This is a genomic window from Vreelandella vilamensis, from assembly GCF_031451755.1.
GTDB lineage: Bacteria > Pseudomonadota > Gammaproteobacteria > Pseudomonadales > Halomonadaceae > Vreelandella > Vreelandella vilamensis.
The window spans coordinates 1-57,671 of record NZ_JARWAN010000013.1 but is presented as its reverse complement, the minus strand read 5'-3'; the positions used below and the strand labels follow the sequence as shown (position 1 = coordinate 57,671).

The following is a 57,671-nucleotide window of genomic DNA, read 5'->3' as shown; positions in this document are numbered from 1 at the left end:
ACACTTCGACAGGCTCCGGGTGAGCGGCGGTGTATTGCCGTCGCCTTGAGCTTGTCGAAAGGCGTGCCAGCTATCGGCACCACTATCGGCACAATTATCTGCCCCTTCGAAAGACTCTAGGTGAGCGGTTTCTGTGTAGGTTAGCCGCCAAGTGTGTTTGAGCGCTAATTGAGCCTTTAGGCGTACTCTGCTATTCTGCCCTCCCATCCTGGCGTGGCTTTCTGTTACGCCTTTTGATCACGTTTCGACAGGTTTTCCATGACACGATATATCTTCGTGACCGGCGGCGTTGTGTCCTCCCTTGGTAAGGGCATCGCGTCGGCCTCGCTGGCGGCGATTCTCGAGGCGCGCGGCCTTAAGGTCACCATGCTCAAGCTCGACCCTTACATCAACGTCGACCCGGGCACCATGAGTCCCTTCCAACACGGCGAGGTATTCGTCACTGAAGATGGCGCCGAAACCGACCTGGACCTGGGGCACTACGAACGCTTCATTCGTACCAAAATGACCCAGGGCAACAACTTCACCACGGGCCGCGTGTACGAAAGCGTACTGCGCAAAGAGCGCCGTGGTGATTACCTGGGGGGAACCGTTCAGGTCATTCCGCATATTACCGATGAAATTAAGCAGCGCGTTTACGCTGGCGGCGAAGGCTTTGACGTGGCGCTGGTGGAAATCGGTGGCACGGTGGGCGATATCGAATCGCTACCGTTTCTGGAGTCAATCCGCCAGATTCGTAGCGAACAGGGCGCCAACCGCGCGCTGTTTATGCACCTGACGCTGGTGCCTTACATCAAAACAGCGGGCGAGACCAAGACCAAACCGACCCAGCACAGCGTCAAAGAGCTGCGCTCGATCGGCATTCAGCCAGACATTTTGATTTGCCGCAGCGAAGTCGAGCTGGAAGAGAGCGAGCGGCGCAAAATCGCCTTGTTCACCAACGTGGAAGAGCGCGCGGTCGTGCCGCTACAAGACGCGGACACCATTTACCGCATTCCGCTCATGCTGCACGAGCACGGCCTGGATGAGATTGTTTGCGATAAGCTGCGTCTAGACGCCGGCGAGGCGGATCTTTCTGAGTGGGTGAAGGTGCTCGATGCCAAGCTCAACCCGCTCAAGTCGGTGAGTATCGCCATGGTGGGCAAGTACATGGAGCTACTCGATGCCTATAAATCGCTCAACGAGGCGCTGATTCACGCTGGTATTCAAGGCCGTATCAAGGTCAATATCGACTATATCGACTCCGAGGATATCGAGCACCACGGCGCCGAGCGCTTGGCGGGGAAAGACGCCATTCTGGTGCCGGGTGGTTTTGGTGAGCGTGGGGTTGAAGGCAAAATCATGACGGCGCAGTTTGCGCGGGAAAATAAGATCCCTTACTTGGGGATTTGTCTCGGGATGCAAGTGGCGGTCATCGAATACGCGCGTAATGTGGCCGGCTGGGCGGATGCCAACTCCACCGAGTTCACCCATGACACACAACACCCGGTGGTGGGCTTGATCACCGAGTGGATCAACCCTGAAGGAAAAATCGAGCTGCGCGATGCGGCCTCTGATTTGGGCGGCACCATGCGCTTGGGCGGCCAGGTTTGCCATTTGCGCGAAGGCACCAAGGCGCATGATGCCTACGGCGCGGATGAGATTGTCGAGCGTCACCGTCATCGCTTTGAGGTCAACAACCAATTTGTCGATGACCTGGAAAAAGCCGGTCTGGTCATCTCGGGTAAAAGCGTCGATCAATCGCTGGTGGAAGTGGTCGAGCTTTCCGATCACCCGTGGTACGTGGCGTGCCAGTTCCACCCCGAGTTTACGTCGACACCGCGCGATGGCCACCCGCTCTTCTCCGGCTTTGTGAACGCCGCTTTTGAGCACAAAACGGCGCGTACTCGCGCTCAGTCTTCCCATCAGGAGTGAGATCTGATGTCGGTAACCCATGAGCCCACCTCCGAACGTCATATCGCATTTGCCGGCCTAACCGCCGGCAATTCTTTGCCTCTTATGTTGCTTGGCGGCATAAATGTGCTGGAATCCCGCGAACTTGCCATGGACGTCGCCCAAGAATACGTTAACGTCACGCAAAAACTGGGGATGCCGTACGTCTTCAAAGCCAGTTTTGATAAAGCTAACCGCAGCTCGATTCATTCGTTTCGTGGCCCTGGTCTGGAAAAAGGGCTTGAGATGCTGGCCGAGGTGAAATCGCGCTTTGGCGTGCCGATCATCACTGATGTGCACGAGCCATGGCAGGCAGCGGCCGCGGCGGAAGTTGCGGATATTATTCAGCTACCGGCGTTTCTTGCCCGCCAAACCGATCTGGTGGTGGCGATGGCCAAAACGGGCGCGGCGATCAATATTAAAAAGCCGCAATTTTTAGCGCCCCACGAAATGCGCCATATCCTGACCAAGTTTCAAGAAGCGGGTAACGATCGCCTGATGCTCTGCGAGCGTGGCTCAAGCTTTGGTTACAATAACCTGATTGTCGATATGCTGGGCTTTGGTGATTTGAAACAGACCGGCTTCCCGGTGTTTTTCGATGTGACCCATGCGCTGCAGCGCCCCGGTGGGCGCGCCGATAGCGCCGATGGTCGCCGCGCCCAAGTAGCGGAGCTTGCCCGCGCCGGCGTTGCCGTGGGGCTAGCCGGGCTGTTTTTAGAAGCGCACCCGGACCCGGATAATGCCAAGTGCGACGGCCCGTGCGCGTTGCCGCTTGATCAGCTGGCGCCGTTTTTGACTCAGCTAGCGCAGCTGGACGCGCTGGTTAAAGGTTTTGCCCCGCTTGCCATTCGCTAAGCGAGTGGCAAGTTAATCGACCCCTTTTCGCCAATTTAAAAGGACGCAGCTATGACGAAAATTGTTGAAATTCGTGCGTTAGAAGTACTCGATTCCCGTGGGAACCCGACCGTTTCGGCCACTGTGCGCTTGGAAAGCGGCGCCACCGGTGAAGCTTGTGCGCCCAGTGGTGCCTCCACCGGCTCAAGAGAAGCGTTGGAGTTACGCGACGGGGATAAGTCGCGCTATTTAGGCAAAGGCGTGCAGAAAGCCGTGGACGCGGTGAATGGCAAAATCCGCGAGGCCCTTTTGGGAATGGATGCGCGCGACCAGCGCGGCCTGGATGATGCCATGCTCAAACTCGATGGCACCGACAATAAAGCGAACCTTGGCGCGAATGCGATCCTTGCGGTGTCGCTGGCCGCTGCCAAAGCTGCCGCTAACGCCAAAGGCGTGCCGCTTTACGCCCATATTGCCGAGCTTTACGGCCAGCCAGGGGCGTACACCATGCCGGTACCCATGATGAATATCCTTAACGGCGGTGAGCACGCCGATAACAACGTCGATATTCAGGAGTTCATGGTGCAGCCGGTGGGCGCGCCGAATTTCCGCGAAGGCCTGCGCATGGGGGCGGAGATTTTCCACGCGCTGAAAAAAGTGCTGGCCGCTAAAGGCCTTTCGACCTCAGTGGGTGATGAAGGCGGTTTCGCCCCGAATCTGGCGTCCAACGCCGATGCCCTGGCGGTGATCAAACAGGCGGTTGCCGATGCCGGCTACACGCTGGGCGGTGATGTCACCTTGGCGCTGGATTGTGCGTCTTCCGAGTTTTATAAAAATGGTCAGTATGACCTTGCGGGCGAAGGCAAGCAGTACGACGCCGAAGGCTTTGCCAATTACCTTGCCGACCTGTGCGCAGACTACCCGATTGTCTCCATCGAAGACGGGATGGACGAGTCGGATTGGGACGGCTGGAAAGCGCTGACCGACAAGCTAGGCGACAAGGTGCAGTTGGTCGGTGACGATTTGTTTGTCACTAATACCAAAATCTTAAAGCGCGGCATCGACGAGCAGATTGGCAACTCGATCCTGATCAAGTTTAACCAGATTGGCTCGCTCTCCGAGACCTTGGACGCGATCAAGATGGCGCAGGATGCCGGCTTTACTGCGGTTATCTCGCACCGTTCCGGGGAAACCGAAGACACCACCATCGCTGATCTTGCCGTGGGCACCTGTGCAGGACAAATCAAGACCGGCTCGCTTTGCCGCTCGGATCGCGTGGCGAAATACAACCGTCTACTGGCGATCGAGGCGGAGCTAGGTGATGTGACTTATCCCGGGTTGAAGGCCATTAAGGGGCAATAAAGCCGATCTGAAAGGCGATGCGTAAGAGATGTCTCAAGATTTTGTAAGAGATCTCTTACAAAAGCCGACGACATTGACGTTTTTATGTGTATGAAAAGACGTCGTGTCGCCCAAATTTGAGCATAACCTGCTGTTTTTTATAAGTGAGGCCTGCCAAAAGCGAATCGATGGTGTCGCTTTTGGCATTATTGACCACCTTGAGGCTTTACCTAGATCTGCGAGAATGCTCGCAGGACAAGGGGAGGCAAGGACGCTTTCAAGCAGGATGCAACGGGATGTTTGGGTGCGCCGGGCGATACATTGAAGTTGGCCCTGGCAGGGACAGCGCCTTAGGAGATTTGACGCAGGGAGTGTCAGAGGAAGTGCTTGGAGCGGGCGGCCTACGGGCCGCTTTTTTTGTGCGTGAACAAATGTGCATCTTGAGCCTGTCGAAGAGCGATCAGGCTCAGAGTGAAAGGCGGGTCGCGTTAACGCTCAAGTTTCTCCAGTTTGCCGGTTTTGCCATCCCACTCTTCGGCATCCGGTAATGGGTCTTTCTTTTCAGCGATATTGGGCCAGACTTCCGCCAGTTCCGCGTTGATTTCAATAAAGGGCTCTTGCCCATCGGGCAGCTCGTCTTCGGAGAATATCGCCTCGGCAGGGCATTCCGGCTCGCACAACGCGCAATCAATGCATTCATCCGGGTGGATCACCAGGAAGTTAGGGCCTTCGTAGAAGCAGTCGACCGGGCAAACTTCCACGCAGTCGGTGTATTTGCATTGGATGCAGTTTTCGGTCACGACAAAGGTCATCTCGGTATCCCTCTTGCAGCGCCGGGTGGGCCCGGCGTGGTTTAAGCGTAAGTTTCAGCGTAAATAGTTTTAATCACGGTTAGTTATAAATTATCTTTTCTTTATAAGATAAATAGTGTGCGACATTCTAGAGGCGCCGCCGTCTAGCGGCAAGCGCCGTTCGCGCTTTGACAAGCTCAGCGCGAACGGCGCCTGTTGAGGCACGTATCGGGGTCAGCCCTACACGTGAGCGCGCCATTGATACAAAAGCTCCAATGCTTGCCGCGGTGAAAGCTCGTCGACATTCAGTGTCTCCAATGCTTCCACGACCGGGTGGGGCGCCTGGGCAAACAAATCGTTTTGCTGGGGCGTATCAATGCGTTTTAACGCCCCAGGGCCTTCACTATCGCGCTGCTCCAAGGTGACGAGCTTTTCTCGGGCGCGCTGTATCACCTGTGACGGTACGCCGGCGAGCTGGGCGACCTGTAAACCATAGCTTTGGCTCGCCGGGCCGGCTTCGATGCGGTGCATAAAGACGATGCGTTCACCGTGTTCGGTCGCGGTTAAATGAATATTGGCCACGCCCTCGGCCTGCTCGGGAAGGGCCGTCATCTCGAAATAGTGGGTGGCAAATAACGTCAGCGCGCGTGCGTTAGCCAAATGCTCGGCGCTCGCCCAGGCAAGCGATAGGCCGTCGAAGGTGCTGGTGCCGCGGCCGATTTCATCCATCAGCACCAAGCTGTGCTCGGTGGCATTGTGCAGGATGTTGGCGGTTTCGGTCATCTCGACCATAAAGGTCGAGCGCCCACCGGCGAGATCATCGGAAGAGCCGATGCGGGTAAAAATGCGATCCACCGGGCCGATTTCTGCGGCGTCCGCAGGCACGAAAGAACCGCTGTGGGCGAGTAGCGCAATCAGGGCTGTCTGGCGCATGTAGGTGGATTTGCCGCCCATGTTGGGGCCGGTAATGATCAGCATGTGCTGCTCTGGGGTGAGCGTGACATCGTTGGGCACAAACGGCGTCTCGCTGACCTGCTCGACCACTGGGTGGCGCCCTGCATCGATCTTAAACCCGGTGTTTTCGGTCAGCGTCGGGCGCACCCAGTTAAGCGCCTCGGCGCGCTCGGCAAAGGCGCACAGCACGTCAAGCTCGGAGAGCGCGCGGGAGGTGCCCTGGAGTTCATGCAGCGTGGTGTTAAGGTCTTCCAGTAGGCGGTCGTAAAGCCATTTTTCCCGCGTTAGCGCGCGAGATTTGGCCGAAAGCGCTTTATCTTCGAATTCTTTAAGCTCGGGAATGATAAAGCGCTCAGCATTTTTCAGCGTCTGGCGGCGAATATAGTCGACCGGGGCCTGCTGGGCCTGAGCGCGGGGCAGCTCAATAAAGTAGCCGTGAACGCGATTGTAGCCGACTTTTAAGTTGGCAAGCCCGGTACGCTCGCGCTCACGGGTTTCGAGCTGAATGAGATAGTCCCCGGCGTTTTCGGCCATACCGCGCTGCTCATCGAGCTCGGCGTCAAAACCGTCGGCAATCACGCCACCGTCGCGAATCACGACCGGCGGGTTTTCCATTAGCGCCCGCTGCAAGGTGTCGGTGACCTCGGGGTAAGGGCGAATATGCGGGCGCAAGTTGTCTAGCGCGCTGCCGGTGTCAATGTCGCTCAGGGCGCGTTCGAGTTCGGGCAGGGTGACGAGCGCATCGCGCAGGCGCGCCAAATCCCGTGGGCGGGCGCTATAAAGCGCCACACGGGCGAGAATACGCTCGACATCGCCAACGGCGCTTAAGGTCTCGCGCAGGCTCATGTAAGCGGCATCGAGGGTTAATAGCGCCACCCCGGCTTGGCGCTTTTGCACAACATCACGCTGGCGCAGCGGGCGGTTGAGCCAGCGCTTTAATAACCGCGAGCCCATGGCGGTGGTGCAAGTATCCAGTACGCTGGCCAGGGTATTGTCTTGCCCACCGCCTAAGTTGGTATCGATCTCCAAGTTGCGCCGGCTGGCCGCGTCAATCACGACCGTGTCGTCGCGGTTCTCGACGCCAATGGCGGTGACGTGCGGCAGGCGCGAGCGCTGAGTATCGCGGGCATAGTCAATCAATACGCCAGCGGCCAGCAGGGCGGTGTTCAGATGAGCGCAGCCGAAACCACGCAAGTCCTGCACTTCAAATTGATCGCACAGGCTTCGTGTCGCGCTCTCCAGGTCATAAAGCCATTCGCCTTGACGGCGCAGGCTACGTTCTCGGGAAAGCGACTCGGGTAGCGTCAGATGCTCCGGCACCAGCAGCTCCGCCGGGGAGAGGCGAGTCAGTTCGGCGAGCATTTCTTCTTCGTTTTCGACTTCCAGTATGCTAAAGCGCCCGCTGGAGAGTTCGAGCCAGGCAAGCCCCCAGCGCTCGCCGCCTTGGGCAATCGACGCGAGCACATTATCGCGGCGCGCGTCGAGCAGGGCTTCATCGTGCAGCGTGCCGGGAGTAACGATCCGCACCACTTGGCGATCAACCGGGCCTTTGCTGGTGGCCGGGTCGCCAATTTGCTCGCAGATGGCGACGGACTCACCGGCGTTGACCAGCCGCGCTAAATAGCCTTCGGCGCTGTGGTAGGGCACCCCCGCCATGGGGATGGGCTTACCGCCGGATTGGCCGCGTTGGGTGAGGGTGATATCTAACAGCGCGGCGGCCCGTTTGGCGTCGTCGAAAAATAGCTCATAAAAATCCCCCATGCGGTAAAACAGCAATACCTCGGGGTGCTCGCGCTTTATCTTTAAATACTGTGCGATCATCGGCGTATGCGCCGGTGTGCTGCTGGCCATGAGTGTCCTGGAGTGCGCGTGTTCGTCGAGTATGTGAAATCGTCGTGTGAAAACCGGTATTCTACGCTGAAGTGATGATCGACATGAAGGAGTGACCATGGCACCAAGCGTTGAGAGTTTAAAAAACTTGGATTTAACCTTGCTGGCACAGCGGCTCGGCAAATTGTGCATCACTTATCACGTGGAAGTGAGTGCCGCAGAGTCGTGTACCGGCGGTGGGATCGCCAGCGCCATTACCGCTGTGCCGGGAAGCTCAGCGTATTTCTCGACCGGTTACGTCACCTACTCTAATGCGGCAAAAACGCGCCTTTTGGGCGTGCCCAAAGAGACACTCGAAAGCCAGGGCGCGGTCAGCGAGGCGGTGGTAAACGCAATGGTGGCTGGCGCTTGCCGCGAAAGCGGGGCGGATTTGGCTGTCGCGGTCAGTGGTGTGGCAGGCCCTGACGGGGGCAGTGACGAAAAGCCGGTCGGCACCGTGTGGCTAGCGTGGGGGAATGTTAATGCACAGCAGGCGGAGTGTTTGCACTTCCCCGGTGATCGTCAGGCGGTGCGTGAACAGGCGGTGCGCCAAGGCATCGCGCGGTTAATCGTGGCACTGGATAAACGCTAGCAAAAGAAAAGCGCAGAAAATGCCGCCGGGCATTTGTTTATTGACCAATCTTTGGCATACTGCTGGCTAACTATACAGTTTTATAAACTGTCTTATAAACAGCTTCTATGAGGACTCTCCGGATGGCTCAGGACGAAAACCGCACGAAGGCACTAAACGCCGCACTCAGCCAGATCGACCGTCAGTTTGGGAAAGGCACCGTGATGCGCCTAGGCGATACGCCCCGGGTGGTGATGCCGTCGGTTTCCACCGGCTCGCTCGGGCTCGATATTGCGCTGGGCATTGGTGGCTTGCCGTTTGGCCGCGTGGTGGAAATTTTCGGCCCCGAGTCGTCGGGTAAAACGACGCTAACGCTTTCGGTGATTGCCGAAGCGCAAAAACAAGGCAAGGTGTGTGCTTTCGTCGACGCCGAGCACGCCCTAGACCCAAGCTACGCCGAGAAGCTTGGGGTTAACTTGGATGATCTTTTGGTCTCGCAGCCCGATACCGGCGAGCAAGCGCTGGAAATCACCGACATGCTGGTGCGCTCCGGTGGCGTTGACGTCATTGTCATTGACTCCGTGGCGGCGCTTACGCCGCGCGCTGAGATTGAAGGCGAGATGGGCGACTCCCACGTGGGCCTTCAAGCGCGTTTGATGTCGCAGGCGCTGCGTAAGGTCACCGGAAACATGAAAAATGCCAACTGCATGGTGATTTTCATCAACCAGATCCGCATGAAAATCGGGGTGATGTTTGGCAGCCCAGAAACCACCACCGGCGGTAATGCACTGAAGTTCTACTCCAGCGTGCGCTTGGATATTCGTCGCACCGGCTCGGTAAAATCCGGTGACGAAGTCACCGGTAACGAAACCCGCGTGAAAGTGGTGAAAAACAAGGTGGCGCCGCCATTTAGGCAAGCCGAGTTCCAGATTCTTTACGGCAAAGGCATTTATCACGCCGGTGAGGTGATTGATCTTGGCGTACAGTGCAACCTGGTCGATAAAGCCGGCGCTTGGTACAGCTACAAGGGCAAAAAGATTGGCCAAGGCAAAGCCAACGCCGCGCAATACCTCGAAGATAACCCCGAGACAATGGACGAGATCGAAAGCCAAATTCGTGGACAGCTACTCGCGCAGCCCGACCCGAACAAAGATAGCGGCAAAGATGGAGGCAAAGACGGCGGCAAAAGCGATGGCAAAAAGAAAGCGACGGCGGAAGCCTCTGCCGACCAAGCGCCGCTTGAATCCGATAGCGACGAGTTGCTGTAAGCCGTGATGGCGTTTGGCACTTCCAGCACTTCCAACACGAGTGCATCCGGTAAACCCGAGCGCTCGCCCCGCGAGATCGCGATTACCCTGCTGGCTCGGCGTGAATACTCCCGCGCTGAGCTGGCATCCCGCCTTGAGCGCAAAGACGTGCCGGCTGACGAAATCGACGCCTGCTTGAATGCACTTGCCGAGCAAGGTCTCCAGTCCGATACGCGCTTTGCCGAAAGTTTTATTCGCTCACGCATTTTTCGCGGACAAGGCGTGCGGCGCATTGAAAGCGAGTTGCGACAGCGTGGTGTCGATTCCGCCACGTATGCGGCCGCGTTAGCGGAGGTGGTGGCGCAAGAGGAGGTGGACTGGTGTGAACTTGCCTGCGAAGCCCTTTCCCGGCGGTTTTCCACCCCCGGCGATAGCCCCAAAGAGCGCGCCAAGCGCGAGCGTTTTCTGGCCAATCGCGGCTTTGATTTTGATCAGATTCGCTACGCGCTTTCGATGCTTTAACGCCATCCAAAGTGGCGATTTTCTTGTGTCTCCCACTAACTGCGGCTTTAGTCGTTTGACAACTGCGCTATAATAGCCTTTTTGCGACCCCGGCGAGTAGCGGCTAAAGCGCCCTGGGGCATCACGCTTTCTTGTTACGGATACCCTATGAAAAGCGCAGAAATCAGAACAGCCTTTCTCGACTATTTTGCCCAGCACGGGCACACCATCGTGCCCACCAGCTCGCTGGTGCCGGGCAATGACCCGACGCTTTTGTTCACCAACGCGGGCATGGTGCCATTTAAAGATGTCTTTCTTGGGCGTGACCCACGCCCCTACGTGCGCGCCACCTCAGCGCAGCGCTGCGTGCGCGCCGGTGGCAAGCATAATGATTTGGATAACGTCGGCTATACCGCGCGCCACCATACCTTCTTTGAAATGTTGGGCAACTTCAGCTTCGGCGATTACTTCAAGCGTGATGCGATTCGCTTTGCCTGGTCGTTTCTCACTGAAACCCTCGGCCTGCCGAAAGACAAACTTTGGGTAACGGTGCATATCAGTGATGACGAAGCGGAAGCGATCTGGAAAGACGAGATTGGCGTCGACCCTGAACGCTTCTCCAAGCTCGACGAAGATAACTTCTGGCAGATGGGCGACACTGGACCTTGCGGCCCGAGCTCCGAAATCTTTTTTGACCACGGCCCCGAGGTGTGGGGCGGCCCGCCCGGAAGCCCGGAAGAAGACGGTGACCGATACATCGAAATCTGGAACCTGGTCTTTATGCAGTTCGACCGCGACGCTGAGGGTACGCTTAATCCGCTGCCCAAGCCGTCGATCGATACCGGTCTAGGGTTGGAACGTGTTGCCGCCGTGATGCAGGGCGTGCACTCCAACTATGAAATCGACCTGTTTCAGAATTTGCTCCAGGCGGCGGCTCAAGCGACCGGCCACGCTGATACCAATACGCCGTCGCTGCGGGTGATTGCCGATCACATCCGCTCGTGTGCGTTTTTGATTGCCGATGGCGTGTTGCCCTCAAATGAAGGGCGCGGCTATGTGCTACGGCGCATTATTCGTCGCGCGATCCGCCATGGCCACAAGCTAGGCGCTTCTGAGCCATTTTTTCATACGCTGGTGGGCGCGCTCGATGCGGAAATGGGCGAGGCCTACCCGGAGCTACGCGACGCGCGGGATCAGATTGCTCGCGTGCTGCTGAAAGAGGAAGAGCAGTTTGCCCGTACGCTTGATCATGGCATGGGCCTTTTGAGCGCTGCGCTTGACGAACTGGAAGGCAAGGTGTTGCCGGGTGAGACCGTTTTTAAACTGTACGACACGTTTGGCTTTCCTTATGACCTCACGGCGGATGTGTGCCGCGAGCGCGATGTGACGCTCGACGAAGAAGGTTTTCAGCTTGAATTGGAAGCACAGCGCGAGCGCGCCCGCGCGGCCAGTCAGTTCGGCGCTGACTACAGCGTAAAAATTGAGCTTGACGGCGAAACGCTATTCACCGGCTATGACAGCCTGGAAGACGAGGCAAAAGTCACCGCAATCGTCGATAATGAAGGCAATGAGCTTGCCGCGTTAGAAGCCGGGCAAAAAGGCATTGTCGTTCTCGATCGCACGCCGTTTTATGGCGAGTCCGGTGGTCAGGTCGGCGATACCGGCTATTTGCATTTGGATGACGGGGCCCGCTTTCAGGTCACCGATACCCAGAAGCACAGCGGCCACCATCTGCACCAAGGGGTGATGGTCGAAGGAGTGCTCAATGTCGGGGGGCGCGTGCAGCCCCAGGTCGATGCGACGCTTCGCGGTGCGACGGTGCGTAATCACTCAGCAACGCATTTGCTGCATAAGGCACTGCGGATGGTGCTGGGTGATCACGTGCAGCAGAAAGGCTCGCTGGTAACGGCTGAGAGGTTGCGCTTTGACTTTAGTCACTTTGAGCCCATGACCGCCGAGCAGCTTGATGAAGTTGAGCGCCTTGTGAACGAGCAGATTCTGGCTAACGCGCCGACCAAGACCGAACAGATGACCCTCGATGAAGCCAAGGCAAAAGGCGCCGCGGCACTGTTCGAGGCGAAGTACGCTGACAGTGTCCGCGTGCTGACGATTGGCCGTGATGATTTCTCTATCGAACTGTGTGGGGGAACCCACGTCGCGCGTAGCGGCGATATCGGCTGCTGCCATATTGTCAGCGAGGTCGGCATAGCTTCTGGCGTGCGCCGCATTGAGGCGATTACCGGCAAAAACGCACTGGCTTATTTCCGTGAGCAAGAAGCGCGTGTGCAGCGTATCGCCGAGCGTGTTAAGGCTAAGCCCGAGCAGGCCGAGTCTCGCGTTGAATCCTTGGTCGAGCGCAATCGCAGCTTGGAAAAAGAGCTTGAGCAGGTCAAAGCTAAACTGGCCAGTGCCGCAGGCAGCGATATGCTTAGCCAAGCGCAAGAGGTGGCTGGTGTGAAGCTACTGGCCACGCAGCTTGAAGGCGTCTCCGGTAAAGAAATGCGCGGTGTGTTGGATCAGTTAAAAAATAAAATGGGCTCTGGGGTTATTGTGCTTGGCGTGGCCGATAAAGACGCCGGTAAAGTCAGTTTGATCGCCGGGGTGACGCAAGATCTTACCGAGCGCGTAAAAGCGGGCGAGTTGGTCAACCATGTGGCATCGCAAGTCGGCGGTAAAGGCGGTGGCCGCGCCGATATGGCCCAGGCGGGCGGCAGTCAGCCGGAGGCCTTGCCCGGCGCCCTGGATAGCGTTCCTGCTTGGTTGGAACGCGTGCTTAACTAATCGAGAAGGCCGGTGGCATGATAGTCACCGGCCTTCCTGTTTGATAACACGTTTTTACATTTCACCCTTCATTCCCGAACGTAATAGGAAAACGGCATATGGCACTATACGTACAGAAGTTCGGCGGCACCTCGGTGGGCTCTGTCGAGCGCATCAAGGCCGTGGCGCAAAAGGTCAAAGGTTTTCGCGACCAAGGGCATCAGGTGGTCGTCGTTGTCTCCGCGATGAGCGGCGAGACCAACCGCTTGACCGATATGGCCACGGCACTCAACAGTGATCCTAACCCCCGTGAGATGGATATGCTCCTCTCCACCGGCGAGCAGGTCACGATCTCACTCTTGGCAATGGCGCTTCAGCAACTCGACGTGCCCGCGACATCGCACACGGGGGCCCAGGTCGGCATCCACACCGATAGCGCTTACACCAAAGCGCGCATCCAGCGTATCGATACCGATGAGCTGAGAGAGGATCTTGATGCGGGCAAGGTCGTGGTAGTCGCCGGCTTTCAAGGGGTGGATGATGAAGGCAATATCACCACCTTGGGTCGCGGCGGCTCTGATACCACCGGTGTTGCGCTCGCGGCTGCGCTGAAGGCGGATGAGTGCCAGATTTACACTGACGTTGACGGTGTTTATACCACCGACCCGCGCGTTTGCTCTAAAGCGCAGCGCCTGGAAACGATCACCGTCGAAGAGATGCTAGAACTGGCGAGTTTAGGCTCTAAGATATTGCAGATTCGTGCGGTGGAATTCGCCGGTAAGTACAACGTTCCGCTACGGGTGCTCTCAAGCTTTGAAGACGGCCCCGGTACTCTTATTGTTGCAGACTCAGACGAAGACGAGGACTCCATGGAAGAACCGCTGATTTCCGGTATTGCCTTTACCAAAAGCGAAGCCAAACTGACCCTGTTGAACACCCCTGACGTGCCGGGCGTGGCCTCACGTATTCTAGGGCCAATTGCCGACGCTAATATCGAAGTCGATATGATTGTGCAGAACGTAGCGCCAGCGGGTGACTACACTGACTTTACCTTTACCGTGGCTAAAGGCGATTACAAAGCGACCAAGAAGATTTTGGAAGAGCAAGTGATTCCTGATCTCGGTGGCGGTGATCTGCGCGGTGACGATAATATCGCTAAGGTATCGCTCGTCGGTGTTGGTATGCGCTCGCATGCAGGCGTGGCGTCTAAGATGTTCCGCGTTCTAGCCGATGAAAACGTCAATATCCGTATGGTCTCGACCTCAGAAATCAAAATCTCTGTTGTGATCGATGAAAAGCACATGGAGTTGGCAGTTCAAGCGTTGCACAAGGCGTTTGGCTTGGATAAATCGGATATCGAGTCCGAGTAAAGCCGCATTTATAAAGTAAGCGGGGTGAAACCTTTTACGCTTACTGCGGTACCTGTATAAGCCCGCTGCCATGTGGCAGTGGGCTTTCTTTCAACGGGGAGTTAAGGTGTGATGGCCGTGTGTCATTGGTGACAGCAGCGTCATGGCGCATAATGGTGAGGCGTCGCTTTGGCGGCCACATCCCGTTGCAACAAAAACGTCTGAGAAGGAGATCAGCCATGCTCATCTTAACCCGCCGCGTTGGTGAAACCCTGATGATAGGCGATGAAATTACTGTCACTGTGCTGGGAGTAAAAGGCAATCAGGTTCGTATCGGCGTTAATGCGCCGAAAGATGTTGCCGTTCACCGTGAAGAGATCTATCAGCGCATTCAGCGTGAACGCAGCGCTGAAGAAAGTGGCGAAGAGTCATAACCCCGGAGAGCGGGCTCTTTACTGATGGCACATGGGTTTACGTGCCGTAAGGTATTGCTCGCTTTTTGCCTCAGCGCGAAAAAAATTGGCACAAGGCTGGACAGGCTGGCACCAAATCGGTAATATTCGCGCCGTGCCGTTAAGGAGAGGTGGCCGAGTGGCTGAAGGCGCTCCCCTGCTAAGGGAGTATAGGGTTTATAGCCCTATCGAGGGTTCGAATCCCTCTCTCTCCGCCAATTGGCACGCTGTCTTATAAATGTAAGTTCTTTTATAAGATAGTAAAAGGTAAGCGCCCGTAGCTCAGCTGGATAGAGTACCTGACTACGAATCAGGTGGTCGGAGGTTCGAATCCTCCCGGGCGCGCCAGATCATAAACCCGCTCTCAAAGAGAGCGGGTTTTCTGTTTGATATGTGCTTGTCGCAATTTTTTATCGGTTTCTTTTTCTTGACTAGATCGGCAGTGGCTCGCGCCGCCGATCTTGCGATCGTGTACTGCGCCCCCGTGCATTGCGGTAGGGCGCTTTTTTTTGGTCAAGAATGGTAGACCTGCGGTAGGGTTACACCTCTAGCGTAAGCGCAGATAGGGGTTGTGTCGTGGCATTGATCACCAGGGCATCAAGTAGGTCGGTAAGGTTGGTAATGCGTTTGACCCGCTGAAAGTGGCGATCGGCTTCGGCGTTGCCCTGGCGCATCTGCGCGAGCCACTGCTTGACGAGTGAGACCACAATGCGCTCGGGTAGGTGTTGTCGCTGCAAATGGGCGTACTCTTTGAGCATACGGGCGCGCATAGGCCAGGTGGTATCAGGTAAGCGCTCGCCTGTTAGCTGCCAGTGGCGAATACGCGGTGCAAGCCAGGGGTCGGCGAGGGCGCTTCTGCCGAGCATGACATCGTCACAACCTGACAACGTGCGCGCTTTCCAGTAATCTTCGAGTGTCCAGATATCGCCGTTCGCTACCACGGGAATTTTCGCCCGATGGCGAATTTTGCCAATCCATTCCCAGTGCGCCGGTGGTCGATAGCCCTCGTCGCGTGTGCGCCCATGAACCACAAGCTGGCAGGCGCCACCGGCTTCTGCCGCTTGAGCGCATACAATCGCGAGGCGACGATCAGAGAAACCTAGGCGAATCTTTGCTGTGACGGGAATTTGTCCGCCAACGGCGTCAAAGACGGCTTTGACGGCGGCATAAACTCGCTCTGGTCGACGCAAAAGCGAGGCGCCGCCATCATGGCGATTGACAAGCTTGGCTGGGCAGCCGAAATTTAAATCGATGCTTAACGCGCCTAGCGAGAGGGCCTGGTAGGCGTTGGCGGCAAGTGCTCGGGGGTCTGAGCCGAGTAGCTGTAGGTGGACAGGTACCCCGCTGGGCGTAGCGACAGGTGATATCTGCAGTTCAGGGCAGTGTTTATAAAACACACGCGGCGGTAAACGGGCATCGACTACACGGACAAATTCGGTCACTGTCCAGTCAAAACCTTTTTGGCGTGTCAATAAGTTACGGGTAAGCGCATCGATAACGCCTTCCATCGGCGCAAGACCGATTTTGCCCTTTTGTAGTAAATTAACAACTTTGACTTCCACTATGGCGCCATTGCAATCTTTTCTGAGTGTGGCAGTTTATTGTACCACCCTTACTGCGCCAACCGTGATGATGCCGCTGGGTTTGCTATAAGAAACGCTGTCACCAGCGTGAATTCAGGAGAATACCGAATGCAAAATGCAGAGCTATTAAACGAAGGGCTTGCCTTGATGGCGCTGGGTATGGGGTTCGTTTTTATTTTTCTTACCGTGCTGGTTATTAGCGTCACGCTGATGTCGAGCATTGTGCGTCGCTTTCAGCCCGCCCCTGCTCCATCAGCGCCTGCACGGCGCGCTCCACCTGCCTCCTCGGCACAAAATGATGAAGTGCAGGCAGTCATTAGCGCGGCCGTTCACCGCTACCGTCGCCAAAAAGGGCGAGAATCGTAGCCGGCTTGAATGAAATAAAAGAATTTTGTTCGTAAACTAACGACAAATTTTTGCTTAGTGCCTCTTTACACCTTCTTGCTTATCAATACGAGTTAACGCCATGAATGAGACGAAGCGCCCTTTGGGCATTACTGACGTTGTGCTACGTGACGCCCATCAATCGTTATTCGCGACTCGCATGCGTCTTGATGACATGCTGCCCATTGCCGAAAAGCTGGATCAAGTCGGCTTTTGGTCGTTGGAATCGTGGGGCGGCGCGACCTTTGATGCGTGTATTCGCTACTTGGGCGAAGACCCGTGGGAGCGCATTCGCGCGCTTAAAGCGGCGATGCCCAATACCCCACAGCAGATGCTGTTGCGTGGCCAAAACCTGTTGGGCTATCGCCATTATGCCGATGATGTGGTGGATAAATTCGTCGAACGCGCCAAAACCAACGGTGTTGACGTGTTTCGTGTGTTTGATGCCATGAACGACCCGCGCAACTTAGAGCGCGCGATTAAGGCTGTGCGGGATGTCGAAGGCCACGCGCAAGGCACGATTTCCTACACCGTAAGCCCGGTCCATACCCTGGATAGCTGGATTGATCTGGCCAAAACCATTGCTTACATGGGCGCCGACTCGTTAGCTATCAAGGATATGGCGGGGCTCCTCACGCCGTATACCGCATATGATCTGGTCACTCGCTTAAAGCAGGAACTGTCGATCCCGATTCACATGCAGTGCCACGCGACCACGGGCTTGTCGACGTCGACCATTCTGAAAGCCGTCGAAGCGGGCATCGATAACGTCGATACGGCGATTTCGTCGATGTCGATGACGTACGGCCACAGCCCGACCGAATCCGTTGTGGCAATGCTCAAAGACACCGATCGCGACACTGGCTTGGATCTGGAGCTGCTGGAAGATATTGCCGCTTATTTCCGCGAAGTGCGTAAGAAGTACGCGGCGTTTGAAGGCTCGCTCAAAGGCATTGATTCACGCATTCTGATCGCGCAAGTGCCGGGCGGCATGCTCACCAACATGGAAGGCCAGCTCAAAGAGCAGGGCGCCGGTGACAAGCTTGACGATGTGTTAAACGAAATTCCTCGCGTGCGAGAAGATCTGGGCTTTATCCCGCTAGTTACGCCGACCTCGCAGATTGTCGGCACGCAAGCGGTGATGAACGTGATGATGGGCGAGCGCTACAAGTCGATCTCGAAAGAGGTGCAAGCGCTTTTAAAAGGCGAATATGGCGCCGCGCCTGCCCCGTTCAATGCCGAGCTACAAAAACGCGTGCTGGATGGCGGTGAGCCGATCACCTGCCGCCCGGCGGATAACCTAAGCCCCGAAATGGATAAGCTTGCCACCGAGCTAAAAGAGAAAGCCAAGGCAGACAATATCCGCTTAGCCGAAGGCGAGCGCGAAATTGACGATGTGCTGACTTATGCACTGTTCCCGCAGATTGGCCTGAAGTTCCTCAAAAACCGCGACAACCCAGATGCGTTCGAGCCGGTACCGCAGGCGCTGGATACCACCGCTAAGGCGCCCGCCAACGCAGAGCCGACAAAAGCCCCGGTGGTGAGTAGCGACCCAGAAACCTACACCGTCAAACTCAACGGCAAGGCGTTTGTGGTGGAGGTGTCTGAAGGTGGCGACATTGGCGAGGTACAAGAGCAATCCGTGTCGACCGAAAAACAAGACGCTGCTCCAGCGCCCAGCGGAGAAGCGATCAGCGCTCCGCTGGCGGGTAATATTTTTAAGGTGAACGTCAAGCCCGGCGACTCGGTTGCCGAAGGCGACGTGGTGATTATCCTTGAAGCGATGAAGATGGAAACCGAAGTGCGCGCCTCAAGCAGCGGTACGGTCTCCGCGGTGAAGGTCAATGAAGGCGACAGCGTCGTCGTTGGCGACACGTTGATCGAACTTTAAGGGGCTTTCGCACTATGGATAAGGTAATCACGTTATGGGAAGGCTCGGGGCTTTATAACCTTCAGCTGGGCCAAGCGGTGATGATCGTGGTAGGGCTTGTGCTGCTTTACCTGGCGATCTACAAAAAATTCGAGCCGCTTTTGCTCGTGCCCATCGGGTTTGGTGGGATTCTGGCCAATATCCCCGAGGCGGGGCTTGCACTTCCCGCGCTGGAGCAGGCAATTGAAGTGGCAAAACCAGCGGTGTTGCAGCAAATTGCGACGGCGCTCGGGGTGATGCTCGATCCGCTGGCGGGCGTCGAGAGCTGGCGTGTTGCGCTGAAGAGCGTGGTTGAGGGCAATGTCTCTGCCGAAGAACTGCGAGCAGCGCAAGATGTGGCCTCTAACGTCGGTTACAGCGATGGCATGCTTTATAGCTTCTACAGAGTGGCGATCGGTTCGACCATTGCGCCGCTACTTATCTTCATGGGCGTAGGGGCGATGACCGACTTTGGTCCTCTGCTGGCCAACCCGCGTACACTGTTCTTAGGGGCCGCGGCGCAGTTTGGTATTTTTGCCACGCTGTTTGGTGCCGTGGGGCTAACGTCGATAGGCGTGATGGATTTCTCGCTCAACCAAGCCGCGGCGATCGGGATTATCGGCGGGGCGGATGGGCCAACCTCGATTTACGTCTCAAGCGTGCTAGCACCGGAGCTTCTCGGCGCGGTTGCCGTTGCGGCCTATGCCTACATGGCCCTGGTTCCGCTGATTCAGCCGCCGATTATGCGCCTGTTAACCAGCCAAAAAGAGCGCGAAATCACCATGACGCAGCTGCGTCCGGTGTCGAAATTGGAAAAAATCATTTTCCCGCTGATGCTGCTGATTCTTGTGGCTCTCTTTTTGCCAGATGCTGCCCCGCTTCTAGGGATGTTCTGTTTCGGTAACCTGATGCGAGAGTGTGGCGTGGTCGAGCGCTTGACGGATACCGCACAGAATTCGTTGATCAATATCGTGACGATTATTCTGGGGCTTTCGGTTGGCTCTAAGTTAATGGCGGAGAGTTTTCTCTCGCTGGAGACGTTGGGCATTCTGGGGTTAGGGATGGTGGCATTCGGAATCGGGACCGCTGCCGGGGTGCTGATGGCGAAGTTTATGAACCTGGTAAGCAAAATGCCGATTAACCCGCTGATCGGGGCCGCAGGGGTCTCGGCGGTACCGATGGCAGCGCGTGTGGCAAACAAAGTAGGGCTTGAAGCTAATCCACACAACTTCCTCTTGATGCACGCGATGGGGCCAAACGTGGCGGGCGTGATCGGCTCAGCCGTCGCAGCCGGGGTGATGATCAAGTATTTGGGTTAATTTCGCTCGTCAAGCGTGGTGGTGGCCACTAAGTCACGCGGTACGTTGTTAATCAGCGTGCCGCGTTTTTGTTGGTGGGGTAACGAGAATGCTGGCCTTAAGCCGGTTTTCCAGCTCGCCAAGCTCAAACACATGATCGCGGGGCCAGCCGACGGCTAAGCGTACGCCATCGCTATCGTATTCAGCATTTTTAATCGGAAACGCCTGCTCATTGCACCAAGCGCGAGCGTCGGCTTCTTGGGCAAACGTTAAGCGCAAAATGTAGGTATCACGTTCAACGATTTCGCGGGTAGGGAGCGTTTCCAGCGCGGTGCTTACCGCTTGTGCGTAGGCGCGGGCCAACCCACCCGTGCCCAGCTTGGTGCCGCCAAAATAGCGGGTCACAACGCAGCCGATTTCGCCGATACCGCTGCCATTGAGAACTTGAAGCATGGGCCGCCCAGCCGTTCCCCCAGGCTCACCGTCATCCGAAAAACCAATGCGGTTTTGCTCACCCGGCGCACCGGCAATATAGGCGCTGCAGTGGTGGCTCGCATTCGGGTGCGCTTGCTTGGCAGCGTTGAGTAATGTGTCGAAATCACCAACGCTCGGCGCGTGGCACACCCAAGCAATAAACTGGCTTTTTTCGATGTCAATGCTTTCGTCATGCCAGAGATCGGGGGCAAGGTTGGGAATGAGGTAACGCATTATGTCTCCAGGCGGTAGCGACCAATCGTGGAAGCCTAAGAAGCTTGATGACCAACGCCCATAACAAGACCCAGTACCTGAATATTGCGGTTGTGCAAAAAAATGGCCGGTGTGCCGACTTGCTCTAGCTGAAGGTGAACGCCTTCGCGGCTGATCGAAAGGTGCTTAAGCGCTACAGGGCGGCGGTTAATTTCCGCCACTGCGGTCTCGTCGTGGGTATCGTGCTGAAAACGACGAATAATAATGACATCACCATCAAATAGGTTGCAATCTTTCATCTGATTGCCACGCACTTTGATAGCGTAAGTGTTGTGTCGTGTGGTGCGCTTAGTGGCAGGGGTGTTGTATAGCTCGGCAATAGCGGGGAAGGTGGTCATGGAAGTCTCCAAGGTCAAGGTTGGCAGCGACATCCTGTGGCTTATTTAACGTATTCTTATCTAAATGTTTTTTAATACAGTTTTTAGAGTAGGCTGTTTTTTAGAACAGGCTGTTGTTATGTACAAGTATTACTGTATATGTGTTTTTCTATACAGTCTAGCCCGGGGTAGAAAACAACGGCGTGCATGGGTGTATTCGGTTAATGCGTGCGTTGATCAAGGTTAATCTGCGACCGGGCGTCGCAGGGTGTGACTAGCGAGAAAACCGCTTTCCGTGTAGAGTTCGTCGCGAAATCATTATGTATGGAGAGCCCATTGAGTCTGCGCTTACAAGCCCAACAGCTAGCCTGTGAACGCGATGATCGCTGGCTTTTTCAAGAGCTTGATGTGGATATCCATAGCGGTGAGGTTGTCCGGATTGAAGGTCCCAACGGCAGCGGTAAAACCACGTTATTGAAAATTCTCTCGGGACAGCTGAGCGATTACGAAGGTGAGCTTTATTGGAATGGTCGACCCATGCGCGAGATGCGAGAGCATTTTTTAACCAATCTGCTCTATCTCGGCCATGCTCCAGGCGTTAAAACAGGGCTAACAGCCTTGGAAAATCTCTCTTGGTACCAGGCACTTGACGGTCAGCGCGGCGATGAACATGAGCGTTACGACGCATTGGCCAATGTCGGGCTTGCAGGGTTTGAAGATGTGCCGGCCGGGCAGCTTTCCGCTGGCCAACAGCGTCGCATTGCGCTAGCGAGGTTGACGCTGACACCGCGCGCTTTATGGGTACTAGATGAACCTTTTACCGCCATTGACCGCCACGGTGTTGCTGCCCTTGAAGCCCAGTTTGTGGCGCATGCAAACAGCGGTGGCTGTGTGATTGTTACCACCCACCACGAGTTAGCCTCATCCCCCGCGTTACGACGAATTGAGCTGGGCTGAACAACGGGCTAGGTATAAGGAGAGTGTTGGTGCAGCAAGAGTCCGCAGCGGTTGTCCCGAGGTTAAAAGAGCCTGGTGAAGGCTTGGCACTCGCGTTAACGGCGACATTAAAGCGTGATTTGGTATTAATGCTACGCCGCCGTGGTGAAGTGCTGAATCCTTTGGTCTTTTTTGCCTTGGTTATTACGCTGTTTCCAATTGGTATTTCCCCTGATCCTGAATTGTTAGCGTTAATTGCCCCCGGGCTTTTGTGGGTTGCCGCATTGCTGGCGGCATTGCTATCGCTGGACAGTCTGTTTCGTAGCGATTTTGATGATGGCAGTTTGGAGCAGTTACTGCTTGCGCCGCAACCGCTCGCGGCATTAACACTGGCGAAAGTAGCGGTACATTGGCTTTTGACAGGGTTGCCGTTGGCGTTAATGGCGCCTGTTTTGGGTATTATGTTGGCGCTGCCGGCAGGGAGCTACTTAGTGCTCGCTGTCTCACTTGCCTTAGGCAGTGCGACGCTAAGCCTTATTGGTGCAATTGGTGCAGCACTGACGGTGGGGTTGTCACGAGGCGGCGTCTTGTTGTCTCTATTGGTGCTGCCTCTTTACATACCCGTGCTTATTTTTGGTGCTGGTGCAGTGCAGGCCGCGATTGCGGGCGACAGCGTTAGTGCGCATTTGGCGATTTTGGGAGCACTGTTAGCGGCCGCCCTCATGCTGGCACCCTGGGCAATTGCGGCATCACTGCGAATCAGTATTAACGGTTGAGGACAGACTCACTATGTGGGCTTTTATAAACAAGCTGCGGTCGCCAAAATGGTTTTATGCCATCAGTGCTCGATTACAGCCGTGGTTTTGGGCGCTTGCGGCCATTCTCATCGTTACCGGTACGGTGTGGGGGTTGGCTTTTGCTCCGGCCGATTATCAGCAAGGCAACAGCTTTCGCATTATTTATGTGCATGTCCCCGCCGCTTTTCTGGCTCAGTCGATCTTTGTGTCGATGGCAGTCGCGGGATTTGTGTTTATGGTCTGGAAGATCAAAGTCGCGGACATGGCGGCGACTGTCATGGCGCCTTTAGGCGCGGCGATGACTTTCGTATCGCTCTTTTCCGGTGCAGTGTGGGGCGTGCCCACGTGGGGAACATGGTGGATGTGGGACGCACGCCTTACTTCGATGCTCATTCTGCTGTTTCTGTACTTGGGCGTTATTGCGCTGCGCGGGGCGTTTTCAAGCCGAGATAGCGGGTCGCGTGCGGCTTCAGTATTGGCGATGGTAGGCGTGATCAATATCCCGATCATTAAATATTCAGTGGAATGGTGGTATACCCTGCACCAGCCCGCAACGTTCACGGTTACTGGTCGTGCCGCCATGCCCACGGAAATGTGGGTACCCCTTTTGATCATGGTATTAGGGTTTTACAGTTTTTTTATTGCGTTGACATTGATGCGGACACGAAACGAAATTTTGCGTCGTGAATCCAATAAACGTTGGGTGCGAGAGCTAGCTCAGGAGACGTGATGATGGCGTTTAACTCTATTGCAGAATTTATTGCCATGGGAGGCCACGCACCTTATGTGTGGTCTTCGTGGGGGGTGACGCTGTTTTGCATCGTGGCCCTTGCCTGGCATGCACGATTTGAACGCCGTCAGCTAATGAATAGTTTAAAGCGGCGTGAACGGCGTGAGCGTGCCCGTGAGCAGCAAAACGCTGTTCCCACGTCGTTTCAATCGGTTGTAGAGAGAGGTCAGCATGACACCTAAACGTAAACAGAAGATGTTTGTGATTCTCGGCTTGGTATCGCTTACCGCCATCGCCGTTGGGCTTACGCTTTATGCGCTCCGCTCTAATATCAACTTGTTCTTTAGTCCAGTGCAAATCGCCCAGGGAAATGCGCCTATCGAACGCACGATCCGCGCGGGGGGCATGGTGAAAGAAGGCTCGGTGTCTCGGGACTCGGACAGTCTCAACGTTGAGTTCAAAGTCACCGATTACGTTGATGATCTAGATGTTTACTTCAGTGGCATTTTGCCGGATCTGTTCCGCGAAGGGCAGGGTGTGGTCGTCGTGGGACAGCTGCAAGCCGATGGTCGGATGCGGGCAGACGAAGTGCTGGCCCGCCATGATGAGAATTATATGCCGCCTGAGGTTGCTCAAGCGCTTGAAGAGGCTGGCTACAAACCAGCAGATTTCCAGGCCAAAGCCGCAGAAGTGGGCAAACGCCTAGACGCCGAGGGTGTGCCCAAAGCGAGTGACTACTAATGCAACGCCAAGCCCTAATGCAACGCCAAGCCGGCGGTTTATGTCGACTGTATGATGCCGCCCGTTACGTGCGAATCCGGAGTATGCATGACCATTGAGATGATTCCCGAAGTTGGCCATTTTGCCCTTGTCATTGCTCTGCTCCTGGCCGTGGTTCAGACCGTCATGCCGTTGGCAGGGGCGGCGACGCGACGCCCGCTGTGGATGGCGTATGGTCGGCCCATGGCGGCAGGGCAGTTTCTGTTTTTGGCGATTGCTTACGCGTGTTTAACCGCGAGCTATCTGCTGGATGACTTCAGCGTGGCTAACGTGGCCAATAACTCTAATTCGATGTTGCCCTGGTACTTCAAGCTCAGTGCGGTTTGGGGCAATCATGAAGGCTCGGTACTGCTCTGGAGCTTAATGCTAGCCGGCTGGGGATTTGTCGCTGGTATTTTTTCAGGCCAACTGCCGCGCGATATGGTTGCCCGCGTGATGGGGATTTTGGGTGCGGTCAGCGTGGGCTTTTTGCTGTTTATTTTGGTGACCTCTAATCCGTTTGAACGCTTGTTGCCTAATATGCCGCAAGACGGTGCCGATCTTAATCCGCTCTTGCAGGATTTTGGCCTCGTGGTGCACCCGCCAATGCTGTATATGGGATATGTGGGCTTTTCCGTGGTGTTTGCGTTTGCCATCGCCGCGCTCTTAGGTGGGCGCTTGGATGCGGCCTGGACACGTTGGGCTCGCCCGTGGACCAATATTGCCTGGGCGTTTCTCACGGTGGGTATCGTGTTAGGTAGCTGGTGGGCTTACTACGAGCTCGGCTGGGGCGGTTGGTGGTTCTGGGATCCGGTGGAGAACGCCTCACTACTGCCTTGGTTGACTGGTACTGCGCTGATTCACTCGCTGGCGGTGACGGAAAAGCGTGGTTCGTTCAAGAGTTGGACTGTGCTGTTGGCGATTGCCACTTTCTCGCTTTCGTTAATGGGTACCTTCTTGGTGCGCTCAGGTGTTTTAACCTCAGTGCACGCCTTTGCTAACGATCCATCGCGCGGCTTTTTCATTCTGATGCTGCTGGCGATTACCGTCACCCTTTCACTCTTGGTGTTTGCTCTACGCGCGCCGCGCGTTAGCCATAAGGTAGGGTTTAACTGGTTATCGCGGGATGCGCTTTTGTTGATCAACAATATCTTGCTCGTGATTATGACCGTCACGGTGCTGCTAGGTACGCTCTACCCGTTGATTTTAGATTCGCTTGGGTTAGGCAAAATCAGTGTGGGACCGCCGTACTTTAACGCATTGTTTGTCCCTCTCATGGTGATAATGAGTATTTTCATGGGGTTGGGGCCGATGTCCCGCTGGAAGCGGATGGCGGCGAAAGAGCTTTACACTAAACTTTGGTTATCCGGTGTCGTGGCATTAGTGCTAGGCGCTTTCATCCCGGTGTTTTATGGGCCTGAATGGAACATTTGGGTGGCACTCGGGATGCTGATGGCGCTGTGGATTGTGTTGCCGATACTGCGCGATATTTGGGATAAAACCCGCCATGCGCGCTCTTTGGGTGCTGGTCTGAAAAAGCTATCGCTCACGTATTGGGGAATGGTGCTAGGGCATTTAGGCGTGGCCGTTACCATCGTCGGGGTGGCTGTCGTTTCCCATTACAGCATTGAGCGGAATGTGCGCATGGGACCAGATGATAGCGTCGAAGTGGCTGGCTACCATTTCACCATGACTGAGCTAACCAGCCGTCGCGGCGCTAACTTCTTGGCCGATACGGCGACAGTTGAGGTTAAGCGTGGCGAAAGCGGACGTACCTTTACCATGAGGCCGGAAAAGCGGCTCTATTTGGCAACAGGGATGCCGATGACGCAGGTAGCATTGCGCCCGGGCTTCTTCCGGGATCTGTATGTCGCCATGGGCGAAGATTTGGGTGATGGCAGCTGGGCCATGCGTGTTCAGTACAAGCCTTTGGTGCGTTGGTTGTGGCTGGGTGGTTTATTGATGGCCGCGGGTGGTTTGCTTGCCGTGGCGGATAAACGCTATCGCCGGCGTGTTCGCCAAGACCAACACAATGTTGAGAAGGCAAATCTCTCGGCTAGCGATAACGCATCGAAGGAGGCGCTAGCATGAAGCGTCGTTTACTGCTCTTTTTGCCATTAATTGGTTTTTTGCTGCTGGCGGTATTTCTTTATCTGCGACTGTCAGAAGATCCATCGCACCGCGACTCAGCGTTAATGGCGCGCGACTTTCCGGCGTTTGAGGCCAGCACGCTAGAAGACCCGGATCGTCGCGTCGATCAAACTGTGCTCACCGGTGAAGTGACGCTGGTGAATGTTTGGGGTGAGTGGTGCCCGGCCTGCAAACAGGAAATGCCGCAGCTACTCGACCTTGCTGACCGCGGTGTTCGCATGGTGGGAGTTAACTACCGTGATACCCGAGAAAAAGGGCGCGAATTCTTAAGTGAATTTGGCAACCCTTTCGAGTTGAATATTTTCGACCCTGAAGGCGATATCGGCTTTGATCTTGGGGTTTATGGCGCACCAGAGACGTTTTTGGTCGATGCCGATGGCATTATTCGTTATCACCATACGGGGTATGTTTCTCCCGCTGACGTGCGCGATACCATTATGCCGGAGGTGGAAAAATGGCGCTGAATCGTTGGCTTATTGCCATGTTACTGTTAGTGGTTGCTGGTAGCGCGTTAGGCGCAGGGGAAATACGTGAGTTTGATGATCCTGTGACAGAGCGTCGTTACCAAGACCTGACGGCGTCGATGCGCTGTCCGCTGTGTGAGAACCAAGCCATTGATGATTCTGATGCCCCGATCTCGGCTGATATGCGCGAGCGTGTTTATCAATTGCTGCAAGACGGCCAGTCCGATACTGAAATTATCAACCACATGGTAGAGCGCTTTGGTGAGTACATTCTCTATAACCCGCGCTTAGAAAACCGCACTTACCTGCTATGGGGCATTCCGGTTGTGCTGGTGCTGTTGGGCGTCTTGCTCGTGGTATGGATGGTGCGCGCACGGCGCAATGCATCGGCGACTTCGCTGAGTGCCGAAGAGCGGGCCCGCCTGGATGAACTCATTAATCGCGAGAGGTCTTCATGACGCTGCTGTGGATTGCGTTTGCCGTTTTACTGTTGCCGGCACTGTGGCTCTTGGTGTTGCCGTTACGACAAGCGCGAAAGCTGCACGATAGGCAGCAAGCTTTCGAAGCTAACGATACCTCCGCAGAGCAAAACGTCGCTATCTTTGAGCGTCGTCTTGCCTCATTGGAAGCAGCGCGTGAGCGCGGGGATATCGATGAGGCGCGTTTTGAAGAAGATCGCCTGGAGCTAGAGCGTAATCTCTTGGAAGATACCCAAAACCTCAAACGACGCCCACTGAAAACGTACTCAGCAGGGCGCTTTGTTGTGCCGCTGGTCATGTTAAGTGTGGCGGCAGTCAGTGTCGTTTGGTATCAGTTTCAGGGGGCTGAAGGTGACTTGATGCTGTTGGAAACCCGCCGTGAGGTGCAGGCAGATCCTAATGCGTCGCTTGCGATGTATATCGAGCGGATGGAAGCGCAAGCCGAGCAGCAGCCGGACAACCCTAACGTGTGGTCCGAGCTGTTTCCGCTTTATCGCGAAACGGGCCAAATTGAAAAAGCAGTTAATGCGCTTGAGCAGCTGATCGAGATCGAAGGCCGCGTGGCGCCGCTGTTAGCTCAGCTTGCGCAGCTGCGATTTTTTATGGAAGGGCGTGAGCTTACGTCTGAGGTACAGGCACTGGTCGATGAGACGCTTGAGCAGGATCCGCGTCAACCCACCGTATTGGGTCTTTTAGGAGTGCACGCGTTTGATCGTGGCGAATATGAAACAGCGATTGATCGTTGGCGCCGGGCGCTTGCCAATATTGAAGACGCGGATACTGCCTCGTCGTTGCGTGAAGGTATTCGCGTGGCCCAGCGCCGTATGGGCGTGGAGCCTGGACAGCCCGATATTGAGCAGGCGCAGGGGCCGGGAATTCGTGTCAATGTCTCGCTTGATGAGACGTTGGTTGACAAGGTGCCTGACGATGCCACCGTCTTCATTACAGCGCGTGATATGGAAGGTGAGCTGCCACCGCTTGCCGTGGTGAGAGCGCAAGTCTTTGAGCTACCTCTGACGGTGGTGCTGGATGAAACCAACGCCATGTCAGCAGAAGCTTCACTCTCACAAGTGCAGCAAGCGCGCTTAATGGTACGCGTGTCGCCTTCCGGGCAAGCCACGCCGCAACCGGGGGATCTCTTCGGTGATTTAGACGGTGTTACGGTCGGCCCGGTCGAAGAAGGTAACGCCGTTGAGGTCATTGTGGATCGTGTCTTTGAGTGATCGTCTGCAGCCTTCGCTATGCGCTTAACCTCCATCCGGTTGGTGGGGTTTAAATCCTTTGTTGACCCCATCACAGTTCCCTTCGATGGCAATATGACGGCTATCGTTGGGCCTAATGGTTGTGGTAAATCGAATATTATCGACGCGGTACGCTGGGTGATGGGCGAATCATCGGCTAAAACGCTGCGTGGCGAGTCGATGGCGGACGTGATTTTTAATGGCTCCACCGCGCGCAAGCCGGTGGGGCAAGCGGCTATTGAACTGAAATTCGATAACCGTGATGGCGTCATGGGCGGCCCCTATGCTCAATACGCCGAAATTGCGGTGAAGCGCCAAGTCACTCGCGATGGTCAATCCCACTACTTCTTCAATGGCCAGAAATGCCGTCGGCGGGATATTGCGGATCTCTTTATGGGCACCGGCCTTGGGCCGCGCTCCTACGCGATTATTGGCCAAGGCATGATTTCGCGGCTCATTGAAGCGCGCCCAGACGACCTGCGCGCCACCTTGGAAGAAGCCGCCGGCATTTCCAAATACAAAGAGCGGCGTCGCGAAACCGAAAACCGCATGCGTCGCACCCAGGAAAACCTCGATCGCCTTGATGATATTCGCGAAGAGCTGGATAAACAGCTAGAGCGTTTAAAACGCCAAGCCGAGGCGGCAAGACGCTACCAAACCCTGAAGCAGCAAGAACACCGGCTGAAAGGCGAGCTTGCATTGCTGCGCGGTCGTGTACTTAGGGCCGAGCAGCAGCAGCAAGAAAGCCGCGTGCGAGAGCTTGAAATCAGTGTCGAAAAAGACGTATTCGGGGTGCGCGAATGTGAAACACGCCTGGAACAGGCGCGCGAGCAGCACGATGAGCTTGCCGACGTATTAGAGCGTCACCAGCAGCAGTTTTACGATACCACTACGCGTATCGCCCGCTTAGAACAAGACCAATCCCACCGCCGTAGCCGCTTAGCCCAGCTTGCCAGCGATATCGATAACGCCCGCCGTGAGCTCGATGAGCAGCGTGAATTAGGTGAGTCAGATAGTGAGCGCTTGCTTATCATTGAAGAGCGGCTAGACGCGCTGCTGCCGCAAGCCGAGGCGCTAGAGGAGCAGCTTGAGACCCTCGAACAGGCGATGACTGATGCGACGCCTGCGCTGGAAAGTGCTGAAGCCGCTTGGTCTGATGCCGACGAACAGTGGCGCCAAGCAAGCCGAAACGCTGAGCGCAGCCAAGATCAGTTGCGCGATATTGAGCAGCAATTAAAACGATTGCACACCGAGCAGCAGCGCCGCCGTCAACAGCGCAGTGATATCGCGGATTTTAATGCGCTGCGCGCCGAGCATGGCAACGCGCAAGAGCAGCTCAGCGCGGCCGATGCGCAAATACAGCAGTTTAGTCTTGAGCGTGAGGCGTGGCAGCCACGCCTTACCGAGGCGAAGCGCGAGCAGCAAGAGGCTAATGCCCAGCGTGATGAGGCGCGAACAAAGCTCAGCCGTTTAGAAGGCGAACAGGCCTCGCTGGCTGCGCTGATTGACGCACAACTGACCGATCACGACCCGGCGCTAATTGAGACGCTCGAAGCCCACGGCTTGGCTGATGCCCCGCGGTTGGGCGAAGTCCTGCAAGTGACTCCCGGTTGGGAAACCGTGACGTCTTGGCTTCTTGCCCCGTGGCTGAATGCCCGTGTGGTAGCGCCAGAAAAACTCACCGCGTTACCTCAAGCGCTGGCAACAGACTGGTGCCTACTGGCAGATACGTCGGGTGTTTCCGCCCCTGAAAACACCGTTGCTGCCTTGGTACAAGGGGCGGACGCACTTAATGCGTGGTTAGGCACCATTCACTGCGTTGAGCAGGCCGATGACGTTGGGTCGCGCTTGGCATCGCTGCCGGCAGGGGAAAGCGTTATTAGCCGAGATGGCGTTTGGCGGTCTAAAGATTGGCTGCGCCAGCAAGCAGAGGGTGAATCAATCGATGCGCTGTTAGTGACGCGCCGTCGCCATGATGATTGCCAAGCGCAATGCCAGGCACAGCAGGAAGCGTTAACACAAGCGCAAGCCCGCTGTGACGAGGCGCTCGCGACGCTAGAATCATTAGAACAAGCGCGCGATACGCACGCGCAGCAAGAGCGGGAGAGCATTGAAACGCGTCAGCAATTAGCACTCAAAGAACGCAGCCTGGCTCAGCAGGTTGAGCATCTTGAAAGCCGTGCCACAGAGCTGGATGAAGAGCTTAAAAAGTTGCAAGAAGAGGGTGCCGAGCTTGATCTTAAGCTAGAAGAGCAGCGCGCCCGTTGGAACGAGGCAATGGAGCTGCTTGAAGCGGCGGCATTGCGCCGTGAAGAAGCCAGTGCAGCGCGTGAACAGCAGCGTGAGCAACGCGAACGGCTCAATGACAAGCACGCACCGCTTAAAGCCGACCAGCAGCGTTTAGCGCTTGAGCGTGAGCGCTTAACCGCCGAGCAAGCGAGCCTTAACGCACAAAAAGTGCGCAGTGCTGAAAGCGAGGAGCGTTTGTCGCTGCGCATCAGTGAGCTAGAAGAAACACGCGAGGGGCTTATTGAGCCCGATGAACTCGCCTCTGAAGCGTTAGATGAGCTCCTTTTCCAGCGTGAGCAACAAGAGCAGCGGCTCAACGGCACACGCGAGCAAGCGCAAGCCATTGCAGAACAGTTGCGCCATGATGAGTTGGCACGCCAGTCTCACGAGCGCAATTTGGCACAAAGCCGTGAGCAGCTGCAAACGCGTCGGATGGAAGTGCAAGCGCTGGAACTAAAAGCTGCTACACAGGACGAACATCTAGCAGAGCTAGGTCATGAGGCCGGGGTACTGGCGACAGAACTGCCTAATGACGCAGATGAAACGAGCTGGCAGGCCACGCTAGAAGCGACCACTGACAAGATTCGCCGTCTAGGCGCGATTAACCTCGCGGCCATTGAAGAATATGACCAGCAGGCAGAGCGGCGTAATTATTTAGAGGCGCAGCACGCCGAGTTAACCGAAGCGCTGGAAACCTTAGAGAGGGCGATCCGGCGTATTGACCAAGAAACACGCGTGCGTTTCAAAGAGACATTCGAGCAGGTTGATAGCGGGTTGCAAGCCCTTTTTCCACGGGTGTTTGGGGGTGGTACCGCATGGTTGACGTTAACCGGAGAGGACTTGCTGGAGACGGGGGTGGCGATTATGGCGCGCCCGCCGGGTAAGAAAAACAGCACCATTCATTTGCTTTCCGGTGGGGAAAAAGCCTTAACCGCGCTGTCGCTTGTGTTTGCGATTTTTCAGCTTAATCCCGCGCCGTTTTGTATGTTGGATGAAGTCGATGCGCCGTTGGATGATGCTAACGTGGGGCGCTACGCAAAGTTGGTTAAAGAAATGTCGGAGAACGTGCAATTTATCTATATTACCCATAATAAGATTGCGATGGAGGCGGCAGAGCGCCTAATGGGCGTGACCATGCAAGAGCCTGGCGTGTCGCGTTTGGTTGCGGTAGGGGTGGATGAAGCCGCCGTGCTTGCCGATGTTTAAAGTAAGCAAGTGTGTTGAGTAGTGAGTATTAGTTTAGCCAGAAATCTAATCACACAATAGCGTTAATAAATGCTAAAAACTGTGCTGAAACGTGAAAAATAACGAAAAATCGGCCCAATATCGCATAATAGCGCTATGCTTGATGTAATAGATTGGGCAGACTGATCAGGTTAATAGCATATTTGTATGTGATCACTGTGTTTGGCGTTATAGTTGATCAGATTTTGTGTATTTAAAAATAGTGTCTTAAACCGGTAAAACGACCCATGGAACGTGCGACATGGAACTAAGAGAATGGCTTATAGTGTTAGGGCTGGCGTTGGTTTCGCTGATCGTCATTGATGGTATACGTCGGCTTCAGCGCCAACGCCGGGTGCCTCAGTTAGACCAAGCGACGGGTACCGACGACCTGCGCGACGCCAAAACTTCCGATAAAGACCCCGAAGAGGCGCAGCGTGAAGCTGAACTAAGCTGGGAGTTACCTAATGGTGGTGCTCGAGTATTAAAGCCTGCGGATTATAGCGGGTTGAGCGGTAAGCCTAAACTTGAGCGCCAAGCACATCCTGGACCTTCTCGGGTGCTCTCAGAATTCCGTCGGATGAAAGAAACCAAAGAGGCGCCTTCTCGTGGTTCCAGCGCGTCAGCGAGCCAAGCGCCAACAGCTGAGTCGTCGCGCCTGACCGAACCTACGTTATCAGTCCCCCCCGCAAGTGCTGCCGAGCCAACCGAGCATGTGCATGAAACGAATCATGTGCACGAAACGGATCGTGTTGAAGCAGCCGACAGTGTTAGTGCAGCTGAACACGCTGATGCAGCTAAACGTAAAGCAAGCGAAGCTCAGGCGCACTCAGCTCAAGCGCGCTCAGTTCAGAAAGACTCATTGCCGGAAGGCGGTACGCCTCCATCGTTAAGCGCTATCCGCGCCGACGAGGACGATGTTAAAGCTCATCTTGCTCAGCATAGCGAAGCCAAACGGCGTCAACTGCGACATGATATAGCCGGAGAGCGTGAGCAAGCCGATCACGATGACGAGCAGTACGAAGAGGACAGTTACCGTCTAGTCGATTTTGACGGCATCAAGCAATCCCTAAAAGAGCGTATGACCGAGCGCCGCAAAGCGAAACAGCAAAAGAAAGAAGCAAAAGCTGAACGGGCCAAAGCACAGGCTAAAGAAAAAGCTGAGCGCAAAGCGCGAGAAGAGGCGCAAGCGGCCGCAGAGGCAGAAAAAGCGCGCCTAGCCGCTGAACAAGCAAAAGTTCAAGAAGCCGCCGCTGCCAAAACTGCTGATGCGGTGACCTCAACTGATGAATCGCCGGTAACGACGCGGGCGGAAGGCGCTCAGGGCGACGAAACGTACGACGAATATGCAGTTGATGGCAACGACTTTCATGATAACGACGGTCGCTACGATAACGTTGTTAGTCCGCACCCCACCTTGGAAAAAGCACTACGCCACGATGTGTGCGGGGGTCACGCCCGCAAAACGCTGACCAACGCCGATGAAGTGATTGTGATCAGTGTGATGTCGCGGGACAAGGAAGGCTTTGATGGTGGTACATTGCTTGAGCTATTAATGGCGTGCGGTCTTCGCTATAGCCGAGGCATGGGCGTATTTCACCGCTTTGAAACCGAGAGCCCTGATAGTGAACTGCAATTCTCCATGGTTAACGTGGTGAAGCCAGGCTCTTTCCCGATTGAAGAAATGGATGAGTTTGTTACGCCCGGTGTGACATTCTTGATGCCGCTGCCCGGCGCTGAAGACAGTAGTGCTGCCTTTGAAGCCATGGTCGAGACCGCGATGGTGGTAGTGCGCCATTTAGGCGGCGAGCTTAAAGACGAGAACCACAGCGTGATGACGGCACAAACCATTGAGTTCGCCCGTCAGCGCGTGCACGAGTTTGAGCGCCGACACCGTTTGCATCAGCAAATGCAGGCGCACTAACCCGGTTTTCTTTTGCACGCTCGTAAGTAAAAAAGCACCCGCTGCCTGCCCCGGCAGCGGGTGCTTTTTGTACAATCTAGCCCTACATTCATCTCCTCTGCCTTGCTTGGATTTGCCTTCATGAGTCAGCCCGATGCCGCCGTGCTTAAGGATATTGCCACCCTCCGTGCCGAGCTGGAAGATGCCAATTATCGTTATTATGTGCTCGATAACCCCACGCTCACCGATGCCGACTACGACCGTAAGTTCGAGCGCCTTAAGCAGTTAGAAGCGCAATATCCTGAGCAAGTAACGCCAGATTCACCCACGCAGCGTGTGGGTGCCGCTCCTGCGGATGGCTTCCCCGAAATCACCCATGCTACCCCTATGCTGTCGCTCGATAATGCGTTTAGCCGCGCGGATATAGTGGCTTTTGCCGAACGCGTGGCCGAGCGGCTTGAGTGTGAGCCGGATGAGATTTCGTTCTCGTGTGAACCTAAACTTGATGGCGCGGCGGTGTCGCTGGTTTATGAGCAGGGCGTGCTGGTGAGCGGTGCCACCCGGGGTGATGGACGAACCGGCGAGGGGATCACCTCGAATCTGCGCACGTTGCGTTCGGTACCCCTTCGTTTGCGAGGTGATAAAGCCCCTTCGCTTTTGGAGGTGCGTGGGGAAGTCATTATGCGCCATTCAGGGTTTGAGGCGCTCAACGAGCGTGCGCGTGAGGAAGGGAGTAAAGTATTTGCCAACCCCCGTAACGCGGCGGCAGGGAGTTTGCGCCAGCTTGACCCCCGTATCACCGCGACCCGCCCGCTTGAGTTTCACGCCTATCAAGCCGCGCGGTTAGAGCCGGATATGGGCGATGCCACCCACAGTGCCTTGATGCAGCGCCTATCCGATGTTGGCTTTCGCACTAGTGACGAGCTGTCCGTGGTGACCGGCCCAAGCGCCGTCGCGGATTATTGTGAGACGCTAGGAGAGAAGCGCGACCGGCTTGGTTTTGATATTGACGGCGTGGTGATCAAGGTCAATGCCCTTCGCTTGCAGCGCGAGTTGGGGTTTGTTGCCCGTGCGCCGCGTTGGGCCGTGGCATTTAAATTCCCCGCACAGGAAGAAATTACTCGCCTCAATGACGTTGAGTTTCAAGTGGGGCGTACCGGCGCCATTACGCCGGTAGCCCGCTTGGAGCCGGTAAGCGTGGCGGGTGTCATGGTGTCTAACGCCACACTGCATAACGCCGATGAGATCGCGCGGCTGGATGTGCGCATTGGCGATACAGTCACCATCCGGCGTGCGGGCGATGTGATTCCCCAAGTGGTGCGCGTTGACGTTGATAAGCGCCCGGCTGATGCCCGTGAAATTGTCTTTCCGACCCGTTGCCCGGTGTGCGACTCGGAGATTGAGCGGGTGGAGGGCGAAGCGGTGGCGCGCTGCTCTGGCGGGCTCTACTGCCCAGCACAACGTAAAGAGGCGTTAAAGCACTTCGCCAGCCGCCGCGCGCTGGATATCGATGGTTTAGGAGAAAAGTTGATTGATCAGTTAGTGGAGCGCGATTGGGTCAAAACACCGGCCGATCTTTTCCACTTAAGCGTCGATCAGTTGCAAACGCTGCCGCGTATGGGGGAAAAGTCGTCGTCTAACCTGGTCAATGCGCTCCAAAACGCCAAAGAAACCACGCTTTCGCGCTTTATTTATGCCCTGGGAATTCGTGAAGTGGGCGAAGCGACCGCCACTAATTTGGCCACGCACTTCGGCACGTTAAGCGCCTTACAAGAGGCCGACAAAGCCGCGTTAGAAGCGGTGGATGATGTTGGCCCTGTCGTTGCGGCGCATGTGCATACGTTTTTCCGTCAAGTACATAACCAAGAAACGCTCAAGGCGCTGTTGGCGGCGGGTGTGCGCTGGGAAGAGCGCGACGTGGTACGCGGCCCTACGCCGCTAGAGGGGCAAACCTGGGTGCTTACCGGCACTCTGGAGAGCATGACCCGCGACGAAGGCAAAGCGCGCCTGCAGGCACTGGGTGCCAAGGTTTCCGGCAGCGTATCGAAGAAAACCGCTGGTTTGGTAGCGGGCGAGGCCGCGGGTAGCAAGCTGACCAAAGCCGAACAGTTAGGCGTTATGGTTATCGACGAAGCCACGTTTCTTAAGCGCTTAGACGCTTGGGAAAACGGCAAAGAAGGAGACAACGCATGAGCCGATTCATCGAAGTGCCCGCGCGTATGCTGCCAAGTGAAACACTCGATGCCCTGCTTGAAGCCTTTGTGACCCGCCAAGGCTATGACACCACCGATACCGGCGCAGGGATGCGCGGCTGGGTTGCTGAGCTAAAACAGCAGCTTGAGCGTGATGAGTTGATTATTGCGCATGATCTAGAGCTGGAAATGACCGAAGTGATGACGCTGGCGCAGTGGCGTAGCTTTGGTCGTGACCTTGGTGACGATGAAGAGGAAGGTGATCTCGTTTGACGCACATCAAGCTCACGTCAGCTTTACGCGCTTTGCGACCAAAAGCGTGTTTATCCCTACCTCGCGCCTGGCATAGGCTAGCTAGCACTTTTTTGGGTGCTGTTTAGCACTATTTACTTAAGCAAGCTTTTAACTAAGCAAGTGGCAGGCCGCGATGCGCTCTTGGTATTTTCGACTCTTACAGCCGTTTTCTACACTGCGCGGCTTCGTTTTTTGCGTCATTCTCGCGTCAGCGCTTGTCGTCTTTTTAGGCGTGACGCTGGCGGCCTCGCTGCTTTATGAAGACATCATGCGTCGTCAGGCGGCACAAACGTCGCAGAACATCGCTGAGCAGACGTTTAACTCGATGTTTGAAGTGATGCGTCGTGGTTGGGATCGTGAAGAGTTGGAGCGCTTTGTCGAGGCAACCAAATCGGCTCACGAAGACTCTCCCTTTGATCTCGAAATCTATCGTGGCGCGCTGGTGGCCGAGCTTTACGGTCACATTACGCAGCCACAGATGGATCGGCCGATTCAAAACGCGTTTGCCGACGGTGAGCAAAGCGTTACGTACGACGACAACATTACCCGCCGTATTTATCCCATGACCGCCCGTGCCGAGTGTTTGGCTTGCCATACCAATGCGCAAGTGGGCGATGTGCTGGGCGTGATTGATATTCAGCACGATATGAACCCGGTTGCTTCTGAGGCGCGCCGGGGCTACGTGGTGTTGTTTGTGATTGTGTCGCTGGTCATGCTGTTTGCCGCCGGGCTAGTCTCTTCGCTTGCGGCAGAGCGCGTTAAGCGCGCACTGGATCAGTTTCGTGCGCGCTTAAGCTCGGTGAACACGGTGAAAGATTTCCGCACGCTGGATGTCAGCGATGTGGATCTCTCCTTTGATGAGCTAAATCATGCCTTTGGCGATATCAATGCCTTGGCGCAGCGGCTGAAAAACGTCGCCGTGGATAAGGATATTCTTGAGTTTGAAATTCGCCTGTTGAGCAAATTTATCATCACCTCCGACGTGGTGCGCGACTGGCGTGAGTTTATCAAAGACCTGCTCATCGAGATCAATACGATAATTGACGCGCATACGCTAATGACCATCTTCCAAGTGGAAGACGAAGGCTATGAGTTGGAGATATTCTGGTACCGCGAGCCTACCAAGGGAGATCGTCAACTGCTTGAGCGCATTGTCTCCCGTCAGCTTGAGCAGAATCCGCACTTTCAGGAAGATGTGGCGATTGTGCGCATTACCCACCACAGCGTTGAGCATAACGGTGATATTGACAGCCAGGCGATTACCATTAGCCCGGAAGAGATCGAGTTGGAAACCAAATCGTTACTGCTGGAAGCGCCGCGCATTGGCGGCGTGGTAGGTATTGGGGTGCAGTCCGAAATCGCCAAAGACCCGATTCGCCATATTGTGATCGACGGCATTCTCTCGACGCTATTGAACCTCGTTGGCTCGGTTAAAGCGATTTACAAATATACGTGTGATCTTGAGTTTTACGCCACCCGCGATCCGCTCACGTCGCTGCACAACCAGCGCGTGTTTAAAGATCTGCTCCACTACGAGGTGGGGCGCGCCAACCGCCATAAAGAATCTTTTAGCCTACTGATGCTCGATGTGGACAATTTCAAACTGGTTAACGACCGTTATGGTCACGCCTTTGGTGATCAGTTTTTGCAGGCATTCGGTAAGGCGCTCTCTAACGCCGTGCGTCCGGGCGATTTCCTAGCCCGTTACGGGGGTGATGAATTTACGGTCATTTTGCCCGATGCCGGCGCTTCTCAGGCGTATTCGGTGGCGCAGCGCATTGCAAGGGAGCTTTCCGAGCTAGTGTTAATGGCCCCGGATGGCTCTCCCGTGCGGGCGACCACGTCGGTGGGTATTGCGGTTTATCCCGAACACGCCGAGGACCCGAAAGACCTGTTCTTGCTCGCCGATAACATGATGTATAAGGCCAAGCGCCAAGGGAAAAATTGCCTCGCCCTGCCGGAAGAGGATGAAGTCGCGGCGATTTATCGCGAAGTGGGTGAGAAAAACCAGATGGTGCTCAATGCCCTGGAAGAGGGACGTATCGTGCCGTACTTCCAGCCGATTGTGGACGTGAACAGCGGCGAGACGCACATCCACGAGCTGCTTATGCGCATTGAACAGGATGGCCGCATTGTGCCCGCCGGTGAGTTTATCGATATCGCCGAAAGCATCGGCGTCATCCACCGTATGGACTATATGCTGATCGAAAAAGCCTTTAAGCAAATTCATGTACAGGGCTATACCGGTACGCTATTTATCAATCTCTCGCCGCGCTCGCTGATCATCGGTGAATTTATCAACCGCATTCACCAACTAGCGCTGGATTACGAAATTGACCCGAAGCGGATTGTATTTGAGCTCACCGAGCGCGAAACGGTTAGCAACCTACAGCTGTTGGAAAAGTTTGTGCTCGACCTGAAGATGCAAGGCTTTAACTTTGCGATTGACGACTTTGGCTCCGGCTACTCCTCGTTTCATTATCTCAAGCAGTTCCCCATCGACGTCATCAAAATCGAGGGTGAGTTTATCCGCAATATGCTGAATGACGATAAGTACCTGGCCTTTGTGAAAAGTATCGTGACGCTAGCGAAGAGCCTAAAGGTAGAGACAATTGCTGAGTTTATCGAAGACGAAGCGGTCATGAACGCGGTACGCGAGCAAGGTATCGATTACGGCCAGGGCTACCACTTAGGCCGCCCCGCCCCGGATTTTCTTATCTGAGGCCTAGTCTTAGCTGACGCATAATTTTAGCTGACGCTTAGTCATAGCTGACAGCTATAAAGGAAGCGCAGGCTATAACACTTGGCGGCGAATCAGCGCGCTGATAATCCGCCGTCCAGGGTGGAGGTGATCCGCCAGCGGCGCTTCTAACGGCAGCGGTTCATCGCACATGCGCGACGCGATCACTTCAGCGCACAGCGGCGCGCTGGCTAAGCCCCGCGAGCCGTGGGCAGCACTGATCCAAAGCCCCGAATGGTGTTGACCGGTTTGCGTCGGCACGCGCGAGGCGTCTTTGCCCAACACGGCATAATCCGCTTGCCAGGCGTCAGCATTTGGCACCGGGCCTGCATAGGGCGACTTATCCGGGCTTGCCGCCCGCACCGCCGCGCGGCCTTCAAAATCCTCGGCGCTAAGGCCCGCGTTTTCCAGTGCATCGGCAAGCGCTGGCACACTCTGGCGCAGCTCATCAAGGTTGCGCTGGTGCTCCTCAGGGAATACCCCGGTCGTTTCGCTGTTGGGCACAAAGCTCGCGCCAAAAGTGAGAATGCCAGCCAACGCCGGTGGTACATAGCCACCCGCGCAAATCACCGGTTTTGGGCCGGTGACGTTAGCGGGCAAGGGCACGCTCGATACCTGGCCGCGTACCGCCTGCAGCGGCAGAGCGCGCGTTTGGGTAAAGCCATTTGCTAAATGCGCGCTGGCAATCACCACCTGGTCCGCCGCTAATAGGTCACCGCTTGCCATCGTCAGTTGCCAGCCGTTGTTCCTTTGGTGCAACTGCGTAACCTCGCCTTGTTGGTAATGCACTCCTGGTGTTGTTAATAATCGCTCACATAGTTTTTGGGGGCGTACCCAGCCGGCCTGTGGGTAGAAAAGCCCCTGCTCACCCGCCACGGGAAGCCCCGCTAGGGCGTTAAGTTCGCCTCGCGGGTGAAGGGTGAGAAGCGAAGCGGGCAGCGGATGATTAGCGAAAAAACGGCGTTGTCGCTGGGCTTCTTTGTCGCTTAATGCCAGTTGCAGCACACCGCTTTCGCCCCACAGCGTTCGCGCTGGGTCGAGCCATTTAAGCCAACGGCGGCTGTACATGAGCCCGCTAAGATAAACCCGGCTTTGCGCGTTGGTTTCGGCGGCAAGCTTAACGTAGAGCGCGCCTTGGTGATTGCCCGAACCACCCGCCGCCGGGGTGGTTTTATCCACCACGGTGACCGCCACGCCACGCCGTGCTAGCGCAGACGCCACACTGCTCCCGGCGATGCCAGCGCCAATCACCACTACGTGCTTGACAGGCTGAGGCGGCGGTGGCGTGAACCAGGGCGTTTGGCGGCGGCGTGTGTCAGCGGGTGGCGTGCCGATATGACCGGCGAGCATTTCCCGCTTGCGCCCAAACCCCGATACTTTTTGCCAGCGAAAGCCGGCGGCTTTCAGGCCGCGCTTAACGACCCCGGCGCAGGTAAAAGTGGCAAACGTTGCCCCTGGGCGTGAGCGCGCCGCCATGGCGTGGAAAAGTGACGGCTGCCACATCTCAGGGTTCTTTGATGGCGCGAAGCCATCCAGAAACCAGGCATCAACCTGACCATCGAGCAATGCGAGCCGCTCGGCGGTATCGCCAAAGTGCACATCGAGCGTCACCCGCTCGCTCAAGTGCAACCGGTGGATACCGCTCACCGCGTCCGGCCACTGCGACCGTAGCGGCTGTGCATAACCTTCAAGCGACGGCCAGGCGCTGAGCGCTTTCGCCAGAGCTTGGCGCGGCAGTGGATACTTTTCAGTGGAGAGTAAATGCAGCCTTGCCGTGGCGGGGGCGTGGCGCTCAAAGCATGCCCAGGCGCAGAGCATATTGAGCCCGGTACCGAAGCCTGTCTCGCCGATGACAAACGCCCGCGCCTCGCGCCAGTTGGCAAAACGCTCGGGCAAACGGTTGGCGTGGATAAACACGTGCTCCGTTTCGGCATGCCCGTCTTCACGGGAAAAGTACACGTCATCAAAGGCTTGCGAGTGCGGTGCGCCGTTTTCCCAACGCAGCTCGGGTGGCGTAAGGGCCGAAAGCGCGGGCAACGGGGGAAAGCAAGAAGGGCCGGTGGACTGGGTCACAGAAGTCTCCGCCTGCAAGAGCGTATGGTTGAAGCATAAGTGGTTAAAAAATAACCAATGTGGTGAGCCGGGCGTTATTTCTGGCTTAGCGAAAGGCGTCCGCCGAGTTTTCACAGAGTTGTCCACAGCCACTGTGAAAAAAGACGGTGTGGAAAAACGGTTGTGAACAGCCACGGACGCCTAAGCACATTAAGGCAAGACTTTCTTAAACGGTTTTACCATGACGTTGGCGTAGACACCGGCAATCATATACGGGTCGGCGTCAGCCCAGGCCTGCGCGGCATCGAGGCTTTCAAACTCGGCAATCACGAGACTACCGCTAAAGCCAGCCTCGCCGGGGTTATCGGCGTCGATGGCCGGGTAGGGGCCGGCCAGTAGCAAACGTCCTTCATCGCGAAGCGCTTCCAAGCGCGCGAGGTGGTCAGGGCGAGCGGCCAAGCGGCGCTCTAAACTGTTGGTAACGTCTTCGCTGATAACGGCGTACAGCATGGGCATAACTCCTTGATAACGAAAGTGCGCCATTGACCACATGATTGGCAGAACGCACTATAACGGCATATTCTGCCTTGTTTGAGCCCGCTATTTTGACAAACTCGTTCGACGGCGTCATGCCTATTGCCACACTTCCTCGCACGCTCGCTGCCGATCAGCACTATTCGGTTGATTTCCATATGCATTCTACCGCCTCCGATGGTGCTCTTTCGCCTACGGCGTTAGTTGCGCTGTGTGCGCAGCGAGGGTTGACTCATATGGCGTTGACCGATCACGACACGATGGATGGCGTGTTTGAGGCCGAGCAAGCCGCGCAACAGGCGGGTATTTGCCTGTTGCCGGGTAGCGAGATATCCACACGCTGGCAGGGGGTGGGGATTCACGTGGTGGCGCTGATGCCGAACGGCCTGCAAGGCCCGCTGGTCGAAGGGCTTGCGCAGCAGCGCGAGGCGCGGATCGAGCGCGCCGAGGTGATCGCCCAGCGGTTGGAAAAAATGGGGTTGCCAGAGGCGCTAGCAAAAGCACGCGCTCACGCGGGGAGCGAGCGACCGCTAGGGCGCCCGGATTTTGCCCGCGCGCTGGTGGAAGAGGGCGTGGCTAAAGATTGGGCCGATGCGTTTAAACGCTTTCTTGGCAGTGGCAAAAAAGGCGACGTTAAAGCGCAGTGGCCGGAAGTGAGCCAGGCGGTAGAGTGGATCGTGGCCTCTAAGGGCGTGGCCGTGATCGCTCACCCGCTGCGCTACCGGCTGACGCGGCGTAAGCGCGGACTATTGATGGATACGTTTTGTGAGGCGGGTGGCCAAGCGGTGGAGCTGGTGAACGGCCAGCAGAATTCGGATGCCACGCGGGATTTGGCGCGTCAGCTAGTCGAGCGCGATTTGTACGTTTCACTCGGCAGTGACTTTCACTTTCCTGGTAGCCACGCAGCACCTGGAAGCATGAGCGTTGTGCCCCGCACGGCCGCGCCGCCGGTATGGTGCCATCCGCTTTTAGCCTCGCGCTGCTTTGTCCGTTAGCGACTGTTAATGAGCGATTGGCTGCTAAGCACGCTCGACTAGACTATCTATACTGAAACGTTATTCACCGTAGGGAGGCTTTGACCATGAGCCAATTTTTTCAGATTCACCCGGAAAACCCGCAAAAGCGCTTGATTGATCAGGCAATCGAAATTATTCGAAAAGGCGGTGTGGTGGCCTATCCCACCGATTCCGGTTACGCACTGGGCTGCCACCTTGGTGAGAAAAAAGCCATCGAAAAAATCAAATGGCTGCGCTCGCTGGACGATAAACACAACTTTACGTTGGTGTGTTCGGATCTCTCCGAAATTGGCACCTACGCGAAAGTGGACAATGACGTGTTTCGCCTGCTGAAAGCACACACGCCGGGGGCTTACACCTTTATTCTTGAGGCCACCACCGAAGTGCCGCGCTTGCTTTTACACCCTAAGCGCCGCTCTATCGGGGTGCGCGTGCCGGACCACCGGATTACGCATGCGCTACTCGATGCCCTGGGTGAGCCGCTGATGAGCGTGACGCTAATCCCCGTGGGCGAGGCATTACCCATGACCGATGCCGAAGATATCCGCGAGCGCTTTGGCGCCCATCTGGATTTGATTATCGACGGCGGGGCGTGCCAGCTTGACCCGACAAGCGTCATCGACCTGCGCGATTTGCCACCGAAAATCCTCCGCGAAGGGCGTGGGGATGTGGCGCCGTTTCAAGCGCTTTAAACATCAAGTGTCTTGATCATTCTCTGTCGAAGACTCGTGCTTGCGCGGGTCTTCGCTGTACTCATCCAGCCAAGTGCCGCAGCGCAGGCAGTAGAGCGCTTGTTTTTCGTGGCGGTCATAGCCGCAACCGGGGCACGCTTCGTCGGAGTAGCGGTCTTGGCGGATCGAGCGAATCACCTGCGCTGAAAACACCCCGGTGGGCACCGCGATAATCGAGTAGCCAATCAACATGAGTATCACGGTAATCGCTTTACCGAGCGGGGTGACCGGCACGATATCGCCGTAACCCACCGTGGTCATGCTCACAATCGCCCAATAAATCGAGATGGGGATGCTAGTAAAGCCCGCCTCAGGGGATTCGATGGCGTACATCAACGCGGCAAACAGCGTGACCACCATCAAAATGCTGAAGAAAAACAGAAAAATTTGCCGCAGGCTACGTTTAAGCGCATCGAGCAGTAATCGCCCCTCACCGACAAATTCCATCAAGCGCAGAATACGAAAAATGCGTAGCACCCGCAGTATACGAATGAGCACCAAGCTCTGGGCGCCGGGGACGACCAGCACCAGCCACGCCGGCACGATGGCCATCAAATCGACAATGCCGTAGAAGCTTTTTAGATAAAGCCATGGGCGTTCCAGGCAATAGATCCGAATGGCGAGCTCCACGGTAAATAGCAGCGTAAACCCCCACTCGATATACCGGAATACCGTGCCAAAGCGAGCGTGGTAGGCCTCGACACTATCGAGCAGCAGGGCCGCGACGCTAATCAAAATGGCGATGATCAGCGCGATGTCGAATGTTTTCGCGGCCGGTGTATCGGATTCGAAAATCAGGTGGAAAAGCTGGGTGCGCAGACCTTTGCCGGCGGGTGTCAGGCTCATCGCGGTGTCCTTACGTCAGTCGTCAGATTCGCGTCACGTCAACGCAGCTCGGTGGGTTCTGCTAAAGACCGCGCCAGGGTCAGCGCGGCGCTACCATACGCCGTATTGGGCTGGCCGTATTCATCAAGCGCCTGAAGCAGCGTTTGGGCGAGCGGGCGCACCGAATCATCAAGCGCGGGATGTGCGGCAAGCTGCGTGAGCGCTTCCAAGGCCCGGGTGAGAAATGCGTTCTGGCCGCTATCGTGGAAGGCGTCCAGCGCCAGTGTGGCCCGGTGGAGCCATTCGCTCGGCGTGTGCGCTTCGGGTAGCGGCCAATGTTGGTGGCCCAGTGCGGCGCCGCGGGCCGCTTTGCTGCTGTCCGACGGGCGAAGGGCAACGTCCGCCGCTAAGGTCGTGGCAAGGTCCCACAGGGCGTTGGGCGCGCCACCTTTAAGCTCCAACTCCATCTCACAAATCGGGGCGTGATGGCCATGACAGATAATGTCCCCCTCGTCGAGCGCCAGCTCAATATGGCTTTCCTGGTGGTGGATATCCCACGTTGTGCGCGTGAAATCGGTGCGCAGCTGGGGCTCAAGGGTTGCGAGAGTGGCATCCTCCATCGCCTGAAACGGTGGTAGTGCTTTCAACCCGGCGATATCGAGTTGGTTGCCACTGACTTCCCATTCCCACTCTTCACGGGAGGATAGCCCGCCGCCGCCTTGTCCGGCAGTTTTAACCGTTTGCAGCGTTTGGCCGTTGACCTGGCGCAAGCGTAGCGCAACGCGCGCCGCGCCAAGGGCGCCGTCCGGGGTATCAAAGTAGGTATTGGTCAGCGTAAGCCGCGTTGCCGTGGTGGTATCAAGCAGCGGGTGGGCAGCCAACTGGGCCGGGCCGCCGGGAGCGAGGGCCAGTTTGAGCTCCACTTCCGTCGGGGCTACAGCAGAGACTTTCGGATTTTCCATGACGTTTGCCACCTCGTTAATATGACACTACGGTTAAATTTTTAAGACAGTATGAATTTTTTGTGACGAGCGCCAGGTCAGTCTTTATACTGGCGCCCGCCAAATCCAGGCTTTCCGAAAACAGGCTAAAAGGCTTTATGGTTACCTCCAATCCTTTTTCTGCGATGTTTGGCCGTTCGCCATTCCAGCCGCTGCTGGCGCATATCGTCAAAGCGAATGACTGTGCCGACCAGCTACTGCCGTTCTTTGAAGCATCCCTTCAAGGTGACTGGGAGAGTGCTGCCCAACTGCGTGAAAACATCACGCGTTTGGAGCACGAAGCGGATGTGCTTAAAACAGAACTGCGCCTCAACCTACCCAATACCATGTTTTTGCCCGTGTCACGCTCGGATATTCTCGATTTGATCAGCGTACAGGACAAAATCGCCAATAAGGTACGCGACATTACCGGCATTATGCTGGGGCGCAAAATGCGCGTGCCGGAAAGCCTTGCCGAGCCCATGCGCCACTACATGCATACCAGCGTGGCTTGTGTAGCCCAGGCGCGCCAGGCGCTTGAAGAGCTGAAAGATCTGCTTGAATCCGGCTTTGGGCGCAACGTGTCTGATGTCATGCAGAACATGATCCGTGAGCTACATACCCTTGAGCATCAAGCGGACAGCCAGCAAGTGGAAATTCGTCGTCAGTTATTTGCGCTGGAAAGCGAGTTACCGCCGGTCGATGTGATCTTTCTTTACAAGATCATCGATTGGGTCGGTGAGCTTTCCGACCGCGCCGAGCGCGTGGGTAGCCGCTTGCAGATTCTGACCGCGCGTTAAAAGGGGGCAAGATGCAAATTATTGCGCAACACGGCGAGATATTCATCATTCTTGCCTGCTTGTTTGGCTTCTTCATGGCTTGGGGGGTTGGGGCCAACGATGTCGCCAATGCCATGGGCACCTCGGTTGGCTCCAAAGCCATTACCATCAAACAAGCGATTATCATCGCCGTTATTTTTGAGTTTCTCGGTGCGTGGCTTGCCGGCGGTGAGGTGACCAATACCATTCGCAAAGGCATTATTGACCCGGAGCTTTTGCAAGATGATCCGCAGCTGTTGGTCTACGGTATGCTCTCAGCATTACTGGCAGCGGGTACGTGGCTTTTGATTGCCTCAATGAAAGGCTGGCCGGTTTCCACCACCCACTCCATCGTCGGCGCTATCGTTGGTTTTGCCGTTGCCGGTTTAGGCGCGGCCACGGTGGATTGGGGTGGTGTAGGGGCCATTGCCGCGAGCTGGATCGTATCGCCGCTGCTGGCTGGCACCGTTGCCTTTGTGATATTCAAATCGCTGCATCACCTGGTGTTTGAAGCCCGCGATCCGCTAACGGCCGCTAAACGTTATCTGCCCGCTTACGTATTCCTCGTGGGGTTTGTGGTGGCGATGGTCACCATGACCAAAGGATTGAAGCACGTTGGTCTTGATCTCTCTTTTGCGCAAAGTTTGGTGATATCGGTCATTTTCGGGTTGCTGCTCTCGGCCATTGGCACTTGGATGGAGCGCCGCGTGAAGTACGTCGAATCCAGTGATGACCACTTCGGTTATGCCAACGTTGAGCGCGCTTTTGGCGTGCTGATGATCTTCACCGCGTGTGCGATGGCCTTCGCCCACGGCTCCAACGATGTGGCCAACGCGGTCGGCCCGCTAGCGGCGGTAATTAGCGTAGTACAAAGCGGCGGCGATGTTGAAGGCGCGGCGCTGGTGCCTTGGTGGGTGCTGGTGTTGGGCGGTGGCGGCATTGTCGTGGGTCTGGTGACGTACGGCCACAAGGTGATCGCGACCGTCGGCACGGGCATCACCGAGCTTACGCCTAGCCGTGGGTTTGCCGCCACGCTTGCCGCCGCGACGACGGTGGTGCTGGCTTCGGGCACGGGGTTGCCGATCTCCACCACGCATACGCTAGTGGGGGCGGTGTTGGGCGTGGGTCTTGCCCGCGGCATGGCGGCGCTTAACCTAAGGGTGATTGGCACTATCGCCATGTCGTGGTTGATTACGCTACCTGCCGGTGCGGGTCTTGCCGTTTTGTTCTTCTTTATTTTCAAAGGCATCTTCGGCTAGCCCTTAACGCCAAAAGCGTTCAACAACCCTCAGCGGTATCTTCTTGTGCATGACGCAGCGAGAAGATGCCGCTTTTTTGTGTTCTGCTAAATTTTTTGTGCTCTGCTAAAGTAAGCGGGCCGGTAAAATCGGCATACGAGATTTCATTCACCCTGCTGCCGGAGAGCGGCCCTTGGATACGCGCTTCCCTTTTGTTGACTGGTTCCGTAATGCATCGCCCTATATCAATGCGCACCGCGGACGAACCTTCGTCATTTTGATCGAAGGCGAGGCGATGGCATCGGGGCGTGGCGAACAGCTGATACAAGACTTGGCGCTTTTGCACTCGCTAGGTGTGCGCTTGGTGGTGGTGTTTGGTATTCGCCCCCAGGTGCAGGCGGCGCTAGCGCAAGCCAAGGTGACGCCCAGGCGCGTGAACGGCCGCTGGGTCGCCGATCGCGCGGTCATGGCGACCGTTGAGCAAGTCGCGGCGCATCAGCGGCTGTGGCTAGAAGCGCGGCTTTCGCTGGGGCTACCCAGCACGCCGTTGCACGGCGTTGAACTCAACGTGATTTCCGGCAACCTGGTGACCGCTAAACCGCTGGGCGTGCGCGAAGGGGTCGATTTCGATCACAGCGGCGAGGTGCGCCGGGTGCGCGCCAGCGCCATCCAAGGGTTATTGGATAAAGGCGCGCTAGTGTTGTTGTCGCCGTTGGGGTTTTCGAGCACCGGAGAAGTGTTTGATTTAGACGCCTCTGAGGTGGCGCAGCACGCCGCCGTGGCGCTAAAAGCCGACAAGTTGATTTTGCTCGGCGAATCGGAAGGGCTGGAAGACGAAACCGGGGCGCTATTGCGTCAGCTCTCGCCCTTTGAAGCGCAACCGCGGTTACGCCAGGCCACACCGGGCAGCGAGTTGGCGCGCCATCTTCATGCGGCCTGCCAGGCGGCCCGCGAAGGGGTCGCACGCACGCATCTTTTGTGCTGGCGCAACCACGATGCGCTGCTGGGGGAGCTTTTCACCCGTGACGGCGTGGGCACCATGATCACCCAGCATCGCTACGAACAGCTGCGCCCGGCGACACTCAACGACGTCGCGGGGCTTTTGGACCTGCTCGAACCGCTGGAGCAGCGCGGCATGCTGGTGGCCCGCTCCCGCGAGCGTTTAGAACATGAAATTGATGACTACGTGGTGATCGAGCGTGATGGCATGGTCATTGGCTGTGCGGCGCTGCACGCCTTTGCGGATGCACAACTCGGTGAACTTGCCTGCGTGGCCGTGCACGCGAGCTATCGCGGTGGCGAGCGGGGCGAGCGGCTGGTCGACGCCATTGAGCAGCGCGCCCGAAGCCGCGGCATTGCGAGGCTCTTTGTGTTGACCACCCACACGGCTCACTGGTTTGTCGAGCGCGGCTTTGCACCCGCCAACTTGGACGATTTGCCGCCGCTGAAGCGTGAAACGTACAACCACGCGCGAAAATCCAAAGTGTTGATTAAGGCGCTACTGTGACCCCCCTTGAGCGCTGCAATATCGCGGGCACGCCGTTTGAGTTGGGCTGCCAGCTTGGCGAGCGTGGGCGTGACGCCGTTCACCGTGTGCTGAGACACGACCCTGCTTGGCAAGCTGTGCAAGCGCAGGCGCGAGAAAACGCTGACGTGATAAGGCGATTGGCCGCGAACACACAGCGTGACTTCCCCGCCGTCTGGCAAGAGCTTTGCGGCCTTGCCGAAGGGCTTGAGCTGCCGCTAGTGGATGTCGTCGCCTGGAATTGTCGTGGGGATTTGTTGGCGACCGCAGCGGATGGCTGCACCAGCGTGCAGCTGCCCGGGGTGCTTTTGGCCCATAACGAAGACGGCTTGCCGTGCTTGCAGGGGCATTGTCTGTGGGTCACGGCGCAGCCGGCAGGGGAGGCGGCGTTTAGCGCCTTCTGTTATCCCGGTTCCCTGCCGGGGCATACGGTGGGGGTACGCCACGGTGATTTTGCCTTTGCGGTCAATAATCTGCGGCTGACTCAGGTAACGCCGACAATCCCTCGTATGGCGGTGTGCCGTGCCCTTTTGGGCGTTTCCGATATCGACGCGGCGATTGAGCTGCTTGAACGCTTCAATCAATGCGGCGGTTTTCATCTCACGCTGGCCGAGCGGGGCGGCAGGCGCATGGTGAGCGTCGAGTTTGGCGCGGGCGACACCGTGCCCACCGTGCTTTCGGCGCCGGCCGTTCACGCCAATCACGCGCTTTACCATCCGGGTAAACAGTGCCTGACGCGCTCCTCCGCTGATCGTCAGGGCCGTGGCGAGGCGTTGCTTGCTCAAGGCGTGCGCAACCCGCTGACGATTCTTCAAGATCAAGCACAAGAGGCGCTACCCATTTTGCGCTGTGAGCCTGACGACCCGGATAACGAAAATACCCTTGCCAGCGTGGTGATAACGCTCGGCAAGACACCCACCTGGGCCTGCTATTTGCCGGGTGAGACATCGCCCTGCCAGCAAGGCGCTTGGTAAGCGTTTAACGCTGATAGCGCCGTTTTACCTCGACGCTGAGCTTGCCTTCACCCAGGCGCAGTTTGAGCGTTTGCCCCGGTTGCGTGTCTTGCGCTCGGCGAACCACTTGGCCGCTCTCGTCCTGCGCGATGGCGTAGCCACGCCCCAATACAGCCAAGGGGCTTATTGCATTCAGCTCGCGCGCCGCACTGGTGAGCCGCGCTTGCTGTGACGTTAGTGTGCGCCGCATGGCGCTATCTAAGCGCCGTATTAACTGGTGGAGTCGCGCTTGTTCGGCTTGGTGCAGGCGAGTCATGTCCTGGCTTGTCAGCCGCCCTTTGAGTTGTTCCACGCGCTCTCGCTGCTGGGTAAGCCGTGCGTTAGTGGCCCGTTGTAAGCGCTGACTGAGAATAGTGAGGTACTGGCGCTGCTGTTTGAGCTGTTCACCGGGGTGGCGTAATTGGGCTCGCAGCGTATCGAGCCGTTGGTTGTCTCTTTCTAGGCGGGCCTGCATGGCCCGCTGAAGGCGGTTTTCATGGTGCTCTAGCTGGCCCTTGAGGGTCTGCTGGTCGGGCACCAGGCGTTCGGCGGCGGCAGAAGGGGTCGGCGCGCGCTCATCGGCGGCAAAGTCGGCCAGTGTCACATCGACCTCGTGGCCGACAGCCGACATCACCGGCAGGCGTGAATGAAAAATGGCCCGCGCTAAATGCTCGTTATTGAACGCCCACAGATCCTCCAAACTGCCGCCGCCGCGGGTAATGAGCACTGCGTCGCGCTCAGGATCGAGCCGTGATTGACGATTGAGTAGGCCGAGGGCGGCCACCATCGCGGGCGCGGCCTCCTTGCCTTGCACCGGCACCGGAATCAGCGTCACCTCCGTGAGTGGCCAGCGCGCGCTTAACACCGCCAGCACATCGCGAATGGCGGCTCCCGTGGCGGAGCTTAAAATCATTAGCCGCCGGGGTGGGTGGGGTAGCGCGCGTGCATTGGCAAAGACGCCTTCAGCGTCAAGCTGGGTTTTCAAGCGCTCAAACGCCGCTAGCAGTTCGCCCAAGCCCGCCGCTTGCACCGCCTCGACAATCAGCTGGTAATCGCCACGCGGCTCAAACAGGGATACTCGCCCGCGCAACTTGACCTGATCACCATCGCGCATGGGTGCGCTCACAAACCGCGCTTGCTGGCGAAACAGCGCACAGCGCACCTGAGCACGATCATCCTTCAACGTGAAATACGCATGGCCGGAGGCTGGGCGCGAGACATTGGAAAGCTCACCCTCAACCCACACCTCGCCCATGTCGCGTTCTAGCGCCTTACGCGCCTGGCGGTTGAGTTCGCTAACCGAGAGAGCGGCGGGTTTGTCTGGCATGAAATTACCTTGTGTTGCGTGAGAAAATGTCGTGTGAGAAAACGTTGCGTGAGAAAACCTTGTCATGGGTGTTGGTAACGTGTCTGCGAATTGCTGCCTTGGTCGCATAGGCGTTATACTACGCGACTAACCTTTCATGCCCCATCTTCCCACTTCAACATTGGGTGTTGCCGCTATGCTACGTATGGCTCAAGAAGCACTTACGTTCGACGACGTATTACTTATCCCCGGCTTCTCCGACGTTCTCCCCAAGAATGTCAGCCTGAAAACCCGCCTGACGCGTAACCTTTCGCTCAACATTCCGCTGCTTTCTGCTGCAATGGACACGGTGACCGAAGCGCGCCTGGCGATTGCCATGGCGCAGGAAGGTGGTATCGGTATCATTCACAAAAGCATGACCCTGTCGCAGCAGGCCGCTGAAGTGCGCAAGGTGAAGAAGCACGAAAGCGTCATCGTGAAAGACCCGGTTACCGTCAGCCCCAAAGCCAAGCTTGAAGACCTGCTTGCCATGGCGCGCGAGTATGGGTTCTCCGGTTTCCCGGTGGTCGAAGGCGAAACCCTGGTGGGTATTGTGACCGAGCGCGACATGCGCTTCCAGCCCAACCACGGCGACAGCGTTTCCGATATCATGACCCCCCGCGAGCGGTTGGTCACCGTGTCGGAAGGCACCCAGCTTGAAGAAAGCAAAGTCAAGATGCGCGAACACCGCATCGAAAAGATGCTGATCGTTGACGACGCCTTCCACCTGCGCGGCCTGGTGACCTTCCAGGACATCGAAAAAGCCCGCACCTACCCGATGGCCGCCAAAGATAGCGATGGCCGTTTGCTGGTAGGCGCTGCTGTCGGTACCGGCCCGGAAACCCCGGACCGCGTCGCGGCGCTGGCCGAAGCAGGCGTAGACGTGATCGTGGTGGATACCGCCCACGGCCACTCCGAAGGCGTGATTGACCGCGTTCGTTGGATCAAGGAACACTTCCCCGCCATTCAGGTAATCGGCGGCAACATCGCCACCGCTGCCGCTGCGAAGGCACTGGCCGAGGCGGGCGCCGATGCGGTGAAAGTGGGCATCGGCCCCGGTTCTATCTGCACCACCCGGATTGTCACCGGCGTAGGTGTGCCGCAAATCACCGCCGTCTCCAACGTGGCCGCTGCGCTCGAAGCTTACGATATTCCGTTGATTGCCGACGGCGGCATCCGCTTCTCCGGCGACCTTTCAAAAGCCATTGCCGCTGGCGCCAGCGCGGTCATGGTGGGTGGTCTGCTGGCCGGTACCGAAGAAGCACCGGGCGAAGTGGAGCTTTACCAGGGCCGTACCTACAAAGCTTACCGCGGCATGGGCTCCATGGGCGCTATGTCCGAGAACCAGGGCAGCGCTGACCGCTACTTCCAAGACAAAGCCGAGGGCGCCGAAAAACTGGTACCGGAAGGCATTGAAGGCCGCGTGCCGTATAAAGGCGTGATGGGCGCGATCGTCCACCAGCTGATGGGCGGCTTGCGTGCCTCCATGGGTTACACCGGCTGCCGCGATATCCAAGAGATGCGTACCAAGCCGGAGTTCGTGAAAATCACCGGCGCTGGCTTTAACGAATCCCACGTCCACAACGTGCAGATCACCAAAGAAGCCCCCAACTACCGCGCAGGCTAATCGCGCAGATGAATGAAACGGCGGCGAGGCACACCCTCGCCGTTTGCTTTTTTGGCCTCGGCCACCAACGAGATATTGCCATGACTGATATTCACGCCCACAAGATCCTGATTCTCGATTTCGGCTCCCAGTACACCCAGCTGATTGCGCGTCGTGTGCGCGAGATTGGTGTCTATTCTGAGGTTCGCGCGTTCGACATCACCGAAGCAGAAATCCGCGAATATAACCCCAACGGCATTATCCTCGCGGGCGGCCCGGAATCGGTCATCGAGTTGGATTCTCCGCGCGCGCCACAGTGCGTGTTCGAGATGGGGCTTCCCGTATTAGGGATTTGCTACGGCATGCAGACCATGGCCGAGCAACTGGGCGGTAGCGTCGAAGGCTCGCATCAACGTGAATTTGGCTATGCGCAAATCCGCATTGACGCCGACACCGCGCTATTTAAAGCCATTAAAGACCACGTGGATCACGACACGGGTAAGGGTCTGCTTGATGTGTGGATGAGCCACGGTGACAAGGTCGCCAAGGCGCCGGCCGAGTTCACGGTGACCGCGTCCACGCCCAGCTGCCCGATTGCCGCCATGGCCTGGGAAGAAAAGCAGTTTTATGGCGTGCAGTTCCACCCAGAAGTGACCCACACGCTGCAAGGCCAGCGGATTCTGGAACACTTCGTGCTGGATATTTGCGGCGCCGAAAAACGCTGGACGCCTGCGCAAATCATCGAAGACCAGGTACAGCGGGTACGCGAGCAAGTCGGCGACCGCCACGTATTGCTCGGTCTTTCCGGCGGGGTGGATTCCTCCGTGGTGGCCGCGCTGTTGCACAAAGCGATTGGCACCCAGCTGACCTGCGTCTTCGTGGATAACGGCCTGCTGCGCAAGGCAGAAGGCGACCAGGTAATGGAAACCTTCGGCCAACACATGGGGGTGAAGGTTATTCGCGTGGACGCGGAAGATTTGTTCCTGGATAAGCTCAAAGGCGAAAACGATCCGGAAGCCAAGCGCAAAATCATCGGCAACACCTTTATCGATGTATTCGATGATGAAGCTAGCAAAATCGAAGGTGTCGAATTCCTGGCCCAAGGCACCATCTACCCGGACGTGATCGAATCTGCCGCCTCGAAAACCGGCAAAGCGCACGTGATCAAATCCCACCACAACGTGGGTGGCCTGCCGGAAACCATGAAGCTCAAGCTGGTTGAGCCGCTGCGTGAACTGTTTAAAGACGAAGTGCGCAAACTCGGCCTGGAACTCGGCCTGCCTTACGACATGGTCTACCGTCACCCGTTCCCAGGGCCTGGCCTGGGCGTGCGTATCCTCGGCGAAGTCAAAAAAGAGTACGCCGACATCCTCCGCGACGCGGATGCCATCTTCATCCAAGAGTTGCGCAACGCCGGATGGTACGAAAAAACCAGCCAAGCGTTTGCCGTATTCCTGCCGGTTAAATCCGTCGGTGTGGTCGGCGACGGCCGCCGCTACGAATGGGTCATCGCGCTACGCGCGGTCGAAACCATCGACTTCATGACCGCCCGCTGGGCGCACCTGCCCTATGAGCTGCTGGAGAAAGTCTCCAACCGGATTATCAATGAGTTGGAAGGGGTTTCGCGGGTGACCTATGACGTGAGTAGCAAGCCGCCTGCGACGATTGAGTGGGAGTGAGGTTTGAGCAGCCTGAATTGATAAAAAACCCGCCTTCCAGCGGGTTTTTTTGACATCAAGTCTTAATGTCGCTGAACTTGCGATCTGTCGAGGAAAGGTGCAGATTGAGCGCTAATTTGAGTTCGCCTATATGGTCTTCGGTCTTGCCCCGCTTGCGATAGAGCGCCAGGACCTTCTCGGCTGAGTAGTGATAGCGGCTGAGGTTAGTGACCAGGAAAAACGCATGCGGCAGCAGGTCGTCAGGCTTTTCCTGCACCATCAATGTCACACGCCGCAGTGATTCTCAGCTACCGGTCCGATATTCCAGGTCATGGCACCACTCCCGTTGCTCGTGCATGCTCAAAAATCGTAGGGGTTTGAGTGAAGCGTTAACGGTGTGCATTTTTCATCACCCCATGTTCGCTAACGCACGGTCAAGTGATTATTTATCCTTTAATATCATTTTTAGTGCGGCGAAGGGTTCACCAATACAGGAGGTTGCACTTATTTTGCGGCAGTGAACGTAGCGCCTTTCTTTCTTCGTGGACTGCTTGTTCAACAGTATTCGTTCTACGGACCGAGCTTCGATCTTGGTTTCAGGGATTTTAGTGGGCACGGTTAGCACCGACAAAAAGATGTTGACATTATGGCCTATTAACTTTCATGACTCATGTCGAGCAACGGTAATTGGAACCGTAATAGAAGAGATGCACAAGGTATTTACAAGTAGAGGCTCGAGCCAAACATCCAGTATGAGTGACTTCGTCAACCCTTATTTTCAAAGCCTTGAAGACTCCATATTAGATATTTCCTCTGCGAGTAAAGTATTTATGAAAACCATCTTTGTCCTGGCGCTTGGAACGATAGCTTTTTTCTTGGCTATCTCCGTTAAGGACTCGACCATCGCGCAAATCTTTCTAGCCTCGTTGGGCGTGGCATTATGTATGGTGGCGTTAACGCCAGGTTCTGCTCGAAGGGAGCTGAGGGCACTCTGGCGCCGTAAGCCGAGCAAAACTAAGTTGGGCGAAGGAATCGACCTCAGCTGAACTTGGCCGGACGTGCGTCGTTAATCTTGATTTCTACCCCTAGAACAATTTTGCTCTGATTTGTTAGCTGACAAAACTGTCGTCTATGGATGAAGCCGATAAGATGACTGACCGTAACCGAGTAACATTGTAAAGTCCTGGACTGAAAGTGGCTTACTAAACAAAAAGCCTTGGGCGCCATCGCAACCTAACATTACGAGACGATCCAACTGTGTTTGAGTTTCAACACCCTTGGCGATAACGCGTAAGGACAATTTCTGGCCAAAATGGATAAGGGCTTCAATAAAGCTGATATTTTCTGGGCTATCGAGCATGTCATGCATAAAGCAGGGGGCGATATTAATGGTTTCGAGGGGAAAGCATTTCAAGCGTTTCAGGCTGGCCGTGCCGGTACCGAAGTCGTCAATGGCGATGCGTATCCCTAAATGACGCAACGCGGTCAGCGTCGTTATCGAAACATCGTTTTCATGATACACAAGGCTGCTTTCGGCCACTTCCAGTTCTAAAAAATGGGCGTCTAGCCCCGTCTGGGCCAAAATCTGGGCAATATAGGAGGGCAGTGACTTATCTTGTAGCTCCATAGCCGAGATGTTCACCGCAACAGGTACGATCTCCATACCTTCTTCTCGCCACGCTTGTAATTGGCGACAGACCTCAAACAGTACCCAGTGACCAATGGGGCCAATAAGTCCACGGGCTTCTGCAACAGGGAGAAATGCCGAAGGCTGCATAAGGCCGAGCATGGGGTTGCGCCAACGCACCAGCGCTTCCGCACCACACACAAGACCATTCGCGATATCTATTCTGGGTTGGAAATCGAGAAAGAAGGTCTTTTCCTTCAGCGCCCGATCCAGTTGAAACTCGATATCGCGTCGCTGCTCTTTCAAGGCATTCATATCGGCCCTGAACAGCTGATAATGGTTGCAACCGCTCCCCTTGGCGTAATACATAGCCGTATCAGCATTATTAAGCAGTGTACGGGCATTGATGCCGTGGTCGGGATAAAGACTGATGCCAATGCTGGTGGTAATGCGCAGCTCGTGACTGCCAATTCGAAACGGTGCGGCGAGTGCGGCCAGGATTTTCTCCGCAATACTGGCGGCATCTTGTGGCTTTTCAATTTCATTGAGCAGCACTACGAACTCATCGCCCCCCTGCCGACATACCGTGTCCGTGTCGCGGACACATTCGCTTAGGCGGTCAGCAACCGCCTGCAAAAGACTGTCACCTACAGAATGACCGAGAGAATCATTGATGGGCTTGAAAGCATCAAGGTCTAGATATATTAAAGCCACCTGATGCTGATGCCGTTTGGCTAACCCAATGGCCCGAGAAAGGCGTTCTTCAAGTAAGACTCGGTTGGGTAGCCCGGTGAGCGCATCATGCTGCGCTTGATAGGCCAATTTTGAAAGTTGGAGGGGGGAATGGCAGGCATCATGAAAGACAATCACCGCGCCCCTGATAAAACCGTCACGGTCACGGATGGGGGCTGCCGAGTCCTCTATTGCCAATTGACTTCCGTTCTTACGAATCAGCACGCTATCCATGGCAAGCCCAACGGTGCGGTTTTCCTGCATGGCACGCTCTGCAGGGTTGGCCGCCGTCTTTAGTGTCTGCCCATTGACGAGTATCAAGACTTCGGCCAATGGCTTCCCCATCGCATCGGAGCTCGACCAACCCGTTAGCTTTTCGGCAACACAGTTTAAATAGGTAATCCGGCACGCCAAGTCGGTTGTCACCACCGCATCGCCGATTGAGTTCAACGTTGCCTGAGCCCATTCCCGAGAGGCTTGTAAGGCAGTCTCCGCCTCAATTAGCCGTGCCTTTTCATGTTTTTTGAGAAAAAAGCTGTCAGGTACCTTTGCATCGTCATTTGAGCCATTGGCTCTTGGCAATACATCATCGAATTCCATCGATCCTCTCCTCGTAGGCCGACAACAGCGCCCTTAAGCGTTATAAACCTGGCGCATTTCATTGGGGGAGACTGGTTAGCAGCGGGAAAGTGGCAGCCTTAAAACTAAATATAAATAGAACTGCAAGAGTTATTCTGTACGCTAACGAACACAACGTGTTTAACGCCACGCAGCGTGAAACGTGCTGTAGGCATAAGGAACACCACGATCCCTACGGCGTAGAGTGCAACGTCCTGTTTAGGTAGTTTCGTTACCACACTAAACCCGGGTTATTCACGAGGCAGGCCTGAAAACAAAAATAGTGGATGGTAATCTCTAATGTAATCAATACGTTCCGGCAAGAACACGATTCCA

46 protein-coding genes, 2 tRNA genes and 1 pseudogene are annotated in these 57,671 nt (G+C 56.3%); 37 read left to right on the top strand and 12 right to left on the bottom strand.

Going from position 1 to position 57,671, the window contains the following annotated elements; translation table 11 throughout:
- Positions 1 to 258 precede the first annotated feature (258 nt).
- Genes QC823_RS09360 through eno form a run of 3 tightly spaced genes read left to right on the top strand, consistent with a single transcriptional unit; the run spans position 259 to position 4,128 of the window.
- A complete protein-coding gene (locus tag QC823_RS09360) occupies positions 259 to 1,914 on the top strand; it encodes a CTP synthase (protein ID WP_309656077.1) in 1,656 nt (551 codons plus the stop codon).
- A gap of 6 nt (positions 1,915 to 1,920) precedes the next feature.
- Entirely contained in the window at positions 1,921 to 2,787 is an 867-nt protein-coding gene (gene kdsA, locus QC823_RS09355; RefSeq protein WP_309656076.1) for a 3-deoxy-8-phosphooctulonate synthase, read from the top strand.
- A 51-nt stretch (positions 2,788 to 2,838) separates the two neighbouring features.
- Complete coding sequence (gene eno, locus QC823_RS09350; RefSeq protein WP_309656075.1) at positions 2,839 to 4,128, top strand: phosphopyruvate hydratase; 1,290 nt, start codon at positions 2,839 to 2,841, stop codon at positions 4,126 to 4,128.
- A 467-nt stretch (positions 4,129 to 4,595) separates the two neighbouring features.
- On the opposite strand, the gene fdxA is transcribed toward eno, so the two are convergent.
- Both fdxA and mutS read right to left on the bottom strand, forming a co-directional pair.
- Positions 4,596 to 4,919 (bottom strand): ferredoxin FdxA, encoded by a 324-nt coding sequence (gene fdxA / locus QC823_RS09345; protein ID WP_139525136.1) that lies wholly within the window; start codon positions 4,917 to 4,919, stop codon positions 4,596 to 4,598.
- Between the two features lie 219 nt (positions 4,920 to 5,138).
- A complete protein-coding gene (gene mutS / locus QC823_RS09340; RefSeq protein WP_309656074.1) occupies positions 5,139 to 7,703 on the bottom strand; it encodes a DNA mismatch repair protein MutS in 2,565 nt (854 codons plus the stop codon).
- A gap of 97 nt (positions 7,704 to 7,800) precedes the next feature.
- On the opposite strand from mutS, the gene QC823_RS09335 reads away from it, so the two are divergent.
- The 8 genes from QC823_RS09335 (at position 7,801) to QC823_RS09300 (ending at position 14,949) form a co-directional block, all read left to right on the top strand.
- Positions 7,801 to 8,313: a CinA family protein gene (locus QC823_RS09335; protein ID WP_309656073.1), complete on the top strand. Its 513-nt coding sequence runs from the start codon at positions 7,801 to 7,803 to the stop codon at positions 8,311 to 8,313.
- A 122-nt stretch (positions 8,314 to 8,435) separates the two neighbouring features.
- Entirely contained in the window at positions 8,436 to 9,560 is a 1,125-nt protein-coding gene (gene recA, locus QC823_RS09330; protein ID WP_309656072.1) for a recombinase RecA, read from the top strand.
- A 6-nt stretch (positions 9,561 to 9,566) separates the two neighbouring features.
- Positions 9,567 to 10,061 (top strand): regulatory protein RecX, encoded by a 495-nt coding sequence (locus QC823_RS09325; RefSeq protein ID WP_309656109.1) that lies wholly within the window; start codon positions 9,567 to 9,569, stop codon positions 10,059 to 10,061.
- Positions 10,062 to 10,208: 147 nt separating this feature from the next.
- Positions 10,209 to 12,821, top strand: a complete 2,613-nt coding sequence (alaS, locus tag QC823_RS09320) for an alanine--tRNA ligase (protein ID WP_309656071.1) — start codon at positions 10,209 to 10,211, stop codon at positions 12,819 to 12,821.
- A gap of 98 nt (positions 12,822 to 12,919) precedes the next feature.
- Positions 12,920 to 14,170, top strand: coding sequence for an aspartate kinase (locus QC823_RS09315; RefSeq protein WP_309656070.1), 1,251 nt, complete (start codon positions 12,920 to 12,922; stop codon positions 14,168 to 14,170).
- A 218-nt stretch (positions 14,171 to 14,388) separates the two neighbouring features.
- Positions 14,389 to 14,583, top strand: a complete 195-nt coding sequence (gene csrA, locus QC823_RS09310) for a carbon storage regulator CsrA (RefSeq protein WP_309656069.1) — start codon at positions 14,389 to 14,391, stop codon at positions 14,581 to 14,583.
- Between the two features lie 143 nt (positions 14,584 to 14,726).
- A tRNA-Ser gene (locus QC823_RS09305) sits at positions 14,727 to 14,819 on the top strand.
- A gap of 53 nt (positions 14,820 to 14,872) precedes the next feature.
- Positions 14,873 to 14,949, top strand: a tRNA-Arg gene (locus tag QC823_RS09300).
- A gap of 191 nt (positions 14,950 to 15,140) precedes the next feature.
- Here QC823_RS09300 and QC823_RS09295 read toward each other — a convergent pair.
- Complete coding sequence (locus tag QC823_RS09295; protein ID WP_309656108.1) at positions 15,141 to 16,109, bottom strand: tRNA dihydrouridine synthase; 969 nt, start codon at positions 16,107 to 16,109, stop codon at positions 15,141 to 15,143.
- A gap of 183 nt (positions 16,110 to 16,292) precedes the next feature.
- Here QC823_RS09295 and QC823_RS09290 point away from each other — a divergent pair, with 183 nt between their 5' ends.
- The 3 genes from QC823_RS09290 to QC823_RS09280 all read left to right on the top strand — a co-directional run bounded on the left by QC823_RS09290 (position 16,293) and on the right by QC823_RS09280 (position 19,796).
- Positions 16,293 to 16,550: an OadG family protein gene (locus QC823_RS09290; RefSeq protein WP_309656068.1), complete on the top strand. Its 258-nt coding sequence runs from the start codon at positions 16,293 to 16,295 to the stop codon at positions 16,548 to 16,550.
- 100 nt (positions 16,551 to 16,650) lie between these two features.
- The gene (gene oadA / locus QC823_RS09285; protein ID WP_309656067.1) at positions 16,651 to 18,459 is read left to right on the top strand and encodes a sodium-extruding oxaloacetate decarboxylase subunit alpha; all 1,809 of its coding nucleotides are present in this window, start codon (positions 16,651 to 16,653) and stop codon (positions 18,457 to 18,459) included.
- Positions 18,460 to 18,473: 14 nt separating this feature from the next.
- Positions 18,474 to 19,796, top strand: a complete 1,323-nt coding sequence (locus tag QC823_RS09280) for a sodium ion-translocating decarboxylase subunit beta (RefSeq protein WP_309656066.1) — start codon at positions 18,474 to 18,476, stop codon at positions 19,794 to 19,796.
- A gap of 48 nt (positions 19,797 to 19,844) precedes the next feature.
- Here the strand turns inward: QC823_RS09280 and QC823_RS09275 are convergent, their stop codons facing one another.
- Together QC823_RS09275 and QC823_RS09270 are read right to left on the bottom strand one after the other, a co-directional pair.
- The gene (locus QC823_RS09275) at positions 19,845 to 20,483 is read right to left on the bottom strand and encodes an IMPACT family protein (protein WP_309656065.1); all 639 of its coding nucleotides are present in this window, start codon (positions 20,481 to 20,483) and stop codon (positions 19,845 to 19,847) included.
- 35 nt (positions 20,484 to 20,518) lie between these two features.
- Entirely contained in the window at positions 20,519 to 20,860 is a 342-nt protein-coding gene (locus QC823_RS09270) for a LexA family protein (RefSeq protein ID WP_309656064.1), read from the bottom strand.
- A 315-nt stretch (positions 20,861 to 21,175) separates the two neighbouring features.
- Here QC823_RS09270 and ccmA point away from each other — a divergent pair, with 315 nt between their 5' ends.
- The 14 genes from ccmA to QC823_RS09200 all read left to right on the top strand — a co-directional run bounded on the left by ccmA (position 21,176) and on the right by QC823_RS09200 (position 39,020).
- Entirely contained in the window at positions 21,176 to 21,796 is a 621-nt protein-coding gene (gene ccmA / locus QC823_RS09265; protein ID WP_309656063.1) for a cytochrome c biogenesis heme-transporting ATPase CcmA, read from the top strand.
- A gap of 29 nt (positions 21,797 to 21,825) precedes the next feature.
- Positions 21,826 to 22,551, top strand: a complete 726-nt coding sequence (gene ccmB, locus QC823_RS09260) for a heme exporter protein CcmB (RefSeq protein ID WP_422823632.1) — start codon at positions 21,826 to 21,828, stop codon at positions 22,549 to 22,551.
- 13 nt (positions 22,552 to 22,564) lie between these two features.
- Entirely contained in the window at positions 22,565 to 23,302 is a 738-nt protein-coding gene (locus QC823_RS09255; RefSeq protein WP_309656061.1) for a heme ABC transporter permease, read from the top strand.
- Complete coding sequence (gene ccmD, locus QC823_RS09250; protein ID WP_309656060.1) at positions 23,302 to 23,544, top strand: heme exporter protein CcmD; 243 nt, start codon at positions 23,302 to 23,304, stop codon at positions 23,542 to 23,544. Before QC823_RS09255 ends, ccmD begins: the two co-directional genes overlap by 1 nt.
- Positions 23,534 to 24,043, top strand: coding sequence for a cytochrome c maturation protein CcmE (ccmE, locus tag QC823_RS09245; protein ID WP_309656059.1), 510 nt, complete (start codon positions 23,534 to 23,536; stop codon positions 24,041 to 24,043). Before ccmD ends, ccmE begins: the two co-directional genes overlap by 11 nt.
- 87 nt (positions 24,044 to 24,130) lie before the next feature.
- Positions 24,131 to 26,152 (top strand): heme lyase CcmF/NrfE family subunit, encoded by a 2,022-nt coding sequence (locus tag QC823_RS09240; RefSeq protein ID WP_309656058.1) that lies wholly within the window; start codon positions 24,131 to 24,133, stop codon positions 26,150 to 26,152.
- Entirely contained in the window at positions 26,149 to 26,676 is a 528-nt protein-coding gene (locus QC823_RS09235; RefSeq protein WP_309656057.1) for a DsbE family thiol:disulfide interchange protein, read from the top strand. Before QC823_RS09240 ends, QC823_RS09235 begins: the two co-directional genes overlap by 4 nt.
- Positions 26,667 to 27,134, top strand: a complete 468-nt coding sequence (locus QC823_RS09230) for a cytochrome c-type biogenesis protein (RefSeq protein ID WP_309656056.1) — start codon at positions 26,667 to 26,669, stop codon at positions 27,132 to 27,134. The genes QC823_RS09235 and QC823_RS09230 overlap by 10 nt, the downstream gene beginning before the upstream one ends.
- The gene (gene ccmI / locus QC823_RS09225) at positions 27,131 to 28,378 is read left to right on the top strand and encodes a c-type cytochrome biogenesis protein CcmI (RefSeq protein ID WP_309656055.1); all 1,248 of its coding nucleotides are present in this window, start codon (positions 27,131 to 27,133) and stop codon (positions 28,376 to 28,378) included. Before QC823_RS09230 ends, ccmI begins: the two co-directional genes overlap by 4 nt.
- A gap of 18 nt (positions 28,379 to 28,396) precedes the next feature.
- Positions 28,397 to 31,891, top strand: a complete 3,495-nt coding sequence (smc, locus tag QC823_RS09220) for a chromosome segregation protein SMC (protein WP_309656054.1) — start codon at positions 28,397 to 28,399, stop codon at positions 31,889 to 31,891.
- Positions 31,892 to 32,171: 280 nt separating this feature from the next.
- Positions 32,172 to 33,833: a cell division protein ZipA C-terminal FtsZ-binding domain-containing protein gene (locus QC823_RS09215; RefSeq protein ID WP_309656053.1), complete on the top strand. Its 1,662-nt coding sequence runs from the start codon at positions 32,172 to 32,174 to the stop codon at positions 33,831 to 33,833.
- Positions 33,834 to 33,953: 120 nt separating this feature from the next.
- Complete coding sequence (ligA, locus tag QC823_RS09210) at positions 33,954 to 36,005, top strand: NAD-dependent DNA ligase LigA (protein ID WP_309656052.1); 2,052 nt, start codon at positions 33,954 to 33,956, stop codon at positions 36,003 to 36,005.
- Positions 36,002 to 36,277, top strand: coding sequence for a YheU family protein (locus QC823_RS09205; protein ID WP_309656051.1), 276 nt, complete (start codon positions 36,002 to 36,004; stop codon positions 36,275 to 36,277). The genes ligA and QC823_RS09205 overlap by 4 nt, the downstream gene beginning before the upstream one ends.
- A 154-nt stretch (positions 36,278 to 36,431) precedes the next feature.
- A complete protein-coding gene (locus QC823_RS09200; protein WP_309656050.1) occupies positions 36,432 to 39,020 on the top strand; it encodes a putative bifunctional diguanylate cyclase/phosphodiesterase in 2,589 nt (862 codons plus the stop codon).
- 72 nt (positions 39,021 to 39,092) lie between these two features.
- Here QC823_RS09200 and mnmC read toward each other — a convergent pair whose 3' ends face one another.
- Both mnmC and QC823_RS09190 read right to left on the bottom strand, forming a co-directional pair.
- Positions 39,093 to 41,111, bottom strand: a complete 2,019-nt coding sequence (gene mnmC, locus QC823_RS09195) for a bifunctional tRNA (5-methylaminomethyl-2-thiouridine)(34)-methyltransferase MnmC2/FAD-dependent 5-carboxymethylaminomethyl-2-thiouridine(34) oxidoreductase MnmC1 (RefSeq protein ID WP_309656049.1) — start codon at positions 41,109 to 41,111, stop codon at positions 39,093 to 39,095.
- A gap of 189 nt (positions 41,112 to 41,300) precedes the next feature.
- Complete coding sequence (locus QC823_RS09190; RefSeq protein WP_309656048.1) at positions 41,301 to 41,600, bottom strand: YciI family protein; 300 nt, start codon at positions 41,598 to 41,600, stop codon at positions 41,301 to 41,303.
- A 119-nt stretch (positions 41,601 to 41,719) separates the two neighbouring features.
- Between QC823_RS09190 and QC823_RS09185 the strand changes: the two genes are divergently transcribed.
- Positions 41,720 to 42,619 (top strand): PHP domain-containing protein, encoded by a 900-nt coding sequence (locus tag QC823_RS09185; RefSeq protein ID WP_309656047.1) that lies wholly within the window; start codon positions 41,720 to 41,722, stop codon positions 42,617 to 42,619.
- Positions 42,620 to 42,705: 86 nt separating this feature from the next.
- The gene (locus tag QC823_RS09180) at positions 42,706 to 43,332 is read left to right on the top strand and encodes an L-threonylcarbamoyladenylate synthase (protein WP_309656046.1); all 627 of its coding nucleotides are present in this window, start codon (positions 42,706 to 42,708) and stop codon (positions 43,330 to 43,332) included.
- Between the two features lie 3 nt (positions 43,333 to 43,335).
- Here the strand turns inward: QC823_RS09180 and QC823_RS09175 are convergent, their stop codons facing one another.
- Positions 43,336 to 44,217 (bottom strand): ion transporter, encoded by an 882-nt coding sequence (locus QC823_RS09175; RefSeq protein ID WP_309656045.1) that lies wholly within the window; start codon positions 44,215 to 44,217, stop codon positions 43,336 to 43,338.
- A gap of 38 nt (positions 44,218 to 44,255) precedes the next feature.
- Positions 44,256 to 45,158: a CYTH domain-containing protein gene (locus QC823_RS09170; RefSeq protein WP_309656044.1), complete on the bottom strand. Its 903-nt coding sequence runs from the start codon at positions 45,156 to 45,158 to the stop codon at positions 44,256 to 44,258.
- Positions 45,159 to 45,295: 137 nt separating this feature from the next.
- On the opposite strand from QC823_RS09170, the gene QC823_RS09165 reads away from it, so the two are divergent.
- The 4 genes from QC823_RS09165 to QC823_RS09150 all read left to right on the top strand — a co-directional run bounded on the left by QC823_RS09165 (position 45,296) and on the right by QC823_RS09150 (position 49,731).
- A complete protein-coding gene (locus tag QC823_RS09165; RefSeq protein WP_309656043.1) occupies positions 45,296 to 45,976 on the top strand; it encodes a TIGR00153 family protein in 681 nt (226 codons plus the stop codon).
- A gap of 11 nt (positions 45,977 to 45,987) precedes the next feature.
- Positions 45,988 to 47,253: an inorganic phosphate transporter gene (locus QC823_RS09160; protein WP_309656042.1), complete on the top strand. Its 1,266-nt coding sequence runs from the start codon at positions 45,988 to 45,990 to the stop codon at positions 47,251 to 47,253.
- A 172-nt stretch (positions 47,254 to 47,425) separates the two neighbouring features.
- A complete protein-coding gene (gene argA, locus QC823_RS09155; protein ID WP_309656041.1) occupies positions 47,426 to 48,739 on the top strand; it encodes an amino-acid N-acetyltransferase in 1,314 nt (437 codons plus the stop codon).
- A complete protein-coding gene (locus tag QC823_RS09150) occupies positions 48,736 to 49,731 on the top strand; it encodes a C45 family peptidase (RefSeq protein ID WP_309656040.1) in 996 nt (331 codons plus the stop codon). Before argA ends, QC823_RS09150 begins: the two co-directional genes overlap by 4 nt.
- Before the next feature lie 4 nt (positions 49,732 to 49,735).
- Here QC823_RS09150 and xseA read toward each other — a convergent pair whose 3' ends face one another.
- On the bottom strand, positions 49,736 to 51,076 hold the full coding sequence (xseA, locus tag QC823_RS09145; RefSeq protein ID WP_309656039.1) for an exodeoxyribonuclease VII large subunit: 1,341 nt from the start codon (positions 51,074 to 51,076) through the stop codon (positions 49,736 to 49,738).
- A 175-nt stretch (positions 51,077 to 51,251) separates the two neighbouring features.
- Here xseA and guaB point away from each other — a divergent pair, with 175 nt between their 5' ends.
- A complete protein-coding gene (gene guaB, locus QC823_RS09140) occupies positions 51,252 to 52,721 on the top strand; it encodes an IMP dehydrogenase (RefSeq protein ID WP_309656038.1) in 1,470 nt (489 codons plus the stop codon).
- 80 nt (positions 52,722 to 52,801) lie between these two features.
- Positions 52,802 to 54,379, top strand: a complete 1,578-nt coding sequence (gene guaA / locus QC823_RS09135; RefSeq protein ID WP_309656037.1) for a glutamine-hydrolyzing GMP synthase — start codon at positions 52,802 to 52,804, stop codon at positions 54,377 to 54,379.
- 61 nt (positions 54,380 to 54,440) lie between these two features.
- On the opposite strand, the pseudogene QC823_RS09130 reads toward guaA, so the two are convergent.
- Positions 54,441 to 54,710: pseudogene (locus tag QC823_RS09130) on the bottom strand (transposase); the annotation flags it as partial.
- Between the two features lie 400 nt (positions 54,711 to 55,110).
- On the opposite strand from QC823_RS09130, the gene QC823_RS09125 reads away from it, so the two are divergent.
- Positions 55,111 to 55,404, top strand: a complete 294-nt coding sequence (locus tag QC823_RS09125) for a hypothetical protein (RefSeq protein ID WP_309656035.1) — start codon at positions 55,111 to 55,113, stop codon at positions 55,402 to 55,404.
- A gap of 83 nt (positions 55,405 to 55,487) precedes the next feature.
- Here QC823_RS09125 and QC823_RS09120 read toward each other — a convergent pair whose 3' ends face one another.
- The gene (locus tag QC823_RS09120; RefSeq protein WP_309656034.1) at positions 55,488 to 57,317 is read right to left on the bottom strand and encodes a putative bifunctional diguanylate cyclase/phosphodiesterase; all 1,830 of its coding nucleotides are present in this window, start codon (positions 57,315 to 57,317) and stop codon (positions 55,488 to 55,490) included.
- Between the last annotated feature and the right edge of the window lie 354 nt (positions 57,318 to 57,671).

Excerpts from the sequence above, each read along its gene's own strand:
- QC823_RS09315 (WP_309656070.1), top strand. The coding sequence starts at position 12,920 with ATGGCACTATACGTACAGAAGTTCGGCGGCACCTCGGTGGGCTCTGTC.
- csrA (WP_309656069.1), top strand. The coding sequence starts at position 14,389 with ATGCTCATCTTAACCCGCCGCGTTGGTGAAACCCTGATGATAGGCGAT.
- QC823_RS09325 (WP_309656109.1), top strand. The coding sequence starts at position 9,567 with ATGGCGTTTGGCACTTCCAGCACTTCCAACACGAGTGCATCCGGTAAA.
- QC823_RS09170 (WP_309656044.1), bottom strand. The coding sequence starts at position 45,158 with ATGGAAAATCCGAAAGTCTCTGCTGTAGCCCCGACGGAAGTGGAGCTC.
- QC823_RS09270 (WP_309656064.1), bottom strand. The coding sequence starts at position 20,860 with ATGACCACCTTCCCCGCTATTGCCGAGCTATACAACACCCCTGCCACT.
- QC823_RS09275 (WP_309656065.1), bottom strand. The coding sequence starts at position 20,483 with ATGCGTTACCTCATTCCCAACCTTGCCCCCGATCTCTGGCATGACGAA.
- smc (WP_309656054.1), top strand. The coding sequence starts at position 28,397 with ATGCGCTTAACCTCCATCCGGTTGGTGGGGTTTAAATCCTTTGTTGAC.
- QC823_RS09200 (WP_309656050.1), top strand. The coding sequence starts at position 36,432 with ATGCGCTCTTGGTATTTTCGACTCTTACAGCCGTTTTCTACACTGCGC.
- QC823_RS09185 (WP_309656047.1), top strand. The coding sequence starts at position 41,720 with ATGCCTATTGCCACACTTCCTCGCACGCTCGCTGCCGATCAGCACTAT.
- QC823_RS09125 (WP_309656035.1), top strand. The coding sequence starts at position 55,111 with ATGAGTGACTTCGTCAACCCTTATTTTCAAAGCCTTGAAGACTCCATA.
- QC823_RS09360 (WP_309656077.1), top strand. The coding sequence starts at position 259 with ATGACACGATATATCTTCGTGACCGGCGGCGTTGTGTCCTCCCTTGGT.
- ccmE (WP_309656059.1), top strand. The coding sequence starts at position 23,534 with ATGACACCTAAACGTAAACAGAAGATGTTTGTGATTCTCGGCTTGGTA.
- ccmI (WP_309656055.1), top strand. The coding sequence starts at position 27,131 with ATGACGCTGCTGTGGATTGCGTTTGCCGTTTTACTGTTGCCGGCACTG.
- QC823_RS09160 (WP_309656042.1), top strand. The coding sequence starts at position 45,988 with ATGCAAATTATTGCGCAACACGGCGAGATATTCATCATTCTTGCCTGC.
- alaS (WP_309656071.1), top strand. The coding sequence starts at position 10,209 with ATGAAAAGCGCAGAAATCAGAACAGCCTTTCTCGACTATTTTGCCCAG.
- QC823_RS09335 (WP_309656073.1), top strand. The coding sequence starts at position 7,801 with ATGGCACCAAGCGTTGAGAGTTTAAAAAACTTGGATTTAACCTTGCTG.
- QC823_RS09290 (WP_309656068.1), top strand. The coding sequence starts at position 16,293 with ATGCAAAATGCAGAGCTATTAAACGAAGGGCTTGCCTTGATGGCGCTG.
- ligA (WP_309656052.1), top strand. The coding sequence starts at position 33,954 with ATGAGTCAGCCCGATGCCGCCGTGCTTAAGGATATTGCCACCCTCCGT.
- QC823_RS09240 (WP_309656058.1), top strand. The coding sequence starts at position 24,131 with ATGACCATTGAGATGATTCCCGAAGTTGGCCATTTTGCCCTTGTCATT.
- eno (WP_309656075.1), top strand. The coding sequence starts at position 2,839 with ATGACGAAAATTGTTGAAATTCGTGCGTTAGAAGTACTCGATTCCCGT.
- guaB (WP_309656038.1), top strand. The coding sequence starts at position 51,252 with ATGCTACGTATGGCTCAAGAAGCACTTACGTTCGACGACGTATTACTT.
- guaA (WP_309656037.1), top strand. The coding sequence starts at position 52,802 with ATGACTGATATTCACGCCCACAAGATCCTGATTCTCGATTTCGGCTCC.
- QC823_RS09190 (WP_309656048.1), bottom strand. The coding sequence starts at position 41,600 with ATGCTGTACGCCGTTATCAGCGAAGACGTTACCAACAGTTTAGAGCGC.
- QC823_RS09120 (WP_309656034.1), bottom strand. The coding sequence starts at position 57,317 with ATGGAATTCGATGATGTATTGCCAAGAGCCAATGGCTCAAATGACGAT.
- mutS (WP_309656074.1), bottom strand. The coding sequence starts at position 7,703 with ATGGCCAGCAGCACACCGGCGCATACGCCGATGATCGCACAGTATTTA.
- recA (WP_309656072.1), top strand. The coding sequence starts at position 8,436 with ATGGCTCAGGACGAAAACCGCACGAAGGCACTAAACGCCGCACTCAGC.
- QC823_RS09230 (WP_309656056.1), top strand. The coding sequence starts at position 26,667 with ATGGCGCTGAATCGTTGGCTTATTGCCATGTTACTGTTAGTGGTTGCT.
- QC823_RS09205 (WP_309656051.1), top strand. The coding sequence starts at position 36,002 with ATGAGCCGATTCATCGAAGTGCCCGCGCGTATGCTGCCAAGTGAAACA.
- kdsA (WP_309656076.1), top strand. The coding sequence starts at position 1,921 with ATGTCGGTAACCCATGAGCCCACCTCCGAACGTCATATCGCATTTGCC.
- QC823_RS09295 (WP_309656108.1), bottom strand. The coding sequence starts at position 16,109 with ATGGAAGGCGTTATCGATGCGCTTACCCGTAACTTATTGACACGCCAA.
- ccmD (WP_309656060.1), top strand. The coding sequence starts at position 23,302 with ATGATGGCGTTTAACTCTATTGCAGAATTTATTGCCATGGGAGGCCAC.
- fdxA (WP_139525136.1), bottom strand. The coding sequence starts at position 4,919 with ATGACCTTTGTCGTGACCGAAAACTGCATCCAATGCAAATACACCGAC.
- QC823_RS09175 (WP_309656045.1), bottom strand. The coding sequence starts at position 44,217 with ATGAGCCTGACACCCGCCGGCAAAGGTCTGCGCACCCAGCTTTTCCAC.
- QC823_RS09255 (WP_309656061.1), top strand. The coding sequence starts at position 22,565 with ATGTGGGCTTTTATAAACAAGCTGCGGTCGCCAAAATGGTTTTATGCC.
- QC823_RS09235 (WP_309656057.1), top strand. The coding sequence starts at position 26,149 with ATGAAGCGTCGTTTACTGCTCTTTTTGCCATTAATTGGTTTTTTGCTG.
- QC823_RS09165 (WP_309656043.1), top strand. The coding sequence starts at position 45,296 with ATGGTTACCTCCAATCCTTTTTCTGCGATGTTTGGCCGTTCGCCATTC.
- QC823_RS09280 (WP_309656066.1), top strand. The coding sequence starts at position 18,474 with ATGGATAAGGTAATCACGTTATGGGAAGGCTCGGGGCTTTATAACCTT.
- xseA (WP_309656039.1), bottom strand. The coding sequence starts at position 51,076 with ATGCCAGACAAACCCGCCGCTCTCTCGGTTAGCGAACTCAACCGCCAG.
- oadA (WP_309656067.1), top strand. The coding sequence starts at position 16,651 with ATGAATGAGACGAAGCGCCCTTTGGGCATTACTGACGTTGTGCTACGT.
- QC823_RS09180 (WP_309656046.1), top strand. The coding sequence starts at position 42,706 with ATGAGCCAATTTTTTCAGATTCACCCGGAAAACCCGCAAAAGCGCTTG.
- QC823_RS09215 (WP_309656053.1), top strand. The coding sequence starts at position 32,172 with ATGGAACTAAGAGAATGGCTTATAGTGTTAGGGCTGGCGTTGGTTTCG.